Here is a 57,671-nt window from a genome sequence, read left to right as displayed (position 1 = left end):
GTCTTTCTCATGAAGTAAATTGAATTCGTTTTGAATGGAAACTGGTCGCTCTATGCCGTGCTGCTCACACAAATGTAAGTAAGTATTGATCCCCCATGGCGTTTCGTTAGAAAGCCCCCAATGACGTATCTTTCCTTGATCTTGACAGACTTTTAAGCCTTCGAGGATATTACTCATTTCGTCTAGCTGCTGTGCTTTGCTGACAGCGTGTAGGTCTAACATGCCGTGCCAGTGTTTGCCAAAATGTGGTGATGTGCGATTTGGCCAATGTAATTGGTATACGTCGATGTAATCTGTTTGCAGTCGTTGTAATGATTGTTCAACAGCGTTGATGACTGCGCTTTTATCGATAGGTTTGCCCTCTCTTATCCAACCGAGTCCCGCACCTGCTATTTTTGTCGCCAAAATAACTTCTTGGCGTTTTTCTTCATGGCGTTTAATCCAGTCACCTATGATCAATTCGGTTTTACCATAGGTATCTGGCGACGGGGGTACTGCGTACATCTCTGCGGTGTCTATAAAGTTGATCCCTTGACTTAGTGCGTAGTTGATTTGCTCATCAGCATCGTGCTGATTGTTTTGCAGCCCCCAAGTCATACTACCTAAACAAACTCGTGAAACCTTTAGTGATGAGTGGCCTAATTGGCTGTACTTCATAGATACTCCTTGCAAAATCGAACAGGTTTAAACAGCTAAGATGTAGTCGTTAGATACATACAAATTCACTAACAGCAGTGTAGAGCATTTCTACTTATTCTGCTGAGGTTTGTTTACACTGAGTTATTAAAATTAGCAACTGTGCCTTTATTGTAAACAAATGATTGGATGTATTTGTTTGATAAATTATTGTACCTAAGTTTTTGGATGTAGACGATTGTTAGGTTTATTGAGAAATGGATCATTACGTTATTTTTGATTTAATTGATAATTTAGGCTTCGTAGTTCTATTTTTTGGATTGCTTATTGGCTGAAAGAGTCCAATTGCTCGGTGGTTTGTTATCAAATAAGTCTATTTTGGAATACGTACTTCTATATCTTTGAAGTCTTTATGTGCCTTGTATTTAGCTACCGATACTTTTGAGGCGCTATATCGCATTTGTTATATATCAAAAAACCAGCTGGGGGGCTCTTCTTAACGGTTGCAAAGCGCAGAGGGCTGACTGTATACGCGATGTATGCGTTTGTTATGTACTGCTATGCGTTAGCGCTCGAGTCTGGCCTAAAAAGCGATGTTCATAAATCGTAGTCATTGAAGCAATAGACAAATGGCTAGAAAACTGCCACTATACTGTATAAGTAAACAGTATTTGTAAGGGGCGTATCGGTGAGGAAATTTATCCATATTGATATGGATTGTTTTTATGCTGCGGTAGAAATGCGTGATAACCCCGCACTCGCTAAAGTACCCATGGCAATTGGTGGCAATAGCCATCGCGGGGTATTAAGTACCGCGAATTATATTGCACGTGAATTTGGTGTGCGATCCGCGATGTCTAACTACAAAGCCAAACAGCTTTGTCCTCAATTGGTCATTGTTCCGGGGCGCATGCAAGTTTACAAAGAAGTCTCTCAACAAATCCGGCAAATATTTGCGCGCTACACCCATTTGATAGAGCCTTTGTCTTTGGATGAAGCCTACTTAGACGTTACTGAGTGTGAGGTTTGTCAAGGCAGCGCCACCTTGATCGCGCAACAGATCCGCACAGATATTTATAATGAAACAGGGCTGACAGCCTCAGCTGGCGTTGCGCCGATCAAATTTTTAGCCAAAATAGCCAGTGATGAAAATAAACCCAACGGCCAGTGTGTGATCACACCTACTCAGGTAGATGACTTTATCGATGAATTACCGCTGAGAAAGATCCCCGGGGTTGGTAAAGTGACACATGAAAAGTTGTTGGCATGTGGACTTGTTACTGGCCGTGATATCAAAGCACTGAGCCAAGATGAAATGGCTCAACGTTTTGGTAAATTTGGCAATGTATTATGGCGGCGCTGCCAAGGTGTTGATGATCGGGGTGTAGAGACTGAGCGAGTGCGTAAGTCGGTAGGGGTTGAAACAACTTTTGAGAAGGACATTAAAGATTTAGCGCAGTTAAAGGCTATTTTATGTGACAAGCTTATCCCTGAACTTACTCGTAGAAGTGCTAGATATCAAACGGAGCGCGCCTTTACAAAGTTAGGGGTTAAAGTAAAGTTTTACGACTTTTCTCAAACCACCAAGGAATGTCAATGTCATCAAATTGACAAAGATATTTTGTGTACTTTATTGGAGCAGGCTGTGGCGCGCTATGGCAATAAACCTGTGCGGCTGGTGGGGGTGCAAATTGGTTTAGGTGATGCGCCGAGCAATCAGGTACAAATGGGTCTATTTAATTGAGATCACAAGATAAACTTTATATGTGTTAGGGGTTGTGCGACTAAAATATAACTGAATTTGCATGTTTCCGTGTTAGAGTAATGTTAATACAAAAATAACACAGAGGACATCTCGTGCAATCGATCATGATAGTGTTGTTCGGTATTTTAGGTATGCTGTTTGGCTGGTTTGTATACTCTAAGTTTATCGCAACCAAAATTTTCAAAATGGACGATAACTTCGTCACACCTGCCCATGAACTCAATGATGGGGTTGATTATGTTCCAACCAATAAAGTGGTGTTGTGGGGTCATCATTTTACTTCAGTGGCTGGTGCTGCGCCCATAGTTGGTCCTGCTATTGCAGTCTATTGGGGATGGGTTCCAGCTGTACTTTGGGTGGTAATTGGTACCATCTTTTTTGCTGGCGTCCATGATATGGGCGCACTTTGGGCTAGTGCTCGCCACAAAGGCAAGTCAATGGGGGCATTATCTGAAACTGTCATTGGCAAGCGCACCCGTTCGCTATTTATGATTGTGGTATTTTTAGTACTCTTAATGGTTAATGCGGTGTTTGGTGTTGTGATCGCGAACTCGTTTGTTGCTAACCCCAATGCTGTTTTCCCTGCTTGGTCGGCCATTGTTGTGGCTTTGATTATTGGCCAGTTGTTAAAACGAAAAGTGCCACTGATCCCGTTGTGCTTAGTAGGTGTAGTGGTGCTGTATGCGACAATTTATGCAGGCAGCGGTATGCCTATTGCGCTTCCCAGTGAGGTATTTGGCTTAACTGATAAAGCCAGTTGGATATTAATCTTATTTGTTTATGCGGCTGTTGCGTCTTTGTTACCTGTTTGGATGCTATTACAACCTCGAGACTTTATTAATGGCATGCAATTGTTGGTTGGGTTGGTACTGCTATATGGTGCAGTTTTTGTTGTGATGCCAGACATAACGGCACCTGCATTTAATACGCAAACGGCTATCGACACGCCAAGCATTATTCCTTTGCTCTTTGTCACCATTGCCTGTGGTGCTGTCTCTGGTTTCCATGGCATCGTATCGTCAGGCACCAGCTCAAAGCAGTTAAATAAAGAAACTGATGGTCGTTTTGTCGGGTATTTAGGAGCAGTTGGTGAAGGTTCGTTGGCGCTCATTACTTTAGTGGCTGTGAGCGGGGTTATGTTGGCGGTATCGCCTGAAGAATGGCACGAAATATATAGTCATCTTGGTGCAGGATCTGTTGGCGCATTTATTCAAGGCGGATCTAATTTAATCAGCACAGGGTGGGGGCTATCCGCTGAAATCGCATCTACTTTATTAGCTGTTATGGTCGTTTTGTTTGCGGGCACGACTATGGACTCAGGTGTGCGTTTACAGCGTTATATCATCCAAGAGTGGGGTGATATCTATAAGTTACCAGTACTAAAAAATGGCATTGTCGCCACCTTAGTTGCTGTGGGGTGTTGCTTATTACTTGCATTTGGTGCAGGCGGGGCTTCGGGCAGTGGTGGCATGATAATTTGGCCGTTGTTTGGCTCGACGAACCAAATTTTGGCAAGCCAAACCTTGTTGGTGATCTCTGTTTACCTTATCAAGTTGGGCCGACCAGCCAAATTTACGCTTATTCCAATGATATTTGTGATCTTAATGGCATTTTTCGCGGGCTTGATTAAATTGGGAGAGTACTACGAAAAAGGCAATTGGCTACTAGTTGGATTAGATATCGTCGTATTGGTCGTGAGTGTTTTAGTGATGTTAGAAGCTTGGAGTGTGGTCAGTAAACTCAAAAGTACACCGGAAGCGGCTACGGACAGTGAAGAATCGACAAGCTAACTTGGCTCTTGCAAATAAATAACCGATAATTGGCCCTTAAATTACAAGAACAAGGGCCTTTTTATGTCTTTTCCTCTCTCATTGCCAGCATCAAATTGGCAGCAAAGTGACGCTGATGCCTTAATCGTCATTACTTCAGATGTAAGTGATTTAGGCGATAAACAGCTCAATGAGGCAGCTGCGCCTTATTTGGCCGTAGATGCACGTTTGGCAACACAGGCAAATGTCTTGTTGGCGCCTCAAGTTCCGGGCCAACGTTTAATTTTAGCGCCGACCGGACCTCTAAATCGTGATTACGATGATGTGCGTCGTTTCTTCGCTGCTGGTCAAGCGGCCATTGCACAAGCCAAAGCGGCTGGTGCTGTAAAGCCTGTTGTGGTGTTGGCGGGTGTACCGAATGACGAACGTTATCAAAACGCCTTACAGGTTGCATTTTTGGGAATGTGCCAAGCACTTTGGCAGCCTTTGGAAGCACGAGAGTATCGCGGTGCGCAAATTGAGCCAGTAGAAAGCATTTATCTTGTTGGTGCTGACGACGCTCTGTGTTCACAGCTAAATGCGATTGCTGCGGGTCAATATGCTGCGCGTGATTTATGTGGCACTGAACCTGAGCGTATGGCCCCCCCTCGTTTTGCCGACTACTGTGTGTCTTTATTTGAGAATACCTCAGTTAAGGTAGAAGTTATTTCCGACATCACGGCCATCGATAAAGAATACCCAATGTTGAGCACGGTTGCGCGTGCGTCGTATGCTGTGGAACGTCATCACCCGCGTGTTGTAAAAATGGAATATGTACCTGAAGGCGATATTGAGCGCACTTTAATGTTTGTAGGTAAGGGCCTTGTTTACGATACTGGTGGAGCAGACTTAAAAGTTGGCGGTTTTATGGCTGGTATGAGTCGTGACAAAGGTGGTGCTGCATCTGTGGCTGGGTTTATGAAGTCAGTGGCCGAATATCAACCAAAAGGTGTGAAGGTGATTGCTTATCTAGCGGTCGTTAGAAACTCTATTGGCTCTGATTGCTTTGTTCCGGATGAAATTATCGAAACCCGTGAAGGTGTGCGTGTACGTATCGGTAACACCGATGCTGAAGGGCGTTTAGCAATGGGTGATTTACTCAGTGAAATGAAAGATTTGGCTAAATCTGAGGTAAACCCTGAACTATTCACCGTTGCTACACTTACCGGCCATGCAGCAAGAGCGATGGGCCCATATAGTGCACTTGTTGAAAATGGTCCAGCACGTGCAAACTCAGTATCGCGTCTGATCGCTGATCAAGGAGATATCTGGGCAGATTGTGCGGAAGTATCTCGCAGCCGCAGAGAAGATTATGACTTCGTACAGCCGCGCACTTTGGCTGATGATGTGCTGTCTAGTAACAATGCACCTTCAGCGGTAACAGCGCGTGGCCACCAGTTCCCAATGGCATTTTTGGCCATTGTAGGTGGTTTGGACAAACATGGCTGCGATTCTGAGCTACCTTTACCATATGTACACATGGACATTGCAGGTAGTGGAGTGGAAAACGGCGATTGGCAACATGGTAAGCCAACAGCCGCGACGGTAAGCAGCTTATTCGCTCGCTATTGTCTATAAGAGCGAGTGATCTTATGACAACGTCATGATCACTGAATATAAAGCAGGTACTGAGTATCTGCTTTTTTTATCGGAGTAGAGTACATGGCATTTGAACTTGCCCCTGAATTACATAGAGATTGTATAGAGCTAGCGTCTTGGCCGCTGTGCAAAGTGCTATTGATGAATGATAGTCAATACCCTTGGTTTATCCTTGTGCCTCAAGTTGAGGGAGCACGTGAAATCATTGACTTGACCGAAGCGCAGCAGACCCAATTTTGGCAGGAGTCAAAGCAACTAAGTGAGCTTTTAATGACGGTTTTCACGCCAGATAAACTCAATGTTGCTGCATTGGGCAATATGGTACCGCAACTACATGTGCATCATATTGCGCGTTATACACATGACGCCGCTTGGCCTAAGCCTGTTTGGGGTGTGCACACTGCTCAACCATACAGTGAGAGTCAATTATTAGCATTAAAAAAGGCGCTGTCACTTTAGCGCCTTTTGAATATTTAAAGTCCCAAGACAGACTTGCCTTGTTTGAAGGTGACGTCGACGGGGATATTTGCATTGGCCAACTTATTTAAGTCTGCTTGCAGCTCTGTTTTTATATCTCCGTGAGTTGCAATTAGTTGGTCAACCTTTTGGTAATCACCATCACCTTGTAGGGTGAGGATCAAATTAGATAGCTTTTCCATTGCAGCACCCATTTTATCCATATCAACCTGATACAAGCCTTGGGCATTTTTAGAAAAGGCGCCTTCTTGTTTGAAGAAGTTGAAGCGGATCATGTTAGCTTTACCATGGGCGCTAGAAGCGCCGAAGCGGACCGAACGGAAGATGCCAGCCATAAAGGTAACATAATAGTCTTCCAAGGTACCTTCCGTTATCTCGCCTTTTTTCAGTAGCTGTTCCACCATGTAAAGCCCTAGGATATCGGCCTTACCTTCTTCTATGGCGCTGGCATGTTCTTGTAGCGACTGACGTACAGTCCCTTTACCTGTGAGGGTATTCTTGATCCCCAAACCGTGCGCAACTTCATGGAACATCGTATTGGCAAAGAATGCGTTAAACGTAATGTGTTTGCGTTGTTCTGGCACTATCAACTCATCCGCAATGGGTACGAGAATTTTATCAAACTTAGCGCGCATTGCATTTTTTAATTGCAGTCGGCGAGTGCCTTTTTCTAACTGAACTTGTTCGTCGTTTGGTAAGTTGATAGCAATGGTTTTACTGCCAGCATTGGAGTGTCCTGCGTAGTACACTACGTCATAAGCGTTTAGATCTGCATCTGAGCCAGGGACTTCTTGCTTATATTTTTGCGCAACGGGCAAACCTGTTTGTAACTCAGGTAAAAATGCAGCAAATTTTGCGAGGCGTTCGCTCCATGCTAAGTCTTTAACTAATACGTAGGATTCAAATGCGCTTCGGTAGCCAAAAAGTTGATCTTCATATGTTTCGATAGGCCCAATAACCACGTCGATAGGGTTATTTTTCATATCCATCCAAGCAAAATCCGAAGGCTGATAACTGTTGTTTAACAACGCATCTGCACGCAGGTTTAAGTAATTTGAAAATTGCTTGTCTACGGCAAGGGCGCTAGCTTCTCTTAAAAGTTTAGCAGCAGCTTCAAGTTCAGACCTAAATTCAGTGGCATATGGCACTGTATATAAGTTACCTTGCTGGTCTCTTTTAACCATGGAATAAAGACCCTGCTTGTCTTTGAAATCAGCTTGGTTTAGTTCTTCTTTAGAGATGTCACTTGGATAAAATTCTGCCCCTGGTGCTTTTTGATCAAAGCGAGTTAGGAAAATTTTGTCGCCATCTAAGCGGTCCCAAGGGCCATAGTTAATATCGGCAAAACGGCGTACCTGTTGGTCGTCGATGCGCGCAAGGAAGGTCTCTTTATCTTGTCCAAAAGCTTGTTTCCAGAACAGATCATCCATAATTTTTGACGCATCTATAAGAAGTGCAATCATTTTTTTCTGGTTGTCATTAAGATGACTCAGGTCACTGGTTAAAGTGACCTCTGTATAAATATTGAGGCGATTTTTATCAATATTTTGCAATGAATATGTCACAGTGTCTTGCGCAGCGGCTGTATTCGATTTGGGTGTGTCTGCTTGTTGCTGTGAGCATGCGCTTACTAGCAAACCGGAAGCGATTAAAATCGCACTAGAGAGTTTAGAAAGTTTCATCATTTATCCCAGGATTTTAGTTATTATGATTGTGTCGCATCTATGATGCGGAAAAAATAGCAATTGAGCAAACGGTAAAAACAAAGTATTTTTTATTGTCACCATGCTCAGAATAATTTTTATACTTTTCTTAACTTTATCGAGAAGTTAGACAATACTTAAAGCAGTAAAAATTATAAGGCCATCGTTAAGTGGCGAATTTAAAGGACTTGACCATATGTCTACAGAAAACGCATTACTTACCATTCTTGTCGATAAAATCAATAATGACACACTCGTTTTACCTACCTTACCTGAAATAGCTGTTCGAGTTCGTCAAGCTGCCGACGACCCCGAAGTCAACCTACTACAAATGGCAGACGTGATATCTCATGATCCTGCACTGGCTGCTCGTATGATAAAAGTAGCAAATAGTGGTTTTATGGGACGTTCTATTAAAGTAAATACCTTGAACCAAGCGGTAACTCGTATTGGACTTCGGCAAATAAAAAATATTGCTACGGCCATGGCCATGGAACAACTGTTCGTTTCTAACAACAAGTTGATAAAAACATACATGGATAAAGCGTGGCAAAAAACTTTGAAAGTGGCTTGCCAAGCGATTTCGACCATGGAGTTTTACTTGCGCTTGAACAAACACACATCGCTGAACAAAGACACAATTACTCTTGCCTCGCTAGTATTTAATATTGGTGTGCTACCTATTTTGACAGAAGCAGAGAAACACCCGGAAGTATTCGCAAATCCAAGCTTTCTAGCACACGCTATTCAAAAATTAGCAGGCCGCATAGGCGGTGCGATTATGCGTGAGTGGGGATTTACTGACGATTTTGTTGAAGTTGCAGAAAGTTGGGCTAATCCAAACTATAAACCTGAGCATGTTTGTTATGTTGATTTCATCCGTGCTGGCGCTATTGTCGAGGGGATTTTACAAGTATCAGACAAAGCCGCTGCTTTGGGTGTATATGAAGAAAAAGGCGTACTTCGCTCTATTGATATGTTCACAGATGATGCATATTTAGACTTGCTAACGGATGTGAAATCGATGTTTGCTTAACTTTGTATTTAGACAATAAAAAAGGGCCTTAAGGCCCTTTTTTATTAAAGGTCGTCTTTGTCACCCAGTTCTTTTGTGAGGTCTTCAAGTAATTCTTTAACTTCCTCTGAGACAAGAATAAAGTCTGCATCTAGCTTAATTGCTAAATCTTCTTTTGGAATATCAGCGTTTTGCTCTTTTAGCGCATCATTGTAGCTAACACGCTTGATTGATCCGTCGTTCTGCAATAAAAATTGTACACGCTCTTTCCAATCTAGCGCCAGTTTAGTGACGCGTTTGCCATTTTCTAGATGAAGCTTAATTTCGTCACTGGCTAGGTCATGTTGCTTTAATTTAACTTGAGCACCTTCGTCGGCAGCATCTTGTAGCTCTGCATCGTTGCCAATAGCAAAGCCCTCAGGAGCTTCAAACTTTGTGAGCCAATCAGTTAAGAATACATCGAGGTCGTAATTAGCAAATGCTGGCACAATGGGAAGTGTGCCCAGAGATTTACGCAATAAAGCCATCATTTCTTCAGCTTTATTAAAGCTGGCACTATTGACGATAACCCAGCCGCTTTCTTGATCAATAAAGGCAAACTGCAAACTCGATTTTTTGAATGCCTGAGGCAGCAGAGTGGCTAGGATATTTTCTTTAAGTTCATCTTTTTCTTTTTTCTTTACTGGGCGGTTTTCTTCACGCTCTATCTGCTCGATTTTTTCAGCGACCATATCATTGATCACCGCAGCTGGCAGTACTTTTTCCTCGCGTTTGGCACATAACAAAATGCTATTTTGCGAGAAGTGAGACAGAGTCTGGCCGTGTTTCCCTAATGCGTTTACCCAACCAAAGGTGCTCATATCTTGGCTGCCGCAAGCGCGGAATATATCTTGCTCAAGTGCTTTTTCAAAGTCTTCTTGCGTGTACGAAACATCTTGTTTAAAACGGTAACAGATCAGGTTGCTGAACCACATATATTCAAATATCCAAGTGAAAAATCGAACTGCATCATAGCAAATCAAAGGTGTTTCGGGCAAAGCCAATATTGTGGCTTTTGTTATTAAATTTCACGGGCTGAAAAGGCGTGAATAAAAGATCAATTCACGCCGTGGCGTTAGGGTTAACTAAACATTGCTTGTTGTGCTTTCATTTCTTTAGGGAAACGAATGTGGTAGGTGAGTCCTTGGCCCTCTTCCGAGCTAACTTCAATATCGCCATTCAGTGTTTGTTTCACCAAGTTGAAAGTAATATGTGTACCAAGGCCGCTTCCACCTTGATCTCGTTTAGTAGTGAAGAAGGGGTCAAATAGCTTCTCTAATTGTGCTGGTGAAACGCCTTTACCATTATCTTTATAAACGATTTTGACATCTTCATTGTCATCAGTAATTTGGATGTCTATGGTGCCCTTATTCACCCCCTCAAAGCCATGGATAAGAGAGTTCATGATAAGGTTGGTGAAAATTTGGCTAATGGCTCCCGCAGGCAAATTAAGTGTGAGATCAGCAGGACAGTCAATGTTGACTTCATGAGCTGTTTTTTTCAATTTTGGGTGTAAAGAGCGAAGAACTTCGCCTAGATACTGTTGGAAGTTTATGGTTCTAACCGCTTCACTGGCCTGATCAACGGCAATTTGTTTGAAGCTGGCAACCAACTCAGAGGCCCGGGCGAGATTGTTGGTTAGAAGGCTGGCGCTTTGTTTTGCCTCGTGCATAAACTCTTCTAAGGCCTTTGGAGATAAGGTTTTTTCTTTATAGGCGGCTTCTAATTGATCGAGGCGTTCTTGTAAAAAGGAGGTCGCAGTGACGCCAATACCTACAGGTGTATTGATATCATGGGTGATACCAGCTACGAGGCCACCCAGCGCAGCCATTTTTTCTGAGCCGACCAAACGTTCCTGTGCCATATTCAGCTCTTCGACATATTTTTCTAATTCGTTTTGTTTTGTCAGTAGTTCTTCTTCTGTTTGGCGCCGCAAATCTATCTCTTCTGTGAGTGTCAGCTTTTGTTTTTCTAGTTCATATTTTTGCTGTTGTAAGTCCATCATTGCCTGGCTAAGGTTTGACGTTTTCCTAGCAACTTCTTGCTCCAGCTGAATATTGTGCTGATCTAATTTTTCATTACTAATAATGAGCTCTTTTTGTGTCTGATCGAGTTGTTTTCGATATTCTGCAACTTTGTCGATCAGCTTATTAAAGGCTTCTTCCATAACCTTGAGCTCATTTCGCTCTGTGGTATCAATATCTATTTTATGTCCATCAACATTGTCGACTTCAAAGTCTTCTATCTGTTCCGTGAGGTCCGTCAGTGGCTCTGTAAGGAGTTTTCTAAAGGCCAATAAAAATAGGATAATTAAGAAAGTCGTTTTGACCATGGCATTCCCTATCAGAAAATAGATAGAGATCATAATTCGGCTGAAAACAACTTCGCGACTAGAAAATAAGGTTACGTCACCGACTTGTGTGGCCCTTCCTGAAAACTCAAAAATGAGTGGGAATGTGTATCCAAACAATCCGGAGGGCGTGTCTTCAATTAACGCTTCCTCTTGAACAAGCTGCTGACTATATAATTCGTGAATATTGAGAGAGCGCCCGAGTTGCGAGATGATTTCACCGCTATCATCTCTTACAATTATCCCCTCGATCATTGGTATCGCCAATAACCCTTCGGCAGTTGTGACAGTTTGTTTGGTGTTTAACTCCCAGATAGCGCGTGTCAGGCTGCGACTAAATGTTTTTTGCAGCATGGTCAGTTCGTTACGGATGTAGTCTTTAGTGTTGACATATTCGGCGACAACTTGTCCACAAGTTACGACAAACGTTAGCAGAAAGTAAACTGACAGAACGTTTGTAAGTAGTTTTTTCGACAGACTTTTCTGTAGCATGGAGTGTTCTTCGCTCCTGACGACCATGTTATAGCACGCGTGTTAAAATTAAAGTTAGCCAATAAATGGCTAAAAATAAATGTTTATCTTGCTATCTTTACAACATATAAGCGTATATAAAAAACTTACTGGATGTTGATTATTGTGTTATAAGATTAGAACAACAATAACGTTTATTTGTTACTAGAACAATAAAGATTTACCTTCTTATGAGCTATTCCGTGTTAGTGTGTGACGATTCGACCGTTGCACGTAAGCAAGTTGTGCGCTGCCTGAACACGCACTTAGATGTTGAGGTTTGTCAGGCTAAAAACGGCCAAGAAGCCGTCGAAATATTGCAAAATTCGCAAATTGACTTGCTTTGCCTTGACCTTACCATGCCGATATTGGATGGAGTGGGTGTGCTTGAGGCGATTAAGACGCTTAAAATTGAAACTTATGTGGTTGTGATCTCGGCAGACATTCAGGACCAAATGAAAACAAGAGTGGCACAATTGGGTGCTTTAAAATTCCTTGAAAAGCCGGTCAAAGCAGAACAACTGATCTCTTTACTCAGCGAATATGGCATTCGTTAGATAAGTATTTCACTTTCCAGTACGTATCTTGAACTTTTTGCATATTTAATTTCTATTTATCGACTTGACAGATTGACTAAAGATCGGGCAGTCTAGGTCCTGTAAATATTTTTTAAGTAAAAATTAAACTTAGGTTGACGTAAAAACCATGAACCCAATTACATGTAACGTGACAATTATTATTACGACCACCATCCATACTGGATAGTGGCATAGGTCCGTGCATATTTAAAAAAGGCCTGTGCTCACCAAGAGCACAGGCCTTTTTCGTTTCTGGAATGAGGAAAATTGAAAAATGCGAGTTTTAAAGTTTGGAGGCTCTTCACTGGCAGATATAGCATGCTTACGTCGCGTGCAGTCTCTGATCCTGAATTATGGCGGTGAAAAAGCGGTTGTGGTGCTCTCAGCTCCTGGTGGCATGACTGATAGTTTGGTCGAATTGGTTCAAATAGCCGCGCGCGGCGACGATTATGCTGCGCAGTGGGATGCACTAGAGTCGCGCTGTGAGGCCCTTAAACATGACGTTGAGTCTCAATATGGAGAGATCTTAGAGTGGCCTGAATTGGACGTACTCAAGCAACAATTGCAGGGTGTCCAATTGCTCAAGCAGTGTCCTGCATCGGTCAATGCTTTTGCAATTAGCTTTGGAGAACGAGTAAGTGTTTCTCTTATGGTTACAATGATAAAAGCGCATGGTGCGCGTGCGTTGGATGCTACAAGTTGTATCAAGACTCAAGCTCAGTACTTAGATGCAGAGGTTGACTTGGACAGAACCCGTGAAGCCGTTAATCAGCAAGTGGCTTCTAGAGACTCAGGTATATATATCATGGCTGGGTTTACTGGCAGCAATGCGGCAGGCGAACTGACAACACTAGGGCGCAATGGGTCTGATTATTCAGCAGCTGTAATGGCCGCAAGTCTCAATGCCGATATTTGCCAAATATGGACAGATGTTGATGGAGTATACAGTGCGGATCCTAGGTTGATTAAAAAGGCGACTAAAGTTGACCGCTTGTCATATAAAGAAGCCATGGAGCTTGCCTATTTTGGGGCAAAAGTTCTACACCCTAAAACAATCTTGCCATGTGCTAAAGCCAATGTGCCATGCGAGATAAAAAATACTCATGATCCGGATGTGCCCGGCTCTTTAATCTCGTCTGACGGTACAGGTGACGCGCCTGTGAAAGCACTATCCAGTTTAGATAATCTCGCCATGCTGACTGTGTCTGGACCGGGAATGAAAGGCAAAGTGGGTATGGCTGCAAGGGTGTTTGGTGCACTGGCTAATGACAATGTATCTATTGTTCTGATCACGCAGTCGTCATGTGAGTTTAGCATTAGTTTTTGTGTGTATGAACAGGACTTAGCATTGGCACTCAATGCGTTAGAGACAGCATTTACATTGGAGACGCAAGCAGGACTTATAGAGCCTGTTGAGGTACGTAGAAAGCTCGCCATCGTAACCTTGGTCGGTGACAATATGAAGTCACATAAAGGTCTTGCTGCTAAATTTTTTGCCTCTTTGGCACAAGCTCAAGTAAACGTGGTTGCAATTGCACAAGACTCCACGGAGAGTGCCATCTCAGCAGTTGTTTCAGGAGAGTTATGTAAAGATGCAATGAAAGTTTGCCATGAAAACTTCTTTACTCATGTTCCTTCTATAGACCTCTTTTTACTGGGCTGTGGCTTAGTCGGTAAAGAGTTAATCAAACAACTGGAAAAGCAACAAGGCTGGCTGGCTAAACGCAATATCAAATTAAACCTATATGGTGTGTCGAATTCGAAACTGTGCTTTTTAAGTAAAGAAGGTGTGGATTTCGAACAGTGGCCAAGTCAACTGAAGCAAAGTGAAGCAGGGTTTGACCTGAATACACTAGAGCAATTTGTCAAAGTGAATCATTTGATTAATCCAGTCATTGTTGATTGTAGTTCTTCCGAGCAACTTGCAGATCAGTACGCAAACTTTTTAAATGCAGGGTTCCATGTGGTAGCCGCCAACAAAAAAGCTAACACTGGAGATATGGCGTATTACCATCAGCTAAAAAATGCAGCGCAACGTTCTGGAAGGAAGTTCCTTTATGAAACGAACGTTGGAGCCGGTTTACCGGTTTTAGACAATTTACAATTGTTGTTTGGTGCAGGTGATGAATTATTGTCTTTCAACGGTATTTTATCTGGTTCGTTGTCATACATGTTCGGTGCGATTGAAGATGGTCTCAGTCTGTCAGAAGCAACAGCGAAAGCGAAACAAAACGGTTTCACTGAGCCAGATCCGAGGGATGACCTATCGGGTACCGATGTGGCAAGAAAGCTATTGATCATTGCTCGCGAGGCTGGATTAGATTTGGAGTTGAATGATATTCAAGTTGAGCCTGTGGTTTCAGAGGAGTTTGCTCAGGGCAGTTCAGTTGATGAATTTATGGCTCGTCTGCCAGAATTGGATGGGGCATTTTCCGATCGGGTACAAAGTGCGGCCAGTGAAGGTAAAAAGCTGCGCTATGTTGGCAGCATTCAAGACGGTAAGTGTAAAGTGGGTATAGAAGCAGTGGACGCTAGCCATGCGTTGTTTGATATCCGAGATGGAGAAAATGCGCTAGCAATTTTGAGTCAGTATTATCAGCCTAAGCCATTTGTGATCAGAGGTTATGGGGCGGGCGCAGAAGTAACGGCCGCAGGCGTATTTGCTGATATCTTAAAAACACTTTCTCGTTAGGAGCGCAACATGAGAAAATTTTATGCGCCAGCTTCCATTGGGAATTTTTGCGTTGGATTTGATTCGCTGGGTGCTGCGATTGCGCCAATTGATGGCCAGTTACTTGGCGATGTGGTTAGTATCGAAGAAGCTCCACGAGATCAGTTCAGCTGCGTTGGCAAATATGCCCATAAATTGCCTCAAGAGGCACAAGATAATCTCGCTTTTCAGTGTTTAACGCATTTCAGGTCCCATGTGAAAGCTGATATGCCTAGCTTGTCGCTGACTCTTGAGAAAAGGCTGCCGGTTGGCTCTGGGCTAGGATCTAGTGCTTGTTCCGTAGTTGCAACATTTGCAGCGTTAAATGCTTTTGCAGGCACTCAACTGTCCCAGATTCAAATGATTGAGTTGATGGCTGATTTTGAAGCTAAGGTGAGTGGTGCTCGTCACTACGATAATATCACACCATGTTATTTGGGGGGGCTCCAGTTGACTGCTGAGTTGGTGCCAGACCGAGCATTGGCACTGCCAGTAGACCCTAATTGGTACATTGTGGTGGCCTATCCTGGTTTTGCTTTAAATACAGCAAAGGCAAGAGCGGTTTTAGCACCTGAATTGAAACTTGGAGACAGTGTTGCTTTCGCTCAGCGATTGTCAGCATTTTGTGCGCTGCTGCAACTACATAGATTTAGTGAGGCGGTGTCGCTTATGCAAGACTCGGTGGCAGAGCCCAGCAGAGCGCAATTAATCGATGGATACTCAGATGCGAAGTTGAGCCTGCCAGAGCTAGGTGCGAGCGTCGTGAGTATATCTGGCGCAGGTCCGACATTATTTGCTCTGTGTCCAACATTAAATGCGGCTCAACAATGCCAATCTTGGCTTGAGTCTAATTATTTAAATGAGCACGGTTTTAGCCATATCTGCCAGCTGGACAGTGCAGGTACCAGAGAATTGGTTTAAGGAATTGATATGAATTTAGTAAATCTTATGGATCCTCAGCAGCAGGTTTCATTTACAGAAGCGGTTAAAATTGGCTTAGGCCGTAACCAAGGTGTCTTTTTTCCACAAAACTTAGCGCAAATCGAGGATGTCAACGCACTATTGGCGATGCCATTTCAAGCGCGTAGCAGTCGGATACTACAGCATTTGATTGGTGATGAGTTACCGAGCGATACGCTGGATGCCATGGTTAAAAGTGCTTTTAACTTTCCAGCGCCGTTGGTGGAAGTGGAAAGCGGTACTTATTGTTTAGAACTGTTTCACGGTCCAACATTGGCGTTTAAAGATTTTGGTGGACGCTTTATGTCAGAGTGCATTAGCTTATTCAATCAAGGTGAGCGCGTCACGATTTTAACAGCCACCAGCGGGGATACAGGGGCTGCTGTTGCCCATGCATTTTATGGCAAAGAAAATGTTGATGTAGTGATTTTATATCCTAAAGGCAAGATATCACTCGCACAACAAAAGCTGTTTACTACACTTGGTGAGAATATTCATTGTTTCGCTGTAGATGGCAGCTTCGATGATTGTCAGGCGCTGGTAAAACAGGCGTTTTTGGATGATGAAGTTAAGTCTCAGTTAGGGTTAAATTCAGCTAATTCAATTAATATCAGCAGGCTACTTGCTCAAGTGTGTTATTACTTTGAAGCATTTGCACAATTAACGGACTCTCAACGTAAACAGGTTCATGTTTCAGTACCGAGTGGTAACTTTGGCAATGTTTGTGCTGCCATGATCGCTGCGGCGATAGGGCTGCCTATTAAAAAGCTCAGTGCAACAACGAATCAGAATGATACCGTACCGCGTTATATCGAGACGGGAAATTGGTCTCCAAATGCCACGCTAGAATCATTATCCAATGCTATGGATGTGAGTAAACCTAATAACTGGCCACGAGTTGAAAGCATGCTTAATGGTAGATCTTTTTCTAAAGATGATTTTTATTCATGTTCAGTGTCGGAATCTCGCACCCAAGAAGTGATGAAGAAAATCAACCAGCTTGGTTATATTGCAGAGCCGCATACAGCAATTGCCTATGAAGGTTTACGCTTAAATCAAGCTGAAAATGAAACTGGCATCTTTTTGGCGACAGCGCATCCTGCTAAATTTAAAGAGTCTGTTGAAGGTGTGTTAGAACAACAACTTGAAATGCCTGAAGTCCTTGCTACTGCACTGGCAAAGCCATGTTTAGCAGAATCAATGAGTGCTGACTACGAGGGCTTAAAAAAGCGTCTTTTTGAAAAGTTAGTGTCATAAGCATGGCTGTTTAAACTATTTGTGCATACAGTAAGTCGCAATGGGTGAATGTATGCACATTTTAATTCTTAATGAAATAATCAATTTACATAATATTTTTTTATATTTAAATAAAAAAATATCATCCCTTAAACACTGTGAAATAAATTCAATCCTTGCTTAAATATGCTCACGCAGATTTCGTAGGCAATTGGATGTAAATTGCGTACAATTGCATTCGGTAAATTTAATCATACGTGCACCTAGGAGAAACCATGTTAGAACGTAACATGAATATTGCAGATTTTGACCCTGAACTATTTAACGCGATCCAATCAGAGACGACTCGTCAAGAAGAGCACATTGAACTAATCGCATCTGAAAACTACTGTAGCCCGCGTGTTTTAGAGGCTCAAGGGTCACAGCTTACAAACAAGTACGCAGAAGGTTACCCTGGCAAGCGTTACTATGGTGGTTGTGAACACGTTGATGTTGTAGAGCAGCTTGCAATTGACCGTGCATGTGAACTATTCGGCGCTGATTACGCAAACGTTCAGCCACATGCTGGTTCACAAGCAAACGCAGCGGTATTCCAAGCATTACTTCAGCCACATGACACAGTGTTAGGTATGAGCCTTGCGCACGGTGGTCACTTGACTCATGGCTCTCATGTGAACTTTTCAGGTAAGACTTATAATGCAATCCAATACGGCCTAAATGAAGAAACCGGTGAAATCGATTACGCTCAAGTAGAAGCACTAGCACTTGAGCACAAGCCAAAGATGATTATTGGTGGTTTCTCTGCATACTCAGGCATCGTTGACTGGGCTAAGTTCCGCGAAATCGCTGACAAAGTGGGCGCATATTTACTTGTAGACATGGCGCACGTTGCAGGCCTTGTAGCGGCTGGTGTATACCCTAACCCTGTACCTCATGCGCACGTTGTGACAACAACAACTCACAAAACGCTTGCTGGTCCTCGTGGTGGTTTGATTGTATCAGCTTGTGGCGATGAAGACGTTTACAAAAAGCTAAACAGCGCAGTATTCCCTGGTGGTCAAGGTGGTCCTTTATGTCATGTTATCGCGGCAAAAGCAGTGGCATTTAAAGAAGCATTAGAGCCTGAGTTCAAGACTTACCAAACTCAAGTTGTTAAAAATGCACAAGCTATGGTTGCAGTGCTTCAAGAGCGTGGCTACAAAGTTGTTTCTGGTAAAACAGACAACCACCTGTTCCTACTTGACCTAATTGATAAAGATATCACAGGTAAAGACGCAGATGCAGCGCTTGGCCGTGCAAACATCACAGTTAATAAGAACTCTGTACCTAATGACCCACGCTCTCCATTTGTAACATCAGGTCTACGTATTGGTTCTCCTGCGATTACTCGCCGTGGCTTTAAAGAAGCAGAAGCGGGTGAGCTAGCAGGTTGGATCTGTGACGTACTTGACAACATCAATGATGAGTCAGTGCAAGCAGAAGTGAAAGAAAAGGTAAAAGCTATCTGTGCTAAATTGCCTGTTTACGCATAATTACACTCACAATTTGCGTTATTTTTGATATTATAAAGGCCGCATTTATGCGGCCTTTTTATTTTCTGTCATCCAGCGTAATTGAACACGCATAGTTGCCATCGAGTGGCATTGATGATTTTCAAACACGCCGCATTAATAGACTACCTAACAGTGAGAATATATGCATTGTCCTTTTTGTACGGCAAAAGATACCAAAGTAATTGATTCGCGATTGGTGGCATCAGGCCATCAAGTGCGTCGCCGTCGCGAGTGTATAGTTTGTCATGAGCGTTTTACGACCTTTGAAGGCGCTGAATTATTGATGCCAAGAGTGATTAAACAAGATGGCACCCGAGAGCCATTCAATGAAGATAAGCTGCTCAATGGGCTGCATCGTGCTCTAGAAAAGCGCCCAGTTAGTACAGAGCAAATAGAAGAAGTTGTACATCAAATCAAATCCCAGATCCGAGCAACGGGAGAGCGTGAAGTAAATAGCAAAATGATTGGTGAATACATTATGGAAGCACTTAAAAAGCTGGATAAAGTCGCTTATGTGCGTTTTGCTTCTGTATACCGCAGTTTTGAAGATATAAAAGAATTTGGTGAAGAAATTGCGAGGTTGGGTGATTAATGGCGTTTTCACAGGCTGATCATGATTATATGGCAATGGCCATCGAACTTGCAAAGCAAGGACAGTATACGACGACGCCTAATCCGAACGTCGGCTGCGTCATTGTAAAAAATGATCAAGTGATAGGGCAGGGTTTTCACATACAAGCAGGTGGCCCCCACGCTGAGGTACATGCATTACGTCAGGCTGCTGGAAATACCCAAGGAGCCACAGCATATGTAACGTTAGAGCCGTGCAGTCACTATGGTCGCACTCCACCATGTGCAAAAGGGCTGATAGATGCAGGCGTAAAAAAAGTAGTTTGCGCTATGGTGGATCCCAATCCACAAGTTGCAGGCAATGGTTTGAAAATGTTGGAAGAAGCTGGGATCGAAACAGCATTTGGTTTACTTGAGCACGAAGCGCGAGCGCTGAATAAAGGGTTTCTAAGTAGAATGGAAACCGGCAAGCCATTTGTTACCGCAAAGCTGGCCGCAAGCTTGGATGGAAAAACAGCGCTGCAAAATGGCCAAAGCAAATGGATAACGGGCCCACAGGCGAGGCGGGATGTACAAAAATACCGCGCACAAAGCTGTGCCATATTATCTGGTGCTGATACGGTGTTAGTGGACGACGCCACACTTAATGTGCGTGCAGGTGAATTTGACGACTTTGATAAAGTTTCTCAGTTAGCTGAGTTGCGTCAACCAATTCGCGTGGTTATTGATACGCAAAATCGTTTACACCCAGATCTCAACTTGTTTAGCTGTGCATCAAAAATCATTATTTTTCGCTCCAAACTTGATAATCGGCATCAATGGCCTCATTTCGTAGAGCAAGTATGTTTGCCCACTGTAAATGACAAGCTTGATCTGAGGGCTGCGCTAACATATTTAGCACAGCAAAATGTGAATCAGATATGGCTTGAAGCGGGTGCGACATTATGTGGTGTGATGCATGAACACGGCCTAATCGATGAATATATGATTTACATGGCGCCAAAAATTATCGGCGAAGGCGGCAGAGGTTTGTTTAATAGTTCGGTACTGACTGAAATGGGACAGATCGCTGAGCTTGAAATTACAGAGTGTGCGCAAGTAGGCACAGATATTCGCATTAATGCGACTAAAAAATAAGAGAATTTATGTTTACAGGCATTATTGAAGCAACCGGCACATTATCAGAGCTAACACTCAAGCAAGGCGATTTAAGTGTTAAAGTGAAATCCCATAATTTAGATATGGCAGATGTAGCACTGGGTGACAGCATTGCGACTAATGGTGTTTGTTTAACTGTGGTAGAAAAATACAGTGATGGTTTCAGAGCGGATGTGTCAAATGAAACGCTATCACTGACACGATTTGGTGACTACCAAGTTGGTCAAAAGGTGAATTTAGAAAAAGCACTGCAACCTGTCTCGCGTCTTGGTGGGCACTTGGTTTCGGGTCATGTAGATGGCATTGCAACCATTGTTTCTGTTGAAGCGAATGCCAGAGCCACAGACTACTGGCTATCGGCACCGGAAGCGTTACTAAAATACATACCTTACAAAGGTTCTGTGGCCATTGATGGTATCAGCTTGACAGTGAATGCCATTGAGGGCAATAAATTCAAACTCACTATCGTGCCTCACACAGCACAAGAAACCACTATCGCAGACTTTAAAGTCGGTACTGTGGTGAACTTAGAAGTTGATCAAATTGCAAGGTACTTGGAGCGTTTAATACAAGGTAGCAAAACGACTTCTAGCGAATCGACTCTCACAACCAGTTTGTTAGCACAAGCTGGCTTTATTAAATAATTGGCCATTCAAACAAAGTAAATAATGGGAAAATTATGAGCTTAAATAGCGCAAAAGAAATCATCGAAGACATTAAAGCCGGTAAAATGGTGATCTTGATGGACGATGAAGATCGAGAAAATGAAGGTGATTTAATCATCGCGGCTGAGCATATTACGCCTGAGGCGATAAACTTTATGGCGACTTATGGCCGAGGTCTTATTTGCTTAACTATGACGCAAGAGAGGTGTCAACAACTCGACCTTCCGTTGATGGTGAGAAATAACGGCGCTCAATTTTCTACTAACTTTACTATGTCTATTGAAGCTGCTAAAGGCGTAACTACGGGGATTTCAGCTGCTGATAGAGCACGCACAGTGCAAGCTGCTGTTGCTAAAGGCGCTGTACCTGAGGATATTGTTCAACCCGGTCATATTTTCCCAATTATGGCGCAGCCAGGCGGTGTTTTAACACGCGCAGGTCATACTGAAGCTGGCTGTGACTTAGCTCGCTTGGCAGGACTTGAGCCGTCGTCTGTGATTGTCGAAATTCTTAACCCTGACGGCACTATGGCAAGACGTCCAGAGTTAGAAGTTTTTGCCAAAGAGCATGACATTAAAATTGGTACAATCGCGGATTTGATCGAATATCGCAACTTAAATGAAACCACGATTGAAAAAGTAGCCCAGTGTAAACTGCCAACTGAGTTTGGTGAGTTTGATCTTGTTACTTATAAAGATACCATTGACAATCAACTTCACTATGTATTGTTGAAAGGCGAAATAAAAGAAGATGAGCCTACGCTAGTGCGGGTTCACTTGCAAAGCACATTCAATGACATTCTTCTATCGGATAGAAGTGCAGATCGCAGCTGGACTTTACATGGTGCGATGCAATATATCGCCCAGCACCAAGGAGCATTAGTGATCCTTGGTAAAAGTGAACAAACAGAAGATCTGGAACAGCTGGTCAAAGCATTTGCAGCCGAAGATCAGGGGGAAAAGATTAACTATCGCAAATTCCAAGGTACTTCTCGTACTGTAGGTGTTGGTTCACAAATTTTGGCAGATTTAGGCATTCAGAAAATGCGCTTAATGAGTTTGCCGAAGAAATATCACGCATTGTCGGGCTTCCACTTGGAGGTTGTCGATTACGTAGAGCCGAAATAATCTCGGTCTTCACTTTTTACACCTACTGTCTTGTTGGACAGTAGGTGTTTTTCTTTAAGATGTGCTATTATGCGCGTCAATTTGGCTATTGCTAATACTGATCAGGAATCATCTAATGAAAATAATTGAAGGTAACAAGTTCGCTCCAGGTAAAAAATTTGCCATTGTCATTTCTCGTTTTAACGACTTCATTGGCAGCAGCTTATTAGAAGGTGCTGTAGATGAACTTAAGCGCACAGGTGGCGTGAAAGAAGAAGACATCACAGTGGTTTATGTACCGGGTGCCGTTGAGTTACCTCTTGCAGCTAAACGTGTTGCAATGAAAAAAGAGCATGATGCTATTATCGCGCTAGGCGTTATTATTCGCGGTGGCACACCACACTTTGATCTGGTTGCTAACGAGTCAAACAAAGGACTAGCAAGCGTTTCATTAGATTACGATATTCCAGTTGCATTTGGCGTATTGACAACAGAAAGTATTGAGCAAGCTATCGAACGTGCGGGAACCAAAATGGGCAACAAGGGCGGTGAAGCTGCACTTGGTGCACTTGAGATGGTTAACGTACTTGAGCAAATTTAAGAGGAATCTCAGTGAAACCAGCAGCTAGACGTAAAGCGCGTGTGCTTGCATTGCAAGCTGTCTACTCATGGCAGTTAAGTGGCAACCCGATTGCTGATATTGAACAGCAAATGCTAATCGAAAATGACGTATCAAAAGTTGATGTTGAGTATTTTAAAGATTTAGCACGTGGTGTTGCAGTAAACCATAAACAGTTGGATGAAGCGATTCAACCTCATTTATCTCGTCCTTTTGATGACTTAGATATGGTTGAATTAGCGACTTTACGCGTAAGCGCGTATGAGCTTAAGTTCCGTGAAGATGTGCCATACAAAGTGGCTATCAACGAAGGGATTGAACTGGCCAAAATGTTTGGTGCAGAAGACAGCCATAAATTTGTTAATGGTGTGTTGGACAAAGCAGTTAAGAAAATCCGCAAATAATCAGAATCATGAGGAGAGCCGGCGTTGGCCGGCTTTTTTAATGTATGAAGGAATTTGAGTTAATAAATCATTACTTCAAAGGCAGAGGCATAACTCGCCGAGATGTTGCCGTTGGTATTGGTGATGATTGTGCAGTTGTTGAAATTCCAGAGAATTGTCAACTTGCCGTAACCACAGACACCTTAGTCGAAGGTGTACACTTTTTCCCCGACATTCCAGCCAGAGCGCTAGGTCATCGTGTCTTGGCAGTTAATCTCAGCGATTTGGCTGCGATGGGTGCTGAGCCTACTTGGATATCAATTGGTTTAACTTTGCCTGATGTCAATATGGCTTGGTTGGAAGAGTTCACCGAAGGTTTGCATGAAATCGCGGAATACTACAATGTACAATTGATCGGCGGTGATACCACTCAAGGGCCTCTTACTATAACAATTTGTGCTAAAGGGATTGTGCCTAAGGGTAAAGCATTGACGCGTTCTGGCGCCAATGTGGGGGATTGGATTTATATTACAGGTCCAGTAGGAGATGCTGCTCTAGCGATTGAATCTCGAAAACGTGGTATTGCATTAAGTGAAGATCAAACCAAACGTGTAGTTGAAAAATTACATTATCCAAAACCACATGTGGCGGCTGGTCAAGTATTGAGAGGTTTGGCAACTTCATGTATTGATATTTCCGACGGTTTGCTTGCAGATTTACAGCATATTGTTGAGCGCTCTATGGTTGGAGCAGATATCGATGTGGACAAAGTCCCCGTTTCTGATGATTTGCGAGCGGTAAAAGATCAAGCTCTGATTGATATGCTAAGTTTGTCGTATGGTGATGATTATCAATTACTCTTTACTGTAAATGACAACAACAGAAGTGCCGTTGAGGCAAGATTAATGCAGTACGGTGTCGAAGCGACCTGTATAGGACAAATAACTAATACTGTAGGCGAAATTGAGCTCTACAAAAATGGCGAGAAATACTCTATTCCAGAGCAAGCTGGCTATGAACATTTTAATTAGGAGCGAGCTTGGATAAGTCGTTAAAATTCAATCTCAAACGCCCACATCAATTGTTTGCATTGGGGTTTGGTACGGGCCTTGCCCCCAAAGCCCCTGGTACAGTCGGCACCTTGGCTGGTTTGCCTTTTATTTTTGCTACTATGACTCTACCAATTTGGTTTCAAGTTAGCCTCGCAGTATTGATGACAATATTTGGGGTATGGGTATGCGGTAAAACGGCTCGGGACGTTAATGTACATGATCACCCCGCAATTGTATGGGATGAGGTCGTAGGTTTTTATATTACTATGATTGGTGCAGCTATCAGCTGGCAATCATTGTTGGTCGGTTTTGTACTGTTTCGATTCTTCGATATTGCAAAACCTGGACCGATCCGCATGCTTGATAAGAAACTGCATGGTGGTCGCGGGATCATGGCGGATGATGTTTTAGCAGGTATTTTTTCATTGATTTGTATCCAAGCTTTGTTTAAAACAGGGGTCCTAGGCGGCTAAATTAAAGTTGAAAAAGAGGGAATCTATGCACAAGTTTTTTCTACTGTTAATTTTGACGGCTGCGTTTCACGTAAATGCGGCTATCAACGATTACGTTGTTAAACAGTGGAATATGCAAAATGATTTACCATCACAGAGTATTAAAAGTGTGGTGCAAGATCAGCAAGGCTATATTTGGCTCGGTACACAATTTGGACTGAGCCGATTTGATGGACACCAGTTTGTAAACTTTAATACTCAAAACACCAACTTTTTAGTCAGTAATGCAATCAATAAGCTTGTTGTTGATCGCTTTGGCATGCTGTGGGTAGGCACTCGACGAGGTGTATTGCGTATCGATCCGCAGACGATGAAAGCGCAGCAATTTAAAATACAAGCTGATGTAAAAGACATCATCGAAGACAATAGTGGCAACATCTGGGTTGCGGCAAATGGTCTGTACTACATCTCAGCGAAGCGTTTAATGTTGGACAAAAACAACTTAGACGACAGTAAATTATCACTTACACATATCAGTCAAATTGTCGGTGCGGTAACTAAAATGGCGCCATCTCCAGATGGTATCTGGGTGGTCAATGAGCGGCATTTATTACGTATAGGTGAAGCGCAGTTTGTCGGATCAAACGGCATGAGGCTGGAATTATCGAGTAAAATTTCACTGCCTAGACAATTGGCTCAAACCAACATTCACGACTTAGCTTGGGTTGACGGCAAACTATTTTTGGCTTCTCAACTCGGCGCATTTTTCTTGGACTTTGATGAAGTATTACGTCGCTTTGACGAAATTGGAAACAGTGCTGTTTATAAATTTTTAAGTGATGAGCAGGGGGGCTTGTGGGTCTCTACATATGGTCGTTTACTCTATAAAGAAAGTGGTGGGGAATGGCAGTCTGTCGATCTCGTACAACTTGATCAGGGGATATGGTTTACCGACTTATTCATTGATAAAAGCAACAATGTGTGGCTAGCAAGCATAAACGAAGGATTATGGCTTGCACACTCAGGTCGAGTGGAAAGGTTCCAAGCTGGCTTGCGGGGCAAGCAAGCTATTTCTGCAATGACAATGGGTCCAAGAGGTAATGTCTGGGTCGCGACCCGTGAAGGGGTCGGGATGCTCGATCAAGATGATAACTACCAGCCTATTATTACGCCTGCCCAGTTAAAGGGTGTAGAAGTACATGATATGGAGTTTCTTGACGACCGCCTTTACTTAGGGACTGGACGAGGGGTTGTAATATACGATGATGGTCGCTTATTGGCCATTCCGAATAGAGAGTTTCGTCAAACACAAGTATTTACAATTAGTCCATCCAACCAAGGTGGCCTTTGGATAGGCACAGGGCGTGGTTTATATAGACTCGATTACAATGGTTTAACGCCATTTACCTACAATGCTTTTTTAGGCAGTCAGTTTGTTACCTATATTGTCGATTTTCCTCGCTATGGGTTTATTGGCACTGATAAAGGTGCTTATAAATATAATGAACGTGGAATTGAAAAAATTGGCGGCCAAACCTCTTTAGAATCTGCCTATGTGACAAGTATTTTGCACGTTGAAAATTACACAACGCTGGTCGGTACGTTTTATGACGGGCTGTATTATCGCACCAGTTCGGGTGATTGGTTCCAATTAGATGCATCGCACGGTCTACCATACGGGCCTATTCTGTCATTGCATTATGATAAGGAGCAAAACTTTATTTGGGTTAGTTCAATGAAAGGGGTCTATCGTATGTCGATAGAGCAGTTTACCCGTGAAATAGACAACCTCAAAGTAGAGCAAGTGATAAACCCCTTTGACCGTCAACTAGATGGCATGCCTAGTCAATGTTGTACAGGCCTTGGTCATGACTCAGTTGTTGAAGTGGATGATGTACTTTTATACCCAAGCTTGCAAGGGGTGGTGAGGATCCCTAAAAGTGTTAAGTTGTTCAGTGATAGTGAACTACAACCTCGCTTTGAAGGGATCACAACTCCAACACGAGAGCTGACACCCAATAAAATTGTTGAGAGTATTGTGCTCGATACAAATGAACGGGATTTGACTATTCGCTATACGGCAATTGATTTTTATGCGCCGCAAAGTATTGAATTTAGGTATAGACTTGAAGGGCACGATGATCAATGGCGCGATGCGTTGGCGCGAAGAGAGGCGATATATACTAACTTACCGCCAGGTGAATTTACCTTTAAGTTGGAAGTGAAGCGCAGAGGTGAGGATTGGCAAGAAGCCCATTCAAAGTCTGTAAAATTGACACTTCCGCGTCGTTTTGACGAAACCGTATTTTTCAGATTGATTATTACTTGCGGCTTCATTTTCTTATTTTATCTAGTTTTTTGGGTATTTAGAGCGCAAGAGCGACGTAAACAGGCTGCGTTAGAAGAGTTGGTCACTGAGCGGACGACCGAATTGAGAAAAGCCAATGAAAAACTCAATAAGGTAAATACGCAACTGAAATTGGTAAGTCATTCTGATGAACTAACAGGTCTCAAAAGCAGGCGCTTTTTATTCGACCAGTTACCTAAGGATATTGAACACTATCAGCGCAATGCTCACTCATTGAGAGAGCAGGGTAAAAGCCTTGTGTTAATGATTTTGAATATCGACAAATTTAGCAAGGTAAATGATGCAAATGGTCCGATAGGTGGAGATAGTTGTCTGCAGCAGCTTGCTACATTGCTCAATACTCGCACACAGGGGTCAGATTATGTGGCACGTTGGAGTGGCGACGAGTTTTTATTGCTATTACGAGACTTTCAATGTTCCGATGTTGATGAATATGTGAAAGAGCTTTGCAAAGCAATTGGTGAGTTTGATTTTACTTTACCAAATGGCAAGTCTACGAAAATGACTGTTTCAGTTGGCTGGTCTTTCTATCCATTGCAAATGCTCGGAGGGCATGTAATTGGTTGGGAAGCGTCGGTTAACTTGGCTGATATTGCATTGCATCAAGTTAAGCGCAGTGGTGGAGATGGCGCTGCGTCGGTTGTCTTCGATGATGAGCTAGACGCATTTGAGTTTGAGCAGAGTCAAAACGTAGAGTCTCAATTGCAATTGTTGCAATCAAATGGCTTGGCGGAAGTCAAAGTTTGGATGCGATAGCAAACACATTATAGTAGCGTGGGTGACACATTTAATTTGAGATGTATCACCCGCTTTGAGTTAAAGGCCTGCCCTGTGCCGTTTGGTTTATTTATTCATTTGCGCTTGAACGGTGAGTAAGGCTTCATCCATTTTTTGTATAAAGTCATATTTGTATGGAAACTTGTCGCCATTGTCTTTGGTGTAGCCAATATGTGCGGTTCGGCTAAGAACTATGCGATCTTCTTTGAACTGTTTCATATCCAGTGTTTGAATTTCTTTCTTTACCGAGTCAAACCCCATCAATGTTGATAATCTGTCGTTGACGTAACAATCCAAGCGAAACTTCGAGAGCTTTTTAATATTGGTCAGGGTGTCTTTATTTTCCCAAATCTTGATCAGTCCTTGGTTCTTTGCTGAATTAAGCTCCTTATCTAAAATCAAAAACCCCGAATTAATACCTATATTGATTGGAGGGCGCTGAGGCGAGCGTTGCAAAATATTGTTTAACGTAATGCCTGGGTTGCAAAATGCCACAACGTCTTCTGCGCCTAAAGACACTGAATAAGGCCAAATATAGGGCCTTTTGTCTTTGTGGATGTATGGAGGAAGTAAAGCAAAGGCTTCGCCATTCTCCATTGCTGCCACCCCTCGCTTCCAAGGAATCGCTTCAAGTGTTACTTGGTAGTGTTCAGACAATTTCCTCGCTGCAAGTCTAACTTGCTCGATATAAATGCCGTACAAATATCCGTTACTTTCGTAAGAGTACGGAGGGTAGCTGTCGTCCACTAAAATGGTAACACGTGGCTTGAAAGCCGTATCAGCTGTGGCTGGAAAGCTGATTACAGAAGTGATGAGCATCAATATAAGTGGTATAATTATGGGACTCAACATAGTTTGTGTCATAGTTTATTTGAAGGGAGCCATTGATAACTTTAGGCAATTTTGATTGAGATTACCAGAATCGGGTTATCGACACGGAGCGAAATAGGCACAGATATTTTGTAAATGTGTAGGTGTAATAAGGCGTAATTTATTTAGTTGGGCTTAGGCGTTAAAATATGTAAAAGGTAGCTTGCGTAAGTATTGCGTTGTATACCTAGTTCAAGATAGTACCAAAAAGAGAAATAAGGCGAATCCATGGCAAAGCTTAAAGTAAAGGACTGTACAGATGTGATCTACTTAAAGGCGTTTCATCGTTTTGGTAGGCTAACATATTCTGTTGATACGCAAGTCAGTGGTGTTGAGATTTCACGTATTCATGCAGTCATTGAACACAATGGACAGGATTGGGAGTTACGTGATCTGAGTAAAAATGGCGTATGGCTGAACGGACAAAGAATAGCTTACAATCAGGCAATACACCTGAAAGTCGATGATGAGATCACATTTTCCGAAATGCATCCTCAGACCTTTATCGTAGACTCAATCTCTCCGCCAAAGGATTTGCTGATCCCGTCGTGCAATGATCAACCAGATGAAGTTATTCCACTCGAAAAGTATCACTTTCTACCTTCAGAAGCAGACCCAGAGTTAGTGGTTTTTTATGACAATGAAAAACTATGCTGGTGCTACGAGCATCTTGAAAGTGGCAGGATAGTTGCCCTAACTGACAGCGATAACCTGTGTGTTGCAAATGAGTTATGGTATCTATTTCAGGTTGAGGCCGCTTCTCAAGAAGCGACCATGCCTATTGATAAAGCACATCAGTCAAATCTTGAATTTGTGTTTGATATTAGTCTCGACGAAGAAATAACAGAATTAAAAGTGAATCACAACGGCGCAGCGTTAGATTTTGACGTCAGAACACACCATTATCTGACAGCGTTATTGGCTCGTTATAAGGCCCGTGATGAGGCCGCAGTAGAAGAAGAAAGTGAAAGAGGTTGGGTTAGCGTATCTCAGTTGTCTAAAGATTTAGGTATTAGTGAAAGCCACATCAATATCCAAATACATAGAGCTCGTAAACAATTCGTCGACTTGGTTGACGACAAAAGCTTGGCTGAGAAAATTATTGAGCGGAAACGTGGCAGAGTACGTTTCGGTGGAAAACACTTTACCATTAAAAAAGGTTCTCACACCGAAGCATCTTACACAGGGATGCAGCTAGCGCTATAATTCTACATTGAGATCTAGTTTAGAGTATGGGAATGTATGGGGCTTTCATGGCGTTGCATTGCGGTATTTACATGCTTTGTGGGCTGCTGTTTTCCTGCTTATAGCAATAGCATTGAAGCGGTCTGGCACAGTGCTCCCAGCACGTCTTTAGAATCTGAAAAAGTGAACAATTGGTTATACCACGGTCTTGAAAAGACCACCTTTGTTCTTGGTAAATTAGAACAACCGACTGTACCAGTATATATTCACGCTATTGAGTATGCGAATGAGCCAGTCCCCTGGGGCGAAATATCCCGGGGGAATATTGATAGCATCACACTTCACGTAAACACCAAAGCGTCATTATGGGCATTAAAGGCTGATTGGACGCTATATCATGAACTCGCTCATCTATATCATCCTTTATTTGCCTACCGAGACATGTGGCTTGCGGAGGGGTTGGCGACCTATTTACAAAATGGGGTGATGCTAAAAAGTGGTATCATTTCGTCACAAGAATTTGTGCAACGTATCAGCGATGGACTTGCCCGAGGTGAAAGAGCAACGCACTTATTTATCGGCACCTTGTCCTCGGTATCAGAAAATATGTGGCGGCTAAAAGCATATCAGCGCGTTTATTGGAGCGGTGTCGCTTTTTTCATTGAAGCTGAATTAAAGTTACAGGAAGAAGGAGTAAAGCACAGCTTGGTGGGGCTTATTGCTCGCTATCAAGCGTGTTGCCGAAAAAATGCGAGCGCGGGCAAAAAGGAGAGTGCTTTACACTTTTTGAGAGAGCTAGACAAACTCGCGGGAAGCAAGGTACTTGAGCCTCTTTATCATCTCTATGGCACAAGAAGCAATTTCCCTTTTATTACAAAATCCCAAGTACGCCTAGCTTCTGTACATTATTTACCACTAACAAGATAATGCGCGAGCAAAGGGCGGAGAGCTTTACTCGCTTTTTTAACACTATAATCTGGCTTTAACGTATTCTCCTGGGGCGTCGTAGATACCAGGATTAGCCTTGGTTTTTACTGCTCGAGCTGGTACTTTTTCATCAGTGAATTGAGTAATCCATTTACCCCAATGTCCCCACCATGAGCCTTTTGTATGTTCGGCTTTTTCGAGCCATGCATTTGCTTCGCCTTGCAGTGCAGGCCCAGACCAAAATCCATATTTATTGGCTTTTGGCGGATTGATCACACCCGCGATATGTCCTGACTCACCCAGGACAAAAGTCGTTTTTGAGCTGGTATATTGGAAACCTTTGAAGGTGGCTTGCCAAAGTGCAATATGGTCGTCACGGGTAGAAAGTGCATAGATAGGTTGTTTGACCTTGGTTAAGTCAATTTTAGTCCCCCTGATATCCACTTCTTTATTAGCGATCAAACGATTTTCCAAGTACAGATCTCGGAGCATGAAATTATGGCATTTTGCCGTGAGATTTGTGCTATCGCCGTTCCAATACAGGAGATCCAGATCCATCGGCGGTTGGCCTTTGAGGTAATTGTTGACGTAGTAATTCCAGTAAAGGCTGTTCTCCCTAAGCATACTGAACGACACGCCGAGCAGGTGGCCGTGCATGACACCATTTTGTAGATTGTACGCCTCAAGTGCCGAGATGGTTCCTTCATTGACAAAAACACCAAGTTCACCAGGCTGGGAGAAATCCAGTAATGTCGTTAGCAGCGTCGCACTTTTTATCTTTTGCTTCATTCGCTTGGATGTGAAATACGCCATGGCGGTGGCGACTAGCGCACCGGCAATACAGTAACCGATGGCATTCACATATGCTTCACCTGTTTGCTTTTCTATCTCATCTATAGCTGTAATAACACCGTCAACGACATAATCTTCAAAACCAATTTCAGCCATACTCGGATCTGGGTTTTTCCAAGAGATCATGAATACAGTATGGCCATTGTCCACGGCCCATTTGACGTAGGAGTTCTCTTCTTTTAAGTCCAGAATGTAATATTTGTTTACGTAAGGAGGGACAAATAAAAGAGGCGTTTTATGTACTTGTTTTGTTGTAGCTGAATATTGTATCAATTCAAACAAGTGGTTTTGGAAGATAACTCTACCCGGTGTTGTAGCAAGATCTTTCCCCAGCTCATAGGCATTCTCATTGGTCATGCTGATCCTAAGCATGTCGCCACTTTTTGCCATATCTTTTTTGAACAGCTCAAGCCCATTAATTAGGTTTTGTCCTTCAGACTCGATGGTTAGTTTTAATAACTCTGGGTTGGTGGTGATGAAGTTACTTGGAGAAATCGAGTTAATAACTTGTCTTGCAAAGAATTCGAGCCGCTCTTTTAGTTTTTCGTCCAACCCAGGTGTTTGGCGAATTGAATCAAGTAATGACTGTCCAAAAAGTAGATAACTTTGTTTGATGTAGCTAAACCACGGATTGTCTTGCCATTCATCGGCAAGAAACCTCTTGTCACCACGCTCAGTTGAGATAACTTCTTCACTTGAAGCGTTCAGGCGTTGCTCCCAAGTTTGCTGAACAATTTTTAATTGTTCCTGCCACCAGTTTAATTGTTGTTTTGCAAATATCTCTGGTTGTTTTGTAATTTCTTTGGCCCATTCGCCAAAGTCTTCTGCACTTTGTTCATTTAGCGCTTTTTGAACTGGACTATTATTGAACAAATTTTGTGAGAATATACTGTAAAGATCTTGATTATACTGCCACCAAGCGCTCATGGTCTGAGTAAAATCTTTATTGTCGGTATCCATTTTATGCTTCCTAGTCGGAGGTGTGACAGACGAGTCATTGCTGTAAAAGGCGCTGTATTTACCTGACAAACTGCATGCAAACTTGAGTTAGAGCTGGTGTATATTCATGGCGTTTTCGTAACTAGAGCACTCTTACTCAAGAGACTTGTCAATGGTGTTAGCTCTAAAGTATGACAGAGCGGCCTGAGCAAACTTAATCTCACACAGGCCGGCAGTGCATTAGACTTTTGCAGCTTTAACAGTTTCTTTAGAAATAGTCTCTAAATTGTCTTTGAACTCTTGACCTAGTTGAGTCAATTTTTGTCCATCTTCGATCAGCTGTTGGCTCAGCTTATTAACAGCACTTAGTTGGCTTGCGTTGAAATCGATGAAAGACTTAACGTCTTTTACTTCCGCTGCAGTTTTAAGTTGTTCAACTGATGTTTCAGTGAATGAGTGAGCGGCATCAAGTTGAATTTTAGCCAGTTGCTCAATATTTTTAGCAACTAATTGGTTGAACTGAATTGCCGGAGAGAAGAATTTCTCGCTTTGCTCAGTGATTGATTTAAAAAAGTCGTTGTACATGGCTTGCTTCCTATTGAGAGATAATCCGTTTAATTAAATGCAATATCCACCTACTACAGAAAAGTTACCTTTTCTAAATGGTATCGATGAGTTTCTAGTTCATATACAGGCCACCATTGAGGGCCAGTGTTTCACCTGTAATATAGGCTGCGCCTTCAGAGGCTAAAAAGCTAACAGTTTCAGCTACTTCTAAAGGTGTAGCAAGTCGCTGCATAGGGACTTGAGCTTTGATGCTTTCCAGTACGTCTTCACGCATTTTCGCGACCATAGGGGTTTCAGTGTACCCAGGTGCAACAACATTCACAGTAACACCTGCTCTTGCCCCTTCATATGCGAGTGACTTACTAAAACCAATCATCCCTGCTTTAGCAGCAGCGTAATTAGCTTGACCAAATTGTCCTTTTTGACCATTTACGCTAGAGATATTGATAATACGACCTGACTTATTGCTACACATGTGTGCAAACAATGGTTGGGTCATGTTAAACATTGAATTTAGGTTTGTATCAATGACTTCGTGCCATTGCTGTGCGTTCATTTTCTTGAACGACGAATCTCGGGTAATACCAGCGTTATTTACTAATACATCAACCTTGCCGTGTTTATCGATGATAGACTCAAGGCTGTTGTTGCACGCTTGGGCATCGGTTACGTCCAAAAATAATGGCGTAACAAACTTTGGGTTAATATTTGATTGGTTGCACCAAGTATCGAAATCTGCTTCGGTACGTCTTGGGCTTGCCACGGCAATAACAAAGTAATTGTTTTCTACGAGCTTTTGGGTAATTGCAGTACCTATACCACCTAAAGCGCCTGTTACTACTGCTATTTTTTGATTTTCCATAATATGCTGTTCCGAACATAAAGTGGCAAAACAACTGTACAACTAAGCCACAAATTCACTGAAGCCCATAGGCATTCAGCAGGGGTTAAAACTAACGCTATTGTTCATGCCTATTGTGACGAAATAATAACTAATTTGTTTAATATAAAAGACAAATTCTCATCATTTTGTATGTGATATAGGCACGAGACCACTGCGATGGTCACTCAAAGCGCAATGAACAATGTTAATTTTAGACTAATAACTCAAATTTAAAAATGTAAAATCAAATTTGTCTAACCAATTGTCCAAATACGCGTGCAGTAAGTAATAGTCGGTATTTAAAATTTCGGTATTAGACTAAAGGCTAGTAGACACAAAGTAATTCAAAGTTGATATTTTAAATTTATAAATATCAATGCTTTATTTGTTTTTGTGGAGGTAAAAAACAAATAAAAAAACTATCATTTGGATCAATTAAAATCACACTATTTCAGTTTTGGGTAATTTATTTTGGACTATAATTTATCTAAAATGCATGTTCAGTTTGAGGGTTATGATATGTTGCATGAAAGACGCTTTAAGAGCACATTGTTTTTTTATAAGTTATTGATAGTTATGTCAATATTATTTAGTTCGATTTCTTATGCGGATATCAAGGTAGTCAGTGCTAAAGATCTTTTAATTAACCAAATGTCAGCAAAGCCTCATACCATCATAGATGTACGTACGCCTGAGGAGTTTGCAAACGGTCACTTAAAAGGTGCACTCAATATCCCTTACGATCAGATAGCTGCACAGTCGTTTTTACTCGCAAAGCTAAAAGACAAAACGTTAGTGGTGTATTGCCGTTCCGGTCGCAGGGCAAATATCTTCGAGCGTGCTTTGCTTGAGCAGGGGTTCAAATTGTTACACTTGGAAGGGGATATGCTAGGGTGGCAAGGACAAGGGCTACCAGTTGTAAAGTGATAACCCTAAAAGTGGCTAGATTTATACAAGTGAAGAGAGCATTTCTTCACTGTACTCTACTAATGGCTGGTGATTTTTAACTCTTTCAATATAATCTGGGTTGGCAATGAGTGGTCTACCAATTGCTAGTAAGTCAAAACGGTCCGATTGAATCGCTTCTGCACCGGTTTGTGGTGTAAAGCCACCAACACCGACCAATGTTTTGTTGTAGCGACTTCTAACATAATCGGATGCTCTCCCTCCAAGGTGTTCGAAAGTCATTTGGTCGTCGAAAATACCAATATGCAGAAATGCCAAATCACGTTTTTCCAATTCAGGTAACAAATAGTCGAAAACCTCTTTATCACGCGAGTCTGGCTGCATATTAAAATAGGCACCCGGTGATAGACGCAAAGCTGTGCGATGGTAACCAATTTGGTCTGCTATAGCATCAACGACTTCTAGCGCAAATCGGCTCATATTTTCTGGTGTCTCGCCATACTGGTCGACTCGTTTGTTGCTATCAAAATGTAAAAATTGATCTATGAGGTAGCCATTGGCGCCGTGGATCTCTACACCATCGAAACCAGCTTCGATTGCGTTTGCGGCTGCTTGAGCATAGTCGTGGATCAACTCTTCAATTTGTGCCACCGTCGCTGGAGTCGGAGTGATATAAGTCAATTCACGCATGCGGGGTACGGTCCCTTCGACAGCTTCTGCACTGGGCGCAATGACTTCTTCACCAGAGAAAAAGAAAGGATGGGCCACTCGACCTGTATGCCACAACTGAGCAAAAATCTTGCCTCCCTTTTGGTGTACAGCATCGGTCACTTTTCTCCAACCTGTGACCTGCTCGTTCGTGAATAAACCTGGAGTATTTGGGTAACCCTGAGCATCAGGGCGAATGATAGTGGCTTCTGAAATGATTAAACCTGTGTCCGCACGTCGCGCATAATATGCGGCCATTTCCTCAGTTGGCACTAGATCTTCATCCGCCATACATCTTGTAAGTGGTGCCATAAGTACCCGGTTTTGTAGTGAAATAGCCGAATTCAGTTGATAAGGTTGAAATAGAATATCTGTCATGGGTTGTTCTCTTTATTTGAATGTTTGTTCAAGATAGCCTTATTTGAATGATCATTCAAGAGCTATTTTGAACATTTGTTCAAATTTGTTTAAGATATACCTAAATGATTTACCTGAGTAGCCTATGAGAAGTGCAGAGTTCAACCGAGAAGCCGTATTAAGAGCTGCCATGAATGCGTTTATGGAAAAAGGGTTTAACAAGACCAGCATGCAAGATTTGAAGCAAGCGACAGGTCTGCACCCGGGATCAATATACTGTGCTTTTGAAAATAAAAAGGGGCTCTTGCTCGCGGCGTTAGAGCAGTATAATTTGGATCGAAACGCTGAACTGCAAGCTATCTTCAGCAATGAAAATGATGCAAAAAGTGGGTTAAGCGCTTATTTGAGTAATATTGTGGCTGAATGCGTAAGCGGTGATCCGACCCAATCTTGTCTAAGCCAAAAAGCCATCAATGAGATTGCGCAGACAGATGAACAAGCGCAAGCTGTACTCAGTCAACAGTGCGTTATGTGGCAAAGCGTTATGAGAGATGTTTTTGTTCAAGCTGGTGAAGAGGGAGATCTCACTGGTACGCGTTTACCTGAACAACGTGCGCAAAGCTTAATTGTCGGTATTTATGGCCTAAGAACATTCTCGCAGGCGCAAAAAGATCCAAGTGTTATATCGGAAATTGCTGAACAATTGCTCATTGATGTTTGTCGGTAAAGTCTTTATCTGGACAGTAGACGTGAGCACAGGGCTCAGCTCAGGCAAAATTTACTTATATCATTGTTCTATTAGACATTATTACTAGCTATAAAGGCTAGCTCTGTTGAAGACTTTGGTATAGTCTATGAATTCTTTTGGTTATTAGTTAATTAAATGGAAATCATAGTGATATGGAATATCAATTTTCTAATGCAGCTTTAAACATTAGGAACCAAAGCCTTAAAGTGGATGGTAAAAGTGTCGCACTGGAAGAGCGCACGTTTAAGTTGTTAGTTTATTTAATTGATACTCGGCCTAAAGTTTGCACGCAGGATGAACTTGTCGCTTATTTATGGCCAGATTCTGTGGTTTCACCTTGGTCATTACCCCGCTTAATATCTGATACACGCAGTTTGTTACGACGCCTTGGCGTGGAGCAGGATTTGATATTCACTGTTCGAGGCCAAGGATATAAATTCAACCCTGAAATCGCCGTCAGCTTCGAGCATGTATCTGAGGATACTAGGATTCAACTAGAGCAGCTAAGAGCAGAGCACAGCTCAGATGGGGTCCACTTGAAGTTTTGGATAGGTGTCACTTTACTAATGTGCTCAGCATGTATTTGGTTGGTGATAAATCAGTCTGTTATACACCAACAAAATACGAGCTTCAAAGCCAGTGAACCGACAGATGCGAAAGGACGTATTCTGTGGGTAGACGACAATCCGAAAAATAATGTCAAAGAGCAAGGCTATTTTTTGAATCAAAAAATAGGCGTTTATAACACCACATCAACCCAAGAAGCCCTGTTACTGTTAAGTATGTACGAGTACACCGTCGTGATCTCTGATATGGGCCGAGATGGCGAGCCCTTGGCTGGGTTAAAGCTGCTTAAAGCGATGCGCTCAACAGGAGATCAGACGCCATTTTACGTTTACACCTGGGTTGAATCAGAAAAACAAAAAGAGGTTATTTTGTCAGCCGGCGGGCAGGGAGTCGCGACAAAAAAGCGGGAGTTATATGACTATATATTACTGCACTTTAATGATGAAAAAATTTAGTTTGAATTTTTAAGTATATGATTATTTTACTTTTCAATTTAATTCAAAGGGATTCAAGGGACAAATTCATGCAACTATGTCAACGTTGTATAGCTGCTCTCTTACAGCAAATGTCTTGGCCTTAACACTAATACTGTGGTGGGTATTTTGTGTTAAGGCCGTTTTATTTTATTGGTCTGGCTTCAAGAGCAAATGGGTATACCTGCCAATTGAGGCATACGGCTCCGCTCTATTGTATTTAAGTTCAAGTGCCAATAGTTCATCGAATTGCTCGTCTGCTTTATTCGTTTCACGTAAATAGTCATGAAAACAACGAACGCCCGTCTTATTTAAAGTGCGTAAACACAGTTCGGCGAGCCAACTATCTACATGCTCACTTTCAAGTGGCTGGTTGGGGCTCAGGCCCACTTTTTGTTTGACTTGAAGACCATTTGAAACATAATCAAAATTACCGTAGACCATATTGGCCAGTCGTTGCGCTGATTTGTTAAAGTACATTAAGGACAAAATACCATCTGGCTTTAAACATTTATTAAGGATTGTCACAGCCGTCTTTTGTTCCACAATCCACTCTAGTACGGCATGGCAAAGTACAAGGTCAAACTGCCCGAGATTTAATTCTGCGAGCTCTTGCAGCGGTGCATTGATTAACGACAGTGATGAAATATTCCTAGCTTCGGCGCGCTCTTTGGCAATGGCTAACATTTGCGCAGAGACATCAAGTAAAATAACTTCATGGCCGAGTTCAGCTAAATATAGCGACAGTTGCCCTTGCCCACCTCCAGCATCTAAAATTCTCAGAGGCTTACTGTCGAAATGTTCGTCCAGCAATTCATCCAAGTCTCGTTTTAGAACCGCTTCTCGGATCTTGCCTTTACTCGTGCCGTAAATGTTATTCTTAAATTTTCCGGCAATATCGCAAAAATTGCGATCTGTTGGCGCGGAGGTGGAGTACTTTTTAGCCATGTTACATTTATACCGGGTTATTGATGTCGACAAATTCTACATCTAGGTCATATTTATCGGCTAAGTATTCACCTAGGGCTTTCACTCCGTATCGCTCTGTCGCGTGGTGTCCAGCTGCAAAAAAGTGGATCCCTTGCTCATTGGAGCTGTGAATTGTTTGTTCTGATGCTTCGCCTGTCAGGTAGGCATCGATACCTTGACTCGCAGCTAAGTCGATGAAGCTTTGCCCACCACCTGTGCACCAAGCAATGGTTTTAATAAGATGATCGCCAGCTTGATTAACTAGCGGCTTTCGATCTAACTTATCTTCAATTAGCTTCGCGAACTCAGCTACTGTCATCGGGTTTTTGAGTTTTCCTTTAACCGCAACACTGTTTTTGTTCCACGGCTCTAATGGGCGCTCAATTTCTAGGTCTAACAATTTTCCGAGCTGTGCATTGTTTCCAAGCTCAGGGTGCACATCAAGGGGTAAATGATAAGCAAGAAGGTTGATATCATGCGTTAAGAGGCTTTGGATTCGGCGCTTTTTCATGCCTGTAATTGATTGCTCTTCGCCTTTCCAAAAATATCCGTGGTGTACCAATAGTGCGTCGGCGTTCTTTTCTACTGCGACATCAATCAACGCTTGGCTTGCGGTGACACCGGTGATTACTTTTTTGATGTTGTCTTTACCCTCGACTTGTAACCCATTTGGGCAAAAGTCATTTATCTGGAAGGGCTTGAGTAATTCAGTAAGTTGGTTGACTAATTTTTTGCGCTGCATAATGGCCCCTAACGGCGATAAAAACGCATAGTTTAGCGTTTTTTTTCACGAAGAAAAGTGGATATTTAGATTGGTAAAACTTGGTTTTTGGGGTTACTACCGTTTGTGCTTTGCAAGAAATAGACTAGTTTTATTCAGACTAACTAGCAACTGAGAGACAGTAAAATGGCCGTGAACGCAATTCCCGAAGGCTATCATGCTTTAACACCGTACCTTATTGTGCAAGGAGCTACACAGGCAATTCAATTTTATCAAAAGGTATTTGCAGCCGAGTTGGTATTACAAATGAATATGCCAGATGGTGGTGTTGCCCATGCAGAGCTTAAAATAGGTAATTCCCACCTAATGATCAGCGATGAATGTCCCGACATGCATTTTAAAGGACCTAATCAACTTGGTGGTACGCCCGTTACTTTGATGCACTATGTTGAAGATGTGGATATGGTATTTTCTCAAGCCTTGGCAATGGGGGCAAAAGAGCTCAGAGCAGTAGAGAATCAATTCTACGGTGATAGAGCAGGCACACTTGAAGATCCATTTGGCCATATTTGGACGATCGCAACTCATATTGAAGATTTAAGTGAATTGGAACTACAAGAACGGATGAGTGAATATATGTCTAAGCAGGGTTAATAGTGAGTGTGTAAGCCCCACCCAAATGAGGCTCACGCAGTAACCTTGTTATTTAGTTGTAGGTTGGTCTTGGACTTTTGACTCAAAGTCGCGGCTGTCATGGCGTTCATGAAGCTGCTCGTGATCTTCTCCCCAAGTGCGATTAACCATGCGCCCTTTTTTCACAGCAGGCCTTGCAGAGATTTGCTTGGCCCAACGGAGCACATTAGGATATGCCTGCACGTCTAAAAATTCTGCTGCTTCATATAAACCACCTTCTACAAGTACCCCATACCATGGCCATATAGCCATATCCGCTATGGTATAGTCATCACCACACAAGTAACGATTATCTTGCAAATGAATATTCAATACGTCCAACTGCCTTTTTACTTCCATGGCGTAACGATCAATTGGGTACTGAAACTTCTCAGGCGCATACGCGTAAAAGTGGCCAAACCCACCACCCAAAATAGGTGCTGATCCCATTTGCCAGAATAGCCAATTAAGGCACTTTGTTCGATCTTCAAGTTCACTAGGAATAAACTCACAAAACTTTTCTGCTAGATAAAGTAAGATTGAACCTGATTCAAACACATTTATCGCAGGTTGGTGTGTGGTATCAACCAAAGCGGGTATTTTCGAGTTTGGGTTGATACCTGTAAATCCCGAAGAGAATTGTTCACCTTCCATAATGTCGATAAGAAATGCATCATATTCTGCTCCAGATATCCCTTTTTCAAGCAACTCTTCTAATAAAATAGTGACTTTAACTCCATTTGGGGTTGCCAATGAATATAGCTGTAAAGGGTGTTTTCCTGTTGGCAGTGTTTGTTCAAAACGGTGACCAGCCGTAGGTCTATTGATGTTTGCAAATTTACCGCCATTTCCGGCTTCCCATTGCCACACTTTTTCTGGGGTATAGGTGTTCTGTGCCATATCGTTTCCTATAGGTTTAGAAAAAACTTTGAAGTATCGACAGATGACCGTGATGATTTAAATTTTAGTTCACATAGCAAGATTTACTTTGCACGATTGCTTCTCTAGAAGGTTTGGAAAAATTGCAAAACTTCCAATGACGTATAAGTCTCTGCGTTTTTTGATGTCGTCAAAGCGTGGCATTGAATGTTATTTAGTCAATTATTTTTACTATTTGTTTTTGAGGAAATTAATGTTGTTCAATTTTTATAAGCTTGAATTTCAACTTAGTAGGTAAATTTATAGGTATGGATGAATGAAAAGGGAACGAGTTTGAACTACGGTGATTATTTTTTAGTCCCTAAAGTGGGTTGTGTTTTTCGTTGTATTCGGTACATTGGTGTTAACAGTATTTTTGTTTTGTTAATTAATTTTAGAGGGACATGAGCACATGCGTATTTCTTTTCGTCCAATCATCTTATTTTTGACACTTCATTGCTCTTTTCTTGTTCAAGCTGATGACAGCGCTGTCTCTAGTGTAGCTAGTGCCAAGGAGCAAGCTACTGAAAGGCGTATCGCTGGCTTATGGCATGATGTAAACAACAGTAATTTTGCCAATGGTCATTTGATAGTGTCGCAACAGGGGAGTGAAGTTTTTACTGCACATTACCTTGAGTTCAAAGGTATACCTTTTGTGGAGCACGGAGCGGGTAAGAGAGAGCAAGATACCATTACAGTTAAGGTCCAGGTAACACAACAGATCCCTGGCTGGACGACGGAAGGTGTCCATACATTAACTTTGTCTGAGGATGGGCAATATCTAATTGGAGAGTATTTTTCAGGGGGAAATAAAGGCCCTCTGAAGTTTAAAAAGGCAGGCAAATAATAACCTGTAAAACAAGAAAAACATGTAGAAGGAAATAAAATGAAAAAATCACACAACAGGGTATTGAGCAGAGTGAAGCAGGCATTGCTTCTCTCTGGCTTTATGGCCTCTCTTCCTGCTCTTGCTGCGGTACCTGGCGCGCCAAAAGTAGAGTGGATGGTCGAAAAGCATAGTTTAGTAACAATTACAGATTCACTGGCATATAAAGATGTAGTCGTCGCGCCAAGTGTTGATGTTTCTGTGCCTTGGTCAAAGTGGACTGGGGAAGCTGGCGAAACAGTTAAGATTTTACTTGATGGTAAAGTAGTACATAGCAGAGTTTTGACTGAGGTAGGCAGCTCGCAATCGGGTGTAGAAACATTAACATTTAAAAAAGGCGGTAAGTTCAATTTAACTGTCCAACTGTGTAACTTGGACGGATGTAGTGACAGTACTAACAATAAAGTACTTGTTGTTGCGGATACCGCAGGGAGTCATTTAGACCCTTTGCCAATGAAGGTGAATGATCCTCGCTTTCCAATTGAAATGACAAACCGTTCATACGTCAATACAACAGGCAAAGTTGTCGCGGCATATGCGGCAGAGTGGTCCGTGTATCGTGTGGAAGGAATGGACTACTACATTGACAATATTCCAGCGGAAAACTTGACCCATATTTTTTATGGCTTTGTTGCTATCACAGGTCCCAACGAGTCTTTTCAAAAAGAGAACCCTACTGGATATAATACGTTTCAACGCGTCGCAGCTGGCTTAAATGACTTTGAACTTGCGCCACCAGATCCTTGGGCTGCGTACATGAAGCCAGTTGGCGACCAAGTGAATCAAGATGCTATCAAGGGTAACTATGGTCAGATGATGGCCTTGAAGCAACGCTATCCCGATCTGAAGATCATTCCATCTATTGGCGGATGGACTTTATCTGATCCGTTCTACTTTATGGCAGATGATGCCAAGCGAAAAACTTTTGTAGAATCATGTCGTAAGTTTTTGAGAACATGGCAATTTTGGGATGGCATCGACATTGACTGGGAATTCCCAGGTGTTGCAGCGGCGAATCCTAACCTAGGTTCGCCAAGCGATGGTGCAACTTATATCAAACTGATGAAAGAGCTTCGTACAATGTTGGATGAAGAGGAAGCTCGTACAGGTCGAAAATACGAGCTAACATCTGCCATTAACGTCGGTTTTGATAAGCTAGAAAAGGTCAACTACGGCGAAGCGATAAAGTACATGGACTATATTCTTATGATGTCCTATGACTATTTTGGCGCTTGGGATTTAGAAGGTCTGGGCCACCAAACCGCGGTGTATCCTTCTGATTTCAAACCTTCTGATGTACGTACAACACAATATAATCTGAAAACAGGTATTGATCTGCTCAAGGCACAGGGAGTACCAGGTAATAAACTGATCGCAGGTATTGCGATGTATGGCCGAGGCTGGACTGGTGTTGAGCATACGCCTGGTACGCACCACATGCAGGGCACGGCAACTGGGCCATCTGCACCAGCGGATGCATTTAAACTTGAACCTGGCACGTTAATGTATGCAAACATTGCGCAGTGGGCAAAACACCCAGATTGGGAATATCACTACGATACAGTTGCGCAGGCACCGTACATTTATCGTCCAAGCACGGGTGATTTGATCTCTTACGACGATCAAAGGTCGATAAAAGCGAAAGGCGAGCTTGTATTCCAAGAGGGTCTTGCTGGTATGTTTGGTTGGGAGATCGATACTGATAACGGCGATATCTTAAATTGGATGCATGAATCACTTGGACACCCATTGGTTGACGGCTCTAATCGAGCGCCTGTGGTCAACGCCGGTGCAGATCAGAGTGTATTATCAGGTTCAGTAGTTAAGTTATCGGCAACAGCCAGTGATGCTGACAACGACGCGTTGACTTATCAGTGGCAACAGGTGTCAGGCCCCGCAGTGACGCTTGGTGTGACAAGTGCACTAAACGTAGAGTTTGTTGCGCCTGACGTAATTGGAGAAGCCACAGTCGCATTACGCTTTACGGCCAATGACGGCAAAGGCGGTAGCACAAGTGATGAAGTCATTGTTACGATTCGCGATAGTGTTGTAAATACACCGCCTGTAGTCAATGCTGGCGCAGATCAGCAAGTTGAATCAGGCGCTTCAAACGTATTATTGGATGGTAGTGCGACATCTGATGCGGATGGTGATGTTCTTACTTATGCTTGGACACAAGTGTCAGGAAGCGCGGTTGTTTTGGCTGGTGGAGATACCAATAAGGCAACCTTTTCAGCCCCTCAAGTAACCCAGTCTGAACAATTGGTGTTCCAGTTAAGTGTATCTGACAATGGGGTAGACACGTACACAGATACCGTGACTGTGACTGTAACGCCAAAAGGTACTGGTGGGCACCCTGCGTATGATGCGTCCGTAATTTACAATACGGGAGACCGTGTCAGTCACTTTGACCAAGAAGTGAAACAGACTCTGGTTTGGGAAGCTAAATATTGGGTATCAGGTGTTGAACCTACGCGTTTCGCTGATGCTTGGAAATTGGTTAGCCAAGCTGAGTTTCCATGGCATGTGAACGTGGCATACAACGCTGGCGAAGAGGTAAATCACTGCGATGCATCTAACCTATGCGCGCGCTATCAAGCGTTATGGTGGACTAAAGGTGATGAACCAGGAAAAAGTGGTGCATGGAAAAAGCTATAAAGCTAGATAATATGCTTTAGCACGACCATGGCAATACATCAGTGTCACTTCATCAAAAACCCAGGAAGTGACACTGTTTTATTAACGCTAAAAGTCTTGCCTCATAACGAATCTATTCGCTTGCATTTAATGTTTAGCTGTTTTTAACCAGCGTTTAGCATCGTTCAGTATGTCGCAATAAATGTCAATTTTGCGCACAGAATATGACAACATGTCAGAGCTTGAAGCAATCGCTTGATTTTTAAACTTTTGATATCTAGTTATCTGCTCTTGGTTTGATTTAAGATAATCACGAAAAAGGATGGCTTCGCTAAAACAGGGGAGAGAGTGGTGGGCGACGTGCAATATATAACATTTGCGGGACTCGACCTTCCAGTACCAACAGCATTGTGTATGAATTGGGCTGCGGCCAAAAAATGTATAACCCAATTTTGCAAGCGCAGACTGTACGTGAATATCATCCGGCTCAAAGGGGGTTTTAGCAGCAATGTCGATGATATTTTTGGAACACATACTAGGTATAGAAGTGCTGCCTATATGCTGAACTTCTTCCAACTTTAGGGTATTGCCCAGCTCAACTAAACACCGTTTTTCGCGAGCAAACCACTGTGGCCACTGCGGGTTGTAAGGGAGCTGTTCAAACCCAACATCAGGCATTTTTAACGAGAGCAAATGAAGAAATTTAGTTTCAATGGCTTCGCCATTGAGGTGTTCATGTTTATGTTTCAGCTCTTTGAGCAGCTTTAAGTAGTGTAGATTAATCATTACCTTCCTTTATTAATTACTCGTACCATAAGCCGATTAAATCTCGCTCTAGTAAATTCGCTGTGGATTGAATATCGGTGTAATAGTAGTTCATCAAGTACTGCTTTAGAGGTCTACTCATCGAAGAGACTTGCCCGGTTTTGTGTACACGAACGTGGTTGCGGTGTAGCTTGTTGCGAATATTATCTGGTAACTGCTTGAGCTGACGCAGTGCTGTATTGCGGATTTTGAGTGTGGCTTGTTGTTGGTCAAACTCGATATCATCAAAGGGGGCTGCACCTATGAAGTCAAAGGTTTCGGCCATGATGCGACGCGTATCTTTAATAAAATCATCAAATAAAATCACTTTTACATTTTTACCAAAGATTTCTATGTAGCGTTTGACGTGTTGATAGTAACTGGCATTGTTCAAATATTGCAGCCCGTCGTGAAAGTAGCTTGCGGGTGGAATACACTTTCCTTCTCGTCTATTTTTGCAAAGTGATATGGCGCGCTCGAGGTCAGATTGATCTTCATTTCCAGTGCGTAAATAGAGCGAATGTAGCGATTGTATCTGCTCCCACGGGCGGCGCAGCATAATAATGACTTTTGCGCCTTTGCAATGTGTGTGAATATTGTGCGCCGCAGCTTTGCTGGTAAGATACCAAACAGAGCCTTCTGCGTTGATAGCTGAATTGGCAAATAACTTTAGATAGTCACTAGTTTCAGTGATTGCATGTGGTTGCACCATCAAATCTGTTGCGAAGTAGTGGGGCTCTTTCAAAATAGAGACATGTATTGACGGGTGCTGTTTTAAGTACAGGCACATAGCTGTGGTGCCCGAGCGCGGTGCGCCGACGACAAATAAATTTGGGTAGTTATTTACCATGTAAAGCTTTCCTTATTCTATCGGAGTGTCACCACGATGAGTCTGATTAGATTTTGCTAACCCCGCTTCATTTGAATGCTTGTTACAATCATTGCGGGTTAATTTTTATTGTATAAGGCCTGTCTAATATCATGCTACCCCTTCAATAGGTCCTCATAAAGAAGGTGAAGCGCATTTAAGTCAGGCGCCTAACGCCTTAGAGTAGCGTAAGGTTTGGCAATTAAGCGAACGAGTCTAAAAAATGTCGGCTAAGCGCTTTACCTACAAAATCGCCATAAAACACGCCTTTATTTGTCATCTTTATAGTGCTCTCTTGTACAGCAATAAAATTTTGCTCTATTAATTTTTTTAGCATTAAATTATTTGAGGATAGTAAATCAATTCCGTGTTTTGCTTTAAGCCATTTGCAGTCCAGACGAGCTGTTTTCATGCCCAGTACTATGTCTCTGGCGATCAAGTCCATTGATGTGAGCTTTACACCCCGCTCAACGGGCAACATATCTTGGTCGATAGCAGCTTTATACTTTTCTGGCCTTGAAGTGTTTTGAATGTACTCCCTTTGTAAAGACGAGAAAGCAGAAACGCCAAATCCATAGGTATCTTCACCTTGCCAGCGCTGATGCAAATGTTTTTGTGGGTAATCTCCATTTTTGGTAAAGGTGAAAAATGTAGAGTTTTGATAGTTATTTGCGTGAAGTTGCTCAATGGCATAATCCATAAACGCCATTTCTTGATCATCTGTTGGCAAGATGATGCTGTTTTTGTGTAGATCACTAAAGTATTTTGAATTTTGATAAAGCTCCATTTTGTAGACTGTGATCGAATGAACATTGAGCGCAATTGCGCGGTCAATGCTATATCGCCAGCTTTGTTCGGTTTCTCCCTCTAATCCACTGAGTAGGTCAATATTGACGATAACGCCCGTATCCAACGCGCGTTGAATGGCATCAATGTTCATCGTTTCAGTGTCTTTACGACCAGTCTTTGTGACAACTTCGTCACTAAAAGACTGGATCCCAAAACTGAGTCGTGTAATACCAAATTGTGCGAGTTCTTCTGACTTCTTCTTATTATAAGTAATTGGTTCTACCTCAAATACAAACTCCGATAAAGCCATGGTGTAATGTGCGTTTAAGGTATCCATGATCTGGGATAGATGCCGCGCTTTTAATAAACTTGGTGTACCACCGCCAAAGTAAAGAGTATCTACTGGACGTTTAGACCAAGCATATTGTTTCGATACGAGTGCGATTTCTTTACACAGGTAATCGACATAATTGTCTATATCTTGCTGATTACTTTCAGACAGCTCAATAATTTTGAAAAAACAGTATCTGCATCGCTGAATACAAAAAGGGATGTGGATATACAAGTTTAGTCTGTTGTCTTCCAGTGCTTCAGAATGAAATGTGCCCTTCCAATAGCGGCTGGGTGGGTAAGTAGTTATAAACCCTTTGCGGTTTAGATCACTGACTGGCAACTGTGCATCGTCGTTTTTGATTTCCATATTGGTTTCTTATACCTAATGTTAGGATCTGCAAGTTAGTTAGCTACTGTGTTTAGCGATGATCTGCGACACTTTCTCAAGATTGTAAAAGTTCTCGAAAGTTAGTGAGTCATGTTCAAATTCGACATTGAAGGTTTTCTCCAACAGTAAGACAAACTCAGTGAATACGATTGAATCCATTGCCAAGCCATCTTCAAAAAGAGGGGTTGTTTGGTCGAATTCGTCATAGCTGAGATTCACATCGAGTTTTTCTACGACAAGTTGTTTTAATGCATCAATCATATTTCTGATCCTTCATAAAGTTTTGTTATTTCTTTTCGGTTAATTTTTCCACTGCTTAGCTTTGGCAGTTGCGGGAGGACAATAACCTTTTCAGGCATTGCGTAAGGCGGTAAATAATCGGCTAATTGTTTACGGAGAATTTTGGGATCTGTTTGTGAGCTTGACCCTACAACCGCAATAATAGTATGCCCCTTGATATCTTCTTTACCTTTTATTAGGGATACATCATCTATTTCTTGATGCCGTTTGATTTGAGTTTCCAGTTCAGAAAATGCAAGTAAACGCCCATCTCTATTCACGCTAAACGTATCTCTTCCGATAACTCTGAAGCCACTATGCTTTGAAATTGAGACCAGATCTCCAGTTGTGAAGGGTGACTGTTGTTTTGGCTGGTGCAAATAATAGTCAAAGCCAAAAGGGTGCTCAACAATGAGCTTTCCTTTGTCTATTGTGACTTCCACAGCGCTCAATGGCACAACCGCATCATTGATTTCTTGATCTGCTTTGTGTACTTCACCAATTGCGATGACTCCCAATTCGGTAGACCCATAAAGGTTGAAAATTTGCTTAAATTTGGCTTTGGCTCGAGTGTATTTATGATTGTCGAAACAGTCCCCGGCGCTGACAATAAATTGATAAGTTAGATCGTTGTTTGGCTTATAAAGCAAGCCTTCTAACATATGGGGAGTGAGATAAATCACATTGGGAACAAAGTGATGCTCGACAGTTTTAAACTTAATAATATTTAGGTTGTTTGTTATATGAATTGTAGCGCCAACAAGTAAACTAGGTAATAGCGCTGCACCAAAACCATACATATGGTGAATCGGAACAGGAATAAGGACGCGATTTTCATGGCTAAGTGGCAGGCGTTCTAGCACATTAACGGAGTTGGCGACTAAATTCTCTCTCTGATGCACGACTACTTTTGGAGAGCCTAAACTACCTGAAGTAACAAAATAGACCGCACCCTCAATCGCTTTCGTATTGCCCTTATTGTGTTTGCTGAGTGTGATGTGAGTTAAATCACTGTGATAATGAGCAGACATGTGTAATTGGTCACCAAATATGCCATCATCAAATTCAGTATGATTGTAAGGTAATAAAGCAAAGTTTATGTCGGTGCTCAATAACGCCATCAACATCATTAAATGCTCAATTGACTGATCGCAGCAAAATGCAATCGGTGGGGTTAAATTGTTATCCAAGAGCCAACTTCGATAAGTATTGATACGTAAAATAGCATCTTGATAGCTTATGGTTTGGTGATCATCGCTTAAGGTGTTTTCTAGCGCACCTAGTTGTTTCCAAGTATCAAAAAATTTCATTCGCCGACTACCTTGTTTACAGCATAATGGACAGTCTATCGACCTGAGTTAGCAATTTAATAAAGTAAAATAGCGCTAGGTGTCACCTCAATAAGTGGCAGTTTCTACTCGTTATTTAAAGAATACTTTATTTTTAAGTGGTTGTTTTTTTTATTTGATTTTATTGTGATTTTTTGAATTTTTTAAGGTGTAAAATTTTACAGTTACACACATAATGGTCCAGCTTATGAGTGTACGTAATTAGAACGAGGCTGAACATGCAAGCGAAGAGGTGAGGAAGTATTATTATTTGGCGCTGCGATACCACATACCACAGCGAATTTTGCCTTTATAAGGCTCTACACGGTGTTTGAAAAAAGCTATGTTAAATCTTTACCGATCCACACAACTTTTCCGATGATTTCCAACTGCTCCATTTCGTCTGGTTTTACGACTTGCTCAACATATTCTTTATTATCGCTGATAAGCCTCACAGAGCCGTCCAAGTACTGTTGTAGTCGTTTGGCATATAGCTCTTCTCCAAGCCTTACTACATATATCAGACCTTCGCTGAGTTTTTTGTCACTCAAGTCAACCAAAATGGTATTGTTATTGTGAATGGTTGGCTCCATAGAATCGCCTTTGGCAAATACAACTGCTAATTTACTCTTTTCGAGGTTCTTGTACTCGAGCCATTTTTTTCTAAATGCTAAATGCCTTGATACTTGCATTTGGTCATTAAAAGCGCCGTGTCCTGTGCTGACTGAGACATGGTAGCCTGGTACTAATACAAAAGCGTCATTGAACTCATCCAGTTTTACAATGGGGTGCAACGTTGAATCAGGGGCGCAGCTATCTTCTCCTGTGATCAACCACAATAAACTCACTTGTGCTTCACTGGAAATCCTTTCAATAATGCTGAGTTTAGGGTCTTCGCCTTTTAATATTCGACGCAACGTGCCTTCAGAGACATCAATTTTTGACGCAAATGCCCTGATACTGTGAGGCTTTATTGCTTCCTCTACACGTTCTGCCAAGGTATTTAGGTAACTTTCTCCGTCCATAATGGGTTTCATTTCCTACATCACATCTATTTAAGCGTCAATTTGGACATTATAAGGAGCTTTAAAAATAAACTCAATGCAATTTTTTACGCAGGAATAAATTTATTAGCGGTTGTGGTGCGTAACTTTTTGCTCTATACTTATTAAAAAATTACGCAGACCGAGCTTTAGTACGGTTCAGTATGCATTAATTACGGTAAGTTATAACAGTTAGTAGGGCACTTTTGAGTGCAAACGTACTTGCTTGCGTAAAAAAATAAGGAAAGTGAATATGGCCAACCACCCAACATTTAATACACAAATGAAGTCTAGACTATCTCAGCATCTGGTGTCTGCTCATAGCGGTGCTGACTTAAGTCCAAAACCTGTCAAGTTAGTGCGTACTCCAAAAGGGGCGCAATTATTAAAGTATGCACGAAAATGCAGGGGTTATACACAAGCTGAATCAGCAGCTTGTTATGGTATTGAGGAGCGCACGTTAAGGCGTTGGGAAAATAATGAATATAACCCTAGATGGAATGATGTTATTTCGTTGATTGAAGATGTGTATTTAATGGATATTACTCAAGTTATTGAAGGAGTAAGGAATGACTCCGAATTAACTGCGTAAATAGTTACGCGTTTGCTGTATATCATAAATCAGGTCAGTTTATTACGCGCCCTTTAAAGTTGCGTAATATTATGACCTCTTTAGATAAAGCCTCGTTGCTTGTCAGGTAAGCCGAGTAGTCGTTAAAGTAGCTGAGGAGTAAGTTTTTATGATGAACTTGGGTGTATTACATAGGATAGCTGATTTTTTCTAATGACACCTTATTAAACTCAAATGGTTCCATAATCACCCTTCGCGTGAAAAATCTATTTTATTGATTTAAAAAGGAATACTTTCTATTTTAAGATGTTGATTCGAAGATAGAGGCTTTTGATATTAGAGACTTTGCCTGTTAACTTTTTACTCAATGGATAGCTGAGGAAGCAGTACAGACTACAAATATTTTTCTCAATATAGAAAGGAAATTATTATGTCTTTATCTAAATTATCACTGACCATTGGTACGTTATTGGCGAGTTTAAATTGTTATGCATCAGCGCAAAATGTGGCAGATGTCGATGGTTATGAGCGCGTAACCAGCTACGCTTATGGACCCGTCAGAAGTGTGGCTATTACCAGTGAACATGCCCACAAACTGGTACTTAACGTACGACTTAGCAACGAATTCAGTCGCTGCGATAGTGCCAATGTATACTCTAATCGTACACACACTAACCTTGCAAGTTTAAATGTCTCTGTAAATTCCCATATACAGGCAAGTTTGACAATGGAAACAGATCTCAGTGATGAAAATGCACTACAAGATGCTAAGACGGTTCATATAGGGTGTACTGATGAGTTCGGGCAAGATTACAACGTGTTAGTCAATGTGCCTGGCGCGCCAATTGTCGACTGGCAAATTTCCTTGCAACCAGCGGGTAAGTTTATTTATAAACCATATTCATATGGCTATCATTCAGCATATAAAATTGAAAGTCGTCTTAGTATAAATAACCAAAACACGCAGTCTTACTGTACAACTATAGCAAATCGGGGTGTATCGCTTGGTCTATTTCATGGTGAAGACCGCAAAGGTCCTTTTCATTCAGACGTATTTATAAAAAATGAAGTATTGGCGAACCCTGCACATCAAGTTTTGTATCAAATTATTGAGTGTGAAAATGCGGCCGGAAAGACCATGGCAGTGAAGGTTTTCAATTTAACAAACCCCAATCACATCCACCTTTGGGAGGATCAGTTGATAGTTAAATAAAAGGGGCGAATAAAAAAGCAAGTCGTGAGACTTGCTTTTTTATGTGCAAAGATAAATTACTTAACTTCTTTACCAGCAGCTTGTTGGTCAGCATGGTAACTAGAGCGAACAAATGGACCACATGCGGCATGTGAAAAGCCTATTTCGTCCGCATAGTCTTTCAGCGCGTCAAACTCTACCGGTGGCACATAACGCTTAACTGGTAAGTGGTGCTTCGAAGGTGCAAGATATTGACCAACTGTCAGCATATCGACGTTATGCTCTCGAAGATCTCTTAAGACTTCTTCGATTTCTGGGATCTCTTCCCCTAATCCAACCATCAAACCTGATTTAGTTTTAACTTCAGGGTGTGCCTCTTTAAATCGGCGTAACAACTCTAAAGACCATTTATAGTCGGCACCTGGACGAGCTAGTTTGTAAAGTCTCGGTGCTGTTTCTAAGTTGTGGTTGAACACATCAGGTGGCGTTTCAGTTAAGATCTCCAAGGCACGATCCATACGACCGCGGAAATCAGGAACTAGGATTTCAATTGTAATGCCTGGATTATGTTTGCGGATCTCTCTAATGCAATCAGCAAAGTGCTGGGCACCACCGTCACGTAAGTCATCTCTGTCTACAGAGGTGATCACCACATATTTAAGCTTCATATCTTTAATAGTGAGTGCTAACTTTTCTGGCTCTGCCGCGTCAGGCTTCAGCGGGCGACCATGTGCCACATCACAGAATGGACAACGACGAGTACAAATAGCACCTAAAATCATGAAAGTTGCTGTACCGTGATTAAAGCATTCAGACAAATTAGGGCAAGATGCTTCTTCACAAACAGAGTGTAAGCCATGCTTTCGCATCGCGCTTTTGATCCCTTCTATTCGCTCACTTGATTTTGGTAAGCGGATCTTTAGCCATTCTGGTTTGCGGAGCATTTGCTCTCGTTCAGTTGGTAGTACTTTTACCGGGATCAATGCCATTTTTTCAGCATCGCGTAACTTTACACCCGGTTCCATTTTGACTGGTTTACTCATTCGTTCTCAAACCCTTCAGTGTGAACAACATGCTCAGCGTTAATGCGCTTAAGCATATGTTTGATGAGCCCTTGACCCGCTTTATCAAGTGAATCAGGCCCATTTAAATCGCTAGTTTGTACCATCTCCATGCCAGCATAGCCGCATGGGTTAATACGTAAAAATGGACTAAGGTCCATATTGACATTCAGTGCAAGCCCGTGAAATGAACAGCCTCTTCTTACTCTTAAACCCAAAGAAGCCACTTTACGGTCATCGACGTAAACGCCTGGAGCGTCTGCTTTGGCGTAGGCATTGATATTGTACTCTTGCAATGTATCAATGATGGTTTCTTCGAGCCAAGTAACAAGTTCACGCACGCCAATTTTTAGACGTCGTAAATTGAATAGAACGTACATCATTTGCTGCCCAGGACCGTGATAAGTTACTTGGCCGCCTCTATCAACTTTCACAACAGGAATATCTCCTGGTGCAAGTAGGTGTTCTGCTTTACCAGCCTGGCCTTGAGTAAATACAGGATCATGTTCAACTAGCCAGATTTCATCTGGCGCAGAATCGTCACGTTGATCTGTGAATTGCTGCATTTTTTGCCATATTGGCTCGTAACTTTTTCGTCCTAGGTGACGAATGATGACATGATGGTTGCTCATGGACTTCCCTGATTACAATACGTAACGAACCGCTTCGATACTACCGAGCTCGGTATATATCTGCTCAATGTGTTCTTTTGACGTTACCGTTGCAACTAAAGTCACTGATTCATATGTCCCTTTACTGCTTGGCTTCACTTTAGGTGCGTAGTCACCAGGCGCAATAGCTTGCATTTTAGTCAGGATTTGATCTGTCAGATCAACGTTTGCTAGGCCCATAATTTTAAAAGTAAACGGGCAAGGGAATTCTAAGTACTCATCAAACTTAGTGTTTTTTACAGGTGTTACCATGACGGTTTCCTCACTACAGATACTAAGCGATGATTGTGTAATGTGAATTGTTTTCACTTAGGCATCATCACCTCAATAATGCCGGGCATTCTATCATTTTTGCAGCAAAAAAAAACGCCTCTAATAGAGGCGCTGTTGCATTATATACATACTCTGCACAGGGTTATTGCATGATCTGTAAACGTAAGTAGTCGTATATGCGGCTGAAGAAACTGCCTTCTTCGATTTCTTCGAGTGTAACAAGTGGATACTCGGCAATATCTTCCCCTTCAAGTTGCAAGAACAAAGTACCTACAGTACTGCCCTTTGCAAGTGGTGCGGTCAGCGTTTGGTCCAACTCAAAATGTGCCTTCAAATTCTTGCGTTGGCCACGAGGAATGGTAATAGGTGTATCTTGTGTGATACCCAAAGAGACGGTTTCTTTGTTACCCATCCAAATACGTTGATCTGCAAAACTATCACCTGCTTTGTAAGGAGTAATCGTTTCGAAAAATCTAAAGCCATAGTTTAGCAGCTTCTTGCTTTCTACTTTTCTCGCTCGCTCGCTCTCTGTGCCCATCACGACGGCTATAAGTCTCATGTCGCCCTTGGTTGCAGAGGTGACTAAGCTGTAGCCTGCTTCTGCGGTATGGCCGGTTTTTATACCATCCACATCTAAGCTCGCATCCCACAGTAGTGAGTTGCGGTTATATTGCTTGATACCATTAAACGTAAAAGACTTTTGCTTATAAAGAGCATACTCTTCTGGGACATCACGGATCAGCGCAGCCCCCAGAGTGGCCATGTCTCTAGGTGTGGTGAATTGCTCAGGGGCATCTAAACCATGGCTATTGATAAAATAGCTATTGGTCATACCTAGTTTTTCAGCGTGTGCATTCATCAAATCAGCAAAAGCACTTTCGCTACCAGCTATATGCTCGGCCATTGCAACACATGCATCATTTCCTGATTGAATAATGATACCGTGGTTTAAATCATCAACGCTGACTTTTTTCCCTACTTCGATAAACATTTTTGAAGATTCAGGGAAGTTTTTTGCCCAAGCTTTTTCACTGATGGTAACCATGTCATTGGGAGAAATATTACCAGCAAGAATTTCTGTACCAATCACGTAACTGGTCATCATTTTAGTTAAACTTGCAGGTAAAAGCTTAGTATCCGCTTCTCCTTCAGCGATGACTTTACCTGTCGTGAAGTCGACCAGGAAATAACCTTTCGCACTCACTTGCGGTGGAGAAGGTATGATCTGTGCACTTGCCGAAAACAATGACAAAGAACACACGACACCAAGGATTTTTTTAACTACTTTTGGTTTAAATACTGTCATCATGCTCGCTTTTTAATTAGTCTGGGTAGTCGCTCAATTGTTAGACCAACCAGTAGATTTTATTTTTGTACTGCATACTACATATTATACCTATATGCAGGCATTAGTCGCGGAACAAAAATTATGTAATTCAGTTTTAGAATATTTTAAAGTTCATACTCTGTGTAAAGCAAGAAAGCTTTATTAAATTCACCTTCTTGTAAGGTTTGTAGCACTTTTTGTGCTGTATGATCATCCAAAATGGGTCCAAGTCGCAATTTGTAAAGATTATCTTCAAACGCGATAGGTGTACCTAGTTCAAATTTATTAGAAAGTTGCACTGCTAAAGCCTGTACATTTTCCATACTGCTGCCAGCGGCAACTTGCACATAAGTTAAGCGTGGGTTTTTTCGGTCAATAGTAATCGCCTCAATCTTAACCTCAGCTGTACCTTGTAAATGATAACCCAGTTTATATGCGGCAGCATAAGACAGGTCAATGACCCTATCATCATGAAAAGGTCCGCGATCATTCACTCGGACAATGGCACTTACATTGTTTTGCAAATTGGTGACCTTGACAAAACTGGGCAAAGGCAGTGTTTTATGAGCTGCTGTCATGTCAAACATGTTGAATGTTTCACCATTGGATGTGTAGTAACCATGAAATTTACGGCCATACCAAGACGCAGTCCCTGTTTGCGTAAACCCTTTTTCATCCGACATTGGTGCATAGTGTTTGCCAAGCACCGTATAAGGACGTCCAGCACTGACACTTTTTGGCTCGTTGGTGACTTTGGCATCTTGCATTTCGAGCTCAGTCGGGGCACGCAGCGGTGCCTTGTCTTGATTTGTATGATATCGACTACTACATGCGCTGAGAAGTAGTACGACAGCCAAAGGAATAAGGACGTTTTTCTTCATAAATTACTTTAATAACATTTTTTTATCTGTTGCTATTGCCATAATGATACCGAAACCAGCCATCAGTGTAACCATCGATGTCCCACCGTAACTGATCAAAGGCAGTGGTACGCCAACAACGGGTAATAATCCGGATACCATGCCGATATTGACAAAGATATATACAAAAAAGGTGAGGGTGAGTGCGCCTGCGAGCAACTTGCTAAATGCTTCTTGTGCATTGACTGCAATATAAAGCCCTCGGCCGATTATAAATAAGTACACGCTTAACAACATGACGACACCAAGCAGGCCAAACTCTTCGCTCAATACTGAGAAAATGAAATCAGTATGGCGCTCTGGTAAAAATTCGAGCTGTGATTGCGTACCATGTAGCCAACCTTTGCCCTCTATTCCTCCTGAGCCGATGGCTATTTTTGACTGAATAATATGATATCCAGCGCCTAGCGGGTCACTTTCCGGATCGAGTAAAGTTAAAACACGCTGCTTTTGATATTCATGCATGACAAAATGCCACATAGCAAATGCCCCAGGAATAGCCAATAACACACTGGTTCCGATTAGACGCCAGCTTAAACCAGATAAAAACAACACAAAAATGCCTGAACTGGCTATCAGTAAAGAGGTGCCTAAATCAGGCTGTTTTTGGATCAAGACAGTAGGGACTAGAACGATAGCAAACCCGATCACTAGGTGTAGCATTTTAGGGGGCAATTGTTGTCGCCCTATGTACCACGCAACCATCATAGGAACGGCTAATTTCATAATTTCTGAAGGCTGAAAACGCGTAACACCAATATCTAGCCAACGCTTTGCTCCATTGATGGTAATGCCAAAAAAGAATACCCCAATGAGCATAACTAATCCTACGGTGTACAGTGGAAAGACTAGCCTTTTTAGTGTGTTGGGGGAGATTTGAGCCATTACAAAAAGGGCGACAATAGCACCTAACATCCGTGTTGCATGGCGTGCCATCATGTCCATGTTTT

General features: G+C 42.2%; 53 protein-coding genes (2 of these 53 cut by a window edge). 29 read left to right on the top strand and 24 right to left on the bottom strand.

Annotated elements, in window-relative coordinates; all coding sequences use genetic code 11:
• Nucleotides 1-657 carry the 5' portion of an aldo/keto reductase gene (locus QNM18_RS15300; protein WP_211012336.1) on the bottom strand. 396 nt of this gene lie to the left of the window's left edge, so the window shows 657 of its 1,053 coding nt (coding positions 1-657); it begins with the start codon at nucleotides 655-657; its stop codon lies beyond the left edge, outside the window.
• A 667-nt stretch (nucleotides 658-1,324) separates the two neighbouring features.
• On the opposite strand from QNM18_RS15300, the gene dinB reads away from it, so the two are divergent.
• The 4 genes from dinB to QNM18_RS15280 all read left to right on the top strand — a co-directional run bounded on the left by dinB (nucleotide 1,325) and on the right by QNM18_RS15280 (nucleotide 6,267).
• A complete protein-coding gene (gene dinB, locus QNM18_RS15295) occupies nucleotides 1,325-2,380 on the top strand; it encodes a DNA polymerase IV (protein ID WP_284137716.1) in 1,056 nt (351 codons plus the stop codon).
• A gap of 113 nt (nucleotides 2,381-2,493) precedes the next feature.
• Nucleotides 2,494-4,191, top strand: coding sequence for a carbon starvation CstA family protein (locus QNM18_RS15290; RefSeq protein WP_284137715.1), 1,698 nt, complete (start codon nucleotides 2,494-2,496; stop codon nucleotides 4,189-4,191).
• Between the two features lie 63 nt (nucleotides 4,192-4,254).
• Nucleotides 4,255-5,787, top strand: coding sequence for a M17 family metallopeptidase (locus QNM18_RS15285; protein WP_284137714.1), 1,533 nt, complete (start codon nucleotides 4,255-4,257; stop codon nucleotides 5,785-5,787).
• 84 nt (nucleotides 5,788-5,871) lie between these two features.
• Nucleotides 5,872-6,267 (top strand): HIT domain-containing protein, encoded by a 396-nt coding sequence (locus tag QNM18_RS15280; protein ID WP_211012340.1) that lies wholly within the window; start codon nucleotides 5,872-5,874, stop codon nucleotides 6,265-6,267.
• A gap of 14 nt (nucleotides 6,268-6,281) precedes the next feature.
• On the opposite strand, the gene QNM18_RS15275 is transcribed toward QNM18_RS15280, so the two are convergent.
• On the bottom strand, nucleotides 6,282-7,967 hold the full coding sequence (locus QNM18_RS15275; RefSeq protein ID WP_284137713.1) for a dipeptidyl-peptidase 3 family protein: 1,686 nt from the start codon (nucleotides 7,965-7,967) through the stop codon (nucleotides 6,282-6,284).
• Nucleotides 7,968-8,184: 217 nt separating this feature from the next.
• Here QNM18_RS15275 and QNM18_RS15270 point away from each other — a divergent pair, with 217 nt between their 5' ends.
• Nucleotides 8,185-9,024: an HDOD domain-containing protein gene (locus QNM18_RS15270; protein WP_023398511.1), complete on the top strand. Its 840-nt coding sequence runs from the start codon at nucleotides 8,185-8,187 to the stop codon at nucleotides 9,022-9,024.
• Nucleotides 9,025-9,068: 44 nt separating this feature from the next.
• Here QNM18_RS15270 and rdgC read toward each other — a convergent pair whose 3' ends face one another.
• Both rdgC and QNM18_RS15260 read right to left on the bottom strand, forming a co-directional pair.
• Complete coding sequence (gene rdgC, locus QNM18_RS15265) at nucleotides 9,069-9,977, bottom strand: recombination-associated protein RdgC (RefSeq protein WP_211012342.1); 909 nt, start codon at nucleotides 9,975-9,977, stop codon at nucleotides 9,069-9,071.
• A gap of 146 nt (nucleotides 9,978-10,123) precedes the next feature.
• The gene (locus QNM18_RS15260; protein ID WP_211012343.1) at nucleotides 10,124-11,884 is read right to left on the bottom strand and encodes a sensor histidine kinase; all 1,761 of its coding nucleotides are present in this window, start codon (nucleotides 11,882-11,884) and stop codon (nucleotides 10,124-10,126) included.
• A gap of 209 nt (nucleotides 11,885-12,093) precedes the next feature.
• Here QNM18_RS15260 and QNM18_RS15255 point away from each other — a divergent pair, with 209 nt between their 5' ends.
• The 14 genes from QNM18_RS15255 (at nucleotide 12,094) to QNM18_RS15190 (ending at nucleotide 28,068) form a co-directional block, all read left to right on the top strand.
• On the top strand, nucleotides 12,094-12,459 hold the full coding sequence (locus QNM18_RS15255) for a response regulator (protein ID WP_211012344.1): 366 nt from the start codon (nucleotides 12,094-12,096) through the stop codon (nucleotides 12,457-12,459).
• A 295-nt stretch (nucleotides 12,460-12,754) separates the two neighbouring features.
• Nucleotides 12,755-15,172: a bifunctional aspartate kinase/homoserine dehydrogenase I gene (gene thrA, locus QNM18_RS15250; protein ID WP_284137712.1), complete on the top strand. Its 2,418-nt coding sequence runs from the start codon at nucleotides 12,755-12,757 to the stop codon at nucleotides 15,170-15,172.
• 9 nt (nucleotides 15,173-15,181) lie between these two features.
• The gene (thrB, locus tag QNM18_RS15245; RefSeq protein WP_211012346.1) at nucleotides 15,182-16,111 is read left to right on the top strand and encodes a homoserine kinase; all 930 of its coding nucleotides are present in this window, start codon (nucleotides 15,182-15,184) and stop codon (nucleotides 16,109-16,111) included.
• Nucleotides 16,112-16,120: 9 nt separating this feature from the next.
• The gene (gene thrC / locus QNM18_RS15240) at nucleotides 16,121-17,407 is read left to right on the top strand and encodes a threonine synthase (RefSeq protein WP_284137711.1); all 1,287 of its coding nucleotides are present in this window, start codon (nucleotides 16,121-16,123) and stop codon (nucleotides 17,405-17,407) included.
• 254 nt (nucleotides 17,408-17,661) lie between these two features.
• Nucleotides 17,662-18,918: a serine hydroxymethyltransferase gene (gene glyA / locus QNM18_RS15235; protein ID WP_023398518.1), complete on the top strand. Its 1,257-nt coding sequence runs from the start codon at nucleotides 17,662-17,664 to the stop codon at nucleotides 18,916-18,918.
• 163 nt (nucleotides 18,919-19,081) lie between these two features.
• Nucleotides 19,082-19,531 (top strand): transcriptional regulator NrdR, encoded by a 450-nt coding sequence (gene nrdR / locus QNM18_RS15230; RefSeq protein WP_211012348.1) that lies wholly within the window; start codon nucleotides 19,082-19,084, stop codon nucleotides 19,529-19,531.
• The gene (gene ribD, locus QNM18_RS15225; protein WP_284137710.1) at nucleotides 19,531-20,646 is read left to right on the top strand and encodes a bifunctional diaminohydroxyphosphoribosylaminopyrimidine deaminase/5-amino-6-(5-phosphoribosylamino)uracil reductase RibD; all 1,116 of its coding nucleotides are present in this window, start codon (nucleotides 19,531-19,533) and stop codon (nucleotides 20,644-20,646) included. Before nrdR ends, ribD begins: the two co-directional genes overlap by 1 nt.
• 8 nt (nucleotides 20,647-20,654) lie before the next feature.
• Complete coding sequence (locus QNM18_RS15220) at nucleotides 20,655-21,311, top strand: riboflavin synthase (protein WP_211012350.1); 657 nt, start codon at nucleotides 20,655-20,657, stop codon at nucleotides 21,309-21,311.
• Nucleotides 21,312-21,346: 35 nt separating this feature from the next.
• Nucleotides 21,347-22,459 (top strand): bifunctional 3,4-dihydroxy-2-butanone-4-phosphate synthase/GTP cyclohydrolase II, encoded by a 1,113-nt coding sequence (gene ribBA, locus QNM18_RS15215; RefSeq protein WP_211012351.1) that lies wholly within the window; start codon nucleotides 21,347-21,349, stop codon nucleotides 22,457-22,459.
• Between the two features lie 115 nt (nucleotides 22,460-22,574).
• Entirely contained in the window at nucleotides 22,575-23,039 is a 465-nt protein-coding gene (ribH, locus tag QNM18_RS15210) for a 6,7-dimethyl-8-ribityllumazine synthase (RefSeq protein ID WP_023398523.1), read from the top strand.
• A gap of 11 nt (nucleotides 23,040-23,050) precedes the next feature.
• A complete protein-coding gene (gene nusB / locus QNM18_RS15205) occupies nucleotides 23,051-23,461 on the top strand; it encodes a transcription antitermination factor NusB (RefSeq protein WP_046356678.1) in 411 nt (136 codons plus the stop codon).
• Between the two features lie 44 nt (nucleotides 23,462-23,505).
• Nucleotides 23,506-24,471: a thiamine-phosphate kinase gene (gene thiL / locus QNM18_RS15200; protein WP_211012352.1), complete on the top strand. Its 966-nt coding sequence runs from the start codon at nucleotides 23,506-23,508 to the stop codon at nucleotides 24,469-24,471.
• Between the two features lie 8 nt (nucleotides 24,472-24,479).
• The gene (locus QNM18_RS15195) at nucleotides 24,480-24,965 is read left to right on the top strand and encodes a phosphatidylglycerophosphatase A family protein (RefSeq protein ID WP_211012353.1); all 486 of its coding nucleotides are present in this window, start codon (nucleotides 24,480-24,482) and stop codon (nucleotides 24,963-24,965) included.
• Nucleotides 24,966-24,990: 25 nt separating this feature from the next.
• Nucleotides 24,991-28,068: a ligand-binding sensor domain-containing diguanylate cyclase gene (locus QNM18_RS15190; RefSeq protein ID WP_211012354.1), complete on the top strand. Its 3,078-nt coding sequence runs from the start codon at nucleotides 24,991-24,993 to the stop codon at nucleotides 28,066-28,068.
• Nucleotides 28,069-28,155: 87 nt separating this feature from the next.
• Here QNM18_RS15190 and QNM18_RS15185 read toward each other — a convergent pair whose 3' ends face one another.
• Nucleotides 28,156-28,908 (bottom strand): transporter substrate-binding domain-containing protein, encoded by a 753-nt coding sequence (locus QNM18_RS15185; RefSeq protein ID WP_284137709.1) that lies wholly within the window; start codon nucleotides 28,906-28,908, stop codon nucleotides 28,156-28,158.
• A 279-nt stretch (nucleotides 28,909-29,187) separates the two neighbouring features.
• Here QNM18_RS15185 and QNM18_RS15180 point away from each other — a divergent pair, with 279 nt between their 5' ends.
• Complete coding sequence (locus tag QNM18_RS15180; RefSeq protein ID WP_211012355.1) at nucleotides 29,188-30,165, top strand: FHA domain-containing protein; 978 nt, start codon at nucleotides 29,188-29,190, stop codon at nucleotides 30,163-30,165.
• A 36-nt stretch (nucleotides 30,166-30,201) separates the two neighbouring features.
• The gene (locus tag QNM18_RS15175; RefSeq protein WP_284137708.1) at nucleotides 30,202-31,071 is read left to right on the top strand and encodes a M61 family metallopeptidase; all 870 of its coding nucleotides are present in this window, start codon (nucleotides 30,202-30,204) and stop codon (nucleotides 31,069-31,071) included.
• Nucleotides 31,072-31,113: 42 nt separating this feature from the next.
• Here QNM18_RS15175 and phaC read toward each other — a convergent pair whose 3' ends face one another.
• The 3 genes from phaC to QNM18_RS15160 form a co-directional block, all read right to left on the bottom strand.
• The gene (phaC, locus tag QNM18_RS15170) at nucleotides 31,114-32,883 is read right to left on the bottom strand and encodes a class I poly(R)-hydroxyalkanoic acid synthase (protein WP_284137707.1); all 1,770 of its coding nucleotides are present in this window, start codon (nucleotides 32,881-32,883) and stop codon (nucleotides 31,114-31,116) included.
• 219 nt (nucleotides 32,884-33,102) lie between these two features.
• A complete protein-coding gene (locus tag QNM18_RS15165) occupies nucleotides 33,103-33,447 on the bottom strand; it encodes a phasin family protein (RefSeq protein WP_023398532.1) in 345 nt (114 codons plus the stop codon).
• 94 nt (nucleotides 33,448-33,541) lie between these two features.
• Nucleotides 33,542-34,291 (bottom strand): SDR family oxidoreductase, encoded by a 750-nt coding sequence (locus QNM18_RS15160; protein ID WP_284137706.1) that lies wholly within the window; start codon nucleotides 34,289-34,291, stop codon nucleotides 33,542-33,544.
• A 597-nt stretch (nucleotides 34,292-34,888) separates the two neighbouring features.
• Between QNM18_RS15160 and QNM18_RS15155 the strand changes: the two genes are divergently transcribed.
• Entirely contained in the window at nucleotides 34,889-35,239 is a 351-nt protein-coding gene (locus tag QNM18_RS15155) for a rhodanese-like domain-containing protein (RefSeq protein ID WP_284137705.1), read from the top strand.
• 21 nt (nucleotides 35,240-35,260) lie between these two features.
• Here QNM18_RS15155 and QNM18_RS15150 read toward each other — a convergent pair whose 3' ends face one another.
• Nucleotides 35,261-36,304, bottom strand: coding sequence for an alkene reductase (locus QNM18_RS15150; RefSeq protein WP_211012359.1), 1,044 nt, complete (start codon nucleotides 36,302-36,304; stop codon nucleotides 35,261-35,263).
• A 124-nt stretch (nucleotides 36,305-36,428) separates the two neighbouring features.
• Between QNM18_RS15150 and QNM18_RS15145 the strand changes: the two genes are divergently transcribed.
• Both QNM18_RS15145 and QNM18_RS15140 read left to right on the top strand, forming a co-directional pair.
• Nucleotides 36,429-37,010 (top strand): TetR/AcrR family transcriptional regulator, encoded by a 582-nt coding sequence (locus QNM18_RS15145; protein ID WP_211012360.1) that lies wholly within the window; start codon nucleotides 36,429-36,431, stop codon nucleotides 37,008-37,010.
• Nucleotides 37,011-37,183: 173 nt separating this feature from the next.
• Nucleotides 37,184-38,053: a winged helix-turn-helix domain-containing protein gene (locus QNM18_RS15140; protein WP_211012361.1), complete on the top strand. Its 870-nt coding sequence runs from the start codon at nucleotides 37,184-37,186 to the stop codon at nucleotides 38,051-38,053.
• 168 nt (nucleotides 38,054-38,221) lie between these two features.
• On the opposite strand, the gene QNM18_RS15135 is transcribed toward QNM18_RS15140, so the two are convergent.
• Both QNM18_RS15135 and QNM18_RS15130 read right to left on the bottom strand, forming a co-directional pair.
• Nucleotides 38,222-39,019 (bottom strand): methyltransferase domain-containing protein, encoded by a 798-nt coding sequence (locus QNM18_RS15135; RefSeq protein ID WP_284137704.1) that lies wholly within the window; start codon nucleotides 39,017-39,019, stop codon nucleotides 38,222-38,224.
• 7 nt (nucleotides 39,020-39,026) lie between these two features.
• A complete protein-coding gene (locus QNM18_RS15130; protein ID WP_284137703.1) occupies nucleotides 39,027-39,782 on the bottom strand; it encodes a Nif3-like dinuclear metal center hexameric protein in 756 nt (251 codons plus the stop codon).
• A 165-nt stretch (nucleotides 39,783-39,947) separates the two neighbouring features.
• On the opposite strand from QNM18_RS15130, the gene QNM18_RS15125 reads away from it, so the two are divergent.
• The gene (locus QNM18_RS15125) at nucleotides 39,948-40,415 is read left to right on the top strand and encodes a VOC family protein (RefSeq protein WP_023398540.1); all 468 of its coding nucleotides are present in this window, start codon (nucleotides 39,948-39,950) and stop codon (nucleotides 40,413-40,415) included.
• A gap of 48 nt (nucleotides 40,416-40,463) precedes the next feature.
• Here the strand turns inward: QNM18_RS15125 and yghU are convergent, their stop codons facing one another.
• Nucleotides 40,464-41,333: a glutathione-dependent disulfide-bond oxidoreductase gene (gene yghU / locus QNM18_RS15120; protein ID WP_284137702.1), complete on the bottom strand. Its 870-nt coding sequence runs from the start codon at nucleotides 41,331-41,333 to the stop codon at nucleotides 40,464-40,466.
• 430 nt (nucleotides 41,334-41,763) lie between these two features.
• Here yghU and QNM18_RS15115 point away from each other — a divergent pair, with 430 nt between their 5' ends.
• A complete protein-coding gene (locus QNM18_RS15115; RefSeq protein ID WP_284137701.1) occupies nucleotides 41,764-42,198 on the top strand; it encodes a hypothetical protein in 435 nt (144 codons plus the stop codon).
• Between the two features lie 39 nt (nucleotides 42,199-42,237).
• Complete coding sequence (locus QNM18_RS15110; protein ID WP_284137700.1) at nucleotides 42,238-44,895, top strand: glycosyl hydrolase family 18 protein; 2,658 nt, start codon at nucleotides 42,238-42,240, stop codon at nucleotides 44,893-44,895.
• Nucleotides 44,896-45,021: 126 nt separating this feature from the next.
• Here the strand turns inward: QNM18_RS15110 and QNM18_RS15105 are convergent, their stop codons facing one another.
• The 6 genes from QNM18_RS15105 to QNM18_RS15080 all read right to left on the bottom strand — a co-directional run bounded on the left by QNM18_RS15105 (nucleotide 45,022) and on the right by QNM18_RS15080 (nucleotide 50,700).
• Nucleotides 45,022-45,660, bottom strand: a complete 639-nt coding sequence (locus QNM18_RS15105; protein WP_284137699.1) for a GrpB family protein — start codon at nucleotides 45,658-45,660, stop codon at nucleotides 45,022-45,024.
• A 16-nt stretch (nucleotides 45,661-45,676) separates the two neighbouring features.
• A complete protein-coding gene (locus tag QNM18_RS15100) occupies nucleotides 45,677-46,528 on the bottom strand; it encodes a sulfotransferase domain-containing protein (protein ID WP_284137698.1) in 852 nt (283 codons plus the stop codon).
• A 220-nt stretch (nucleotides 46,529-46,748) separates the two neighbouring features.
• Complete coding sequence (locus QNM18_RS15095) at nucleotides 46,749-48,035, bottom strand: coproporphyrinogen-III oxidase family protein (protein ID WP_284137697.1); 1,287 nt, start codon at nucleotides 48,033-48,035, stop codon at nucleotides 46,749-46,751.
• 39 nt (nucleotides 48,036-48,074) lie between these two features.
• Nucleotides 48,075-48,317, bottom strand: coding sequence for an acyl carrier protein (locus QNM18_RS15090; RefSeq protein WP_211012370.1), 243 nt, complete (start codon nucleotides 48,315-48,317; stop codon nucleotides 48,075-48,077).
• Entirely contained in the window at nucleotides 48,314-49,645 is a 1,332-nt protein-coding gene (locus QNM18_RS15085; RefSeq protein WP_211012371.1) for a class I adenylate-forming enzyme family protein, read from the bottom strand. Before QNM18_RS15085 ends, QNM18_RS15090 begins: the two co-directional genes overlap by 4 nt.
• Nucleotides 49,646-50,004: 359 nt before the next feature.
• Entirely contained in the window at nucleotides 50,005-50,700 is a 696-nt protein-coding gene (locus QNM18_RS15080; protein ID WP_211012372.1) for an XRE family transcriptional regulator, read from the bottom strand.
• A gap of 259 nt (nucleotides 50,701-50,959) precedes the next feature.
• On the opposite strand from QNM18_RS15080, the gene QNM18_RS15075 reads away from it, so the two are divergent.
• Both QNM18_RS15075 and QNM18_RS15070 read left to right on the top strand, forming a co-directional pair.
• Complete coding sequence (locus QNM18_RS15075; RefSeq protein ID WP_247687495.1) at nucleotides 50,960-51,298, top strand: helix-turn-helix domain-containing protein; 339 nt, start codon at nucleotides 50,960-50,962, stop codon at nucleotides 51,296-51,298.
• 409 nt (nucleotides 51,299-51,707) lie between these two features.
• Nucleotides 51,708-52,490 carry a hypothetical protein gene (locus QNM18_RS15070; RefSeq protein WP_284137696.1) on the top strand — a complete coding sequence of 261 codons (783 nt, stop codon included), beginning with the start codon at nucleotides 51,708-51,710 and terminating at the stop codon, nucleotides 52,488-52,490.
• Between the two features lie 56 nt (nucleotides 52,491-52,546).
• Here the strand turns inward: QNM18_RS15070 and lipA are convergent, their stop codons facing one another.
• From lipA to rodA, 6 genes are all read right to left on the bottom strand, one after another.
• Nucleotides 52,547-53,512: a lipoyl synthase gene (gene lipA, locus QNM18_RS15065; protein WP_023398552.1), complete on the bottom strand. Its 966-nt coding sequence runs from the start codon at nucleotides 53,510-53,512 to the stop codon at nucleotides 52,547-52,549.
• On the bottom strand, nucleotides 53,509-54,162 hold the full coding sequence (lipB, locus tag QNM18_RS15060; RefSeq protein ID WP_284137695.1) for a lipoyl(octanoyl) transferase LipB: 654 nt from the start codon (nucleotides 54,160-54,162) through the stop codon (nucleotides 53,509-53,511). The genes lipA and lipB overlap by 4 nt, the downstream gene beginning before the upstream one ends.
• 12 nt (nucleotides 54,163-54,174) lie before the next feature.
• Nucleotides 54,175-54,453 (bottom strand): DUF493 family protein YbeD, encoded by a 279-nt coding sequence (gene ybeD, locus QNM18_RS15055; RefSeq protein WP_023398554.1) that lies wholly within the window; start codon nucleotides 54,451-54,453, stop codon nucleotides 54,175-54,177.
• A 163-nt stretch (nucleotides 54,454-54,616) separates the two neighbouring features.
• Nucleotides 54,617-55,780, bottom strand: coding sequence for a serine hydrolase (locus tag QNM18_RS15050; protein ID WP_211012507.1), 1,164 nt, complete (start codon nucleotides 55,778-55,780; stop codon nucleotides 54,617-54,619).
• A gap of 146 nt (nucleotides 55,781-55,926) precedes the next feature.
• A complete protein-coding gene (locus tag QNM18_RS15045) occupies nucleotides 55,927-56,682 on the bottom strand; it encodes a septal ring lytic transglycosylase RlpA family protein (protein ID WP_284137694.1) in 756 nt (251 codons plus the stop codon).
• 3 nt (nucleotides 56,683-56,685) lie between these two features.
• On the bottom strand, nucleotides 56,686-57,671 hold the 3' portion of the coding sequence (gene rodA, locus QNM18_RS15040; RefSeq protein ID WP_211012376.1) for a rod shape-determining protein RodA. Its footprint extends 121 nt past the window's final position; 986 of the gene's 1,107 nt are visible here — the last part of the coding sequence; its start codon lies off the right edge, out of view; it ends in the stop codon at nucleotides 56,686-56,688.

The sequence above is a fragment of the Pseudoalteromonas obscura genome, assembly GCF_030135505.1.
In the GTDB taxonomy this organism is placed as follows: domain Bacteria; phylum Pseudomonadota; class Gammaproteobacteria; order Enterobacterales; family Alteromonadaceae; genus Pseudoalteromonas; species Pseudoalteromonas obscura.
The sequence above is the reverse complement of the archived record's forward strand: the minus strand, read 5'-3'. Positions and strand labels throughout refer to the sequence as shown.

Coding starts and splice junctions, on each gene's coding strand:
- thrA (WP_284137712.1), top strand. CDS start 12,755: ATGCGAGTTTTAAAGTTTGGAGGCTCTTCACTGGCAGATATAGCATGC.
- glyA (WP_023398518.1), top strand. CDS start 17,662: ATGTTAGAACGTAACATGAATATTGCAGATTTTGACCCTGAACTATTT.
- QNM18_RS15220 (WP_211012350.1), top strand. CDS start 20,655: ATGTTTACAGGCATTATTGAAGCAACCGGCACATTATCAGAGCTAACA.
- thiL (WP_211012352.1), top strand. CDS start 23,506: ATGAAGGAATTTGAGTTAATAAATCATTACTTCAAAGGCAGAGGCATA.
- QNM18_RS15255 (WP_211012344.1), top strand. CDS start 12,094: ATGAGCTATTCCGTGTTAGTGTGTGACGATTCGACCGTTGCACGTAAG.
- QNM18_RS15075 (WP_247687495.1), top strand. CDS start 50,960: ATGGCCAACCACCCAACATTTAATACACAAATGAAGTCTAGACTATCT.
- QNM18_RS15260 (WP_211012343.1), bottom strand. CDS start 11,884: ATGCTACAGAAAAGTCTGTCGAAAAAACTACTTACAAACGTTCTGTCA.
- QNM18_RS15275 (WP_284137713.1), bottom strand. CDS start 7,967: ATGAAACTTTCTAAACTCTCTAGTGCGATTTTAATCGCTTCCGGTTTG.
- yghU (WP_284137702.1), bottom strand. CDS start 41,333: ATGGCACAGAACACCTATACCCCAGAAAAAGTGTGGCAATGGGAAGCC.
- QNM18_RS15280 (WP_211012340.1), top strand. CDS start 5,872: ATGGCATTTGAACTTGCCCCTGAATTACATAGAGATTGTATAGAGCTA.
- QNM18_RS15095 (WP_284137697.1), bottom strand. CDS start 48,035: ATGGAAATCAAAAACGACGATGCACAGTTGCCAGTCAGTGATCTAAAC.
- QNM18_RS15285 (WP_284137714.1), top strand. CDS start 4,255: ATGTCTTTTCCTCTCTCATTGCCAGCATCAAATTGGCAGCAAAGTGAC.
- thrC (WP_284137711.1), top strand. CDS start 16,121: ATGAATTTAGTAAATCTTATGGATCCTCAGCAGCAGGTTTCATTTACA.
- QNM18_RS15185 (WP_284137709.1), bottom strand. CDS start 28,908: ATGCTCATCACTTCTGTAATCAGCTTTCCAGCCACAGCTGATACGGCT.
- QNM18_RS15145 (WP_211012360.1), top strand. CDS start 36,429: ATGAGAAGTGCAGAGTTCAACCGAGAAGCCGTATTAAGAGCTGCCATG.
- QNM18_RS15085 (WP_211012371.1), bottom strand. CDS start 49,645: ATGAAATTTTTTGATACTTGGAAACAACTAGGTGCGCTAGAAAACACC.
- phaC (WP_284137707.1), bottom strand. CDS start 32,883: ATGGATACCGACAATAAAGATTTTACTCAGACCATGAGCGCTTGGTGG.
- QNM18_RS15110 (WP_284137700.1), top strand. CDS start 42,238: ATGAAAAAATCACACAACAGGGTATTGAGCAGAGTGAAGCAGGCATTG.
- QNM18_RS15155 (WP_284137705.1), top strand. CDS start 34,889: ATGTCAATATTATTTAGTTCGATTTCTTATGCGGATATCAAGGTAGTC.
- ribBA (WP_211012351.1), top strand. CDS start 21,347: ATGAGCTTAAATAGCGCAAAAGAAATCATCGAAGACATTAAAGCCGGT.
- QNM18_RS15165 (WP_023398532.1), bottom strand. CDS start 33,447: ATGTACAACGACTTTTTTAAATCAATCACTGAGCAAAGCGAGAAATTC.
- QNM18_RS15135 (WP_284137704.1), bottom strand. CDS start 39,019: ATGGCTAAAAAGTACTCCACCTCCGCGCCAACAGATCGCAATTTTTGC.
- QNM18_RS15045 (WP_284137694.1), bottom strand. CDS start 56,682: ATGAAGAAAAACGTCCTTATTCCTTTGGCTGTCGTACTACTTCTCAGC.
- QNM18_RS15160 (WP_284137706.1), bottom strand. CDS start 34,291: ATGGAAAATCAAAAAATAGCAGTAGTAACAGGCGCTTTAGGTGGTATA.
- QNM18_RS15190 (WP_211012354.1), top strand. CDS start 24,991: ATGCACAAGTTTTTTCTACTGTTAATTTTGACGGCTGCGTTTCACGTA.
- QNM18_RS15105 (WP_284137699.1), bottom strand. CDS start 45,660: ATGATTAATCTACACTACTTAAAGCTGCTCAAAGAGCTGAAACATAAA.
- rdgC (WP_211012342.1), bottom strand. CDS start 9,977: ATGTGGTTCAGCAACCTGATCTGTTACCGTTTTAAACAAGATGTTTCG.
- nrdR (WP_211012348.1), top strand. CDS start 19,082: ATGCATTGTCCTTTTTGTACGGCAAAAGATACCAAAGTAATTGATTCG.
- QNM18_RS15270 (WP_023398511.1), top strand. CDS start 8,185: ATGTCTACAGAAAACGCATTACTTACCATTCTTGTCGATAAAATCAAT.
- QNM18_RS15090 (WP_211012370.1), bottom strand. CDS start 48,317: ATGATTGATGCATTAAAACAACTTGTCGTAGAAAAACTCGATGTGAAT.
- ribH (WP_023398523.1), top strand. CDS start 22,575: ATGAAAATAATTGAAGGTAACAAGTTCGCTCCAGGTAAAAAATTTGCC.
- lipB (WP_284137695.1), bottom strand. CDS start 54,162: ATGAGCAACCATCATGTCATCATTCGTCACCTAGGACGAAAAAGTTAC.
- QNM18_RS15100 (WP_284137698.1), bottom strand. CDS start 46,528: ATGGTAAATAACTACCCAAATTTATTTGTCGTCGGCGCACCGCGCTCG.
- thrB (WP_211012346.1), top strand. CDS start 15,182: ATGAGAAAATTTTATGCGCCAGCTTCCATTGGGAATTTTTGCGTTGGA.
- QNM18_RS15070 (WP_284137696.1), top strand. CDS start 51,708: ATGTCTTTATCTAAATTATCACTGACCATTGGTACGTTATTGGCGAGT.
- QNM18_RS15175 (WP_284137708.1), top strand. CDS start 30,202: ATGGGGCTTTCATGGCGTTGCATTGCGGTATTTACATGCTTTGTGGGC.
- QNM18_RS15180 (WP_211012355.1), top strand. CDS start 29,188: ATGGCAAAGCTTAAAGTAAAGGACTGTACAGATGTGATCTACTTAAAG.
- QNM18_RS15080 (WP_211012372.1), bottom strand. CDS start 50,700: ATGAAACCCATTATGGACGGAGAAAGTTACCTAAATACCTTGGCAGAA.
- lipA (WP_023398552.1), bottom strand. CDS start 53,512: ATGAGTAAACCAGTCAAAATGGAACCGGGTGTAAAGTTACGCGATGCT.
- QNM18_RS15130 (WP_284137703.1), bottom strand. CDS start 39,782: ATGCAGCGCAAAAAATTAGTCAACCAACTTACTGAATTACTCAAGCCC.
- ybeD (WP_023398554.1), bottom strand. CDS start 54,453: ATGGTAACACCTGTAAAAAACACTAAGTTTGATGAGTACTTAGAATTC.
- QNM18_RS15050 (WP_211012507.1), bottom strand. CDS start 55,780: ATGACAGTATTTAAACCAAAAGTAGTTAAAAAAATCCTTGGTGTCGTG.
- QNM18_RS15115 (WP_284137701.1), top strand. CDS start 41,764: ATGCGTATTTCTTTTCGTCCAATCATCTTATTTTTGACACTTCATTGC.
- QNM18_RS15150 (WP_211012359.1), bottom strand. CDS start 36,304: ATGACAGATATTCTATTTCAACCTTATCAACTGAATTCGGCTATTTCA.
- ribD (WP_284137710.1), top strand. CDS start 19,531: ATGGCGTTTTCACAGGCTGATCATGATTATATGGCAATGGCCATCGAA.
- QNM18_RS15140 (WP_211012361.1), top strand. CDS start 37,184: ATGGAATATCAATTTTCTAATGCAGCTTTAAACATTAGGAACCAAAGC.
- QNM18_RS15125 (WP_023398540.1), top strand. CDS start 39,948: ATGGCCGTGAACGCAATTCCCGAAGGCTATCATGCTTTAACACCGTAC.